This is a genomic window from Lysobacter sp. Soil_N_23, assembly GCF_057656135.1.
In genome coordinates this window covers 57,672-114,404 of sequence record NZ_JBDGKY010000012.1, presented here as the reverse complement: position 1 = coordinate 114,404, position 56,733 = coordinate 57,672, and the positions used below count along the sequence as shown (strand labels likewise).

Below are 56,733 nucleotides of genomic sequence, written 5' to 3'. Positions count from 1 at the left end.
GCAGCAGGCCCAGCAGCAGCGCGACGCCGATCAGGATGAAGGCGACGATCGCCACGACCTTGAGGATCGCGAACCAGAACTCGAACTCGCCGAAATTCTTCACGCCCATCAGGTTGATGGCGGTGAAGAACAGCATGAAGGTCAGCGACGCCAGCGGCACCGACAACGAAGGCCACACCGTCGCCAGCAATCCGGCGGCGCCGACCGATTCGGCGGCGATCACGATCACCAGCTGCGCCCACCACAACCAGCCCACCGTCGCGCCGGCGGTCGCGCCCATCGCATCGGCGGCATACACCGAAAACGCGCCGCTGGCCGGTTTGGCCGCAGCCATCTCGCCGAGGGCGTTCATCACGATGATCACCAGCGCGCCGGCGACCAGGTACGAAATCAGCACCGCCGGTCCGGCCGCCTGCACGCCTACGCCGGAACCGAGGAACAGGCCGGCGCCGATCGCGCTGCCCAGTCCCATCATGATCAGCTGCCGGGGTTTGAGCGCGTGGCTGAGCTGAGTCGTTGCGATGGCTGGAGTGGCGGGAGCGGGCATCAACGATTCCGGGCAGCGGTCGGGCGGACACAATAGCGTGTCCGGCGCCTGCCGCATTGACCGACCGCACTGCCATCGGTTGCGTAGGAGCGAGCTTGCTCGCGAACAGGCACATCCGCACGCCATTCGCGAGCAAGCTCGCTCCTACGCATGGCACAGGCTATCTGGGCTTGGCCAGCGGGACGGTCGATCCTGCCGGGCGATCCAGGCGCGGTCGTCCCTCATCCGTCCAGTACACGCGCTGGATCCGCGGCGAGCGCTTGGCGGTGCACTTCATGTCCGGGCCGGGATTGGCGTGATAGACGATCCAGGTCTCGTCGCCCCTGGCCGACTGGAAGAAGCCGTTGTGCCCCGGCGCGTAGACGCCGCGCTGCGGATCCTTGGCCAGGATCGGCGCCGTCGCCTTTGTCCAGGCCGACGCATCGAGTGGATCGCTGCCGGGCGCGGCGCGCAGCAGGCCGATCGCATAGTCGTCGGACCAGCAGGCACTGCCCGAGTACGACAGGAACAGGTCGCCCTTCGGACCGGCCAGGAACTCCGGGCCTTCGAGGATCTGCCGACCGCCCTGGCGTTCCCAGGCCTGGTCGGGGCGGGCGATGATGGTTTCCGCGCCGGTCAGCGTCCACGGATCGGACATCCGCACGATCGCCAGCACGCTGTCGGGCCCGACATACGGCGAGTAGATGAAGTAGCGCTTGCCGCCGTGGGCGAACGTGGTGCCGTCGATGCCCGTGTGCGCCGTCTTGAGGCGGCCGCGGTCGATCCACTTGCCCCGGGTCGGATCATCGCCTGGGTTCTCGAGCACGAAGATGCCGCGATGGGCATCTTCGTCGTGACCGCTCGCTGCGGCCGTGTAGTAGATGTACCAGCGCCTGCCGATGCGGTGGAGTTCGGGCGCCCATATCGATATCGCGTTCGGCCCGGTGGCCGGCGGCCGCCACACCGTGACCTCCGGCGCATCGGCCAGGCGAGTGAGGTCGGTGGTCTTGCGGATCGCCAGTCGGTCGCCGAGCGTGTTCATGTAGAAGTAGGCGTCGCCGTCGCGGACGATCCACGGGTCCGGTCCGGATGGCAGCAACGGATTGACGAAGGTATCGACATCGGCCGCCTGCGCGGCCGCGGCGCAGAGCACCAGCAGGCCTGCCGCCAGCCGCGTCATGCAGTGGGACATCGGCGCATCTCCTTTGTTGTGGCATGTCGGCGCCCGTCGGCCAGCGCAGGCTCGCCGGGGTTGCTTGCGAGCAGCAGACCTAATCATATAATCCGACAAATTCAAAGTTGCGCCGCAACAGGCGGCGGACTGCGACGTCGCGAGTCTTCAGCGCCTGCCAACCACACGAGTCCAAGCATGAGCGAGACGCACGCCGACGCCATCGTCGGCATCAACTGGGGCAGTTCCAACTTCCGCGCCTATCTCATCGCGCCTGGTGGCCAGGTGCGCGACTCGCTGGAGGCGGCCGCCGGAGTTGCGACCCTCACGCGCGACGGCATGGCCGGGATGGCAGCGCAGGTCCGCGCGCGATGGCCGCAGGTCGCGCGCGTGTACGCGGCGGGCATGATCGGCTCCAACATCGGCTGGGCCGACGCAGGCTACGTCGATTGCCCGGCCGGCCTGCAGCAGCTCCGAGGCGGCTTGCTGCCGGTCAGCATCGGCGGTCTGGAGGCCGCGATCGTGCCCGGCCTCGCCTGCGTGCGCAGTGGCGACGGCGCACCGGACATCATGCGCGGCGAAGAAACCGAACTGTTCGGGCTGCTCGCCGCCGGCCAGCTTGGCGACGCGCCGGTCGTGGCGCTTCCGGGCACGCACACCAAATGGGTGCGCATGCACGAAGGCCGGGTGAGTGAGTTCATGACGGCGATGTCGGGCGAGATCTTCGACCGCTTGACCGCAACTGGACTGCTCTCCTCCATCGTCGAGGAGGGCGCCGCCGCCGATGGGCCGGCATTCCGCGACGGCGTGCGCAATGCGGTCGATCGCAAGCTGGGGCTGGGCGCGCTGCTGTTCGGCGCGCGCGCGCGCGTGATCCGCGGCGCACTCGCGCGCAAGGACGCCGGCGCATACCTGCGCGGCGTACTCATCGGATCGGAAATCGCCGATGCCCTGGCGCTGTATCCGCAAATGCGCACCGCGACGCTGCCGCTGGTGGGCTCGGCGGCGGTCAGTGCGCTGTACCAGGCAGCGTTGGCGGAGCTGGGCATCGCCTCACGCCCGGTGGCCTCGGCCGATGCGGTCGTACGCGGATTCCTCGAGATCGACGCGCTCTGCCGGTCATCGCGCCCGGCCTGATCGCGTTGCGGGTTGCCCGGAAACCTCGTCGGGCCGGACCCTTGTTGCAGCGCAACGTGCGTATTGTCTGATTATATGTTTTTGTAACGTCCACGCCGATTGGGAGGTCGACAGTGACGGGGCAAGGCACGGTATGGGCGATGTGGTGTGCGGGCGCGTTGGCGCTTGCGGCCACTGCAACGACGAGCGCCCAGGAGCGCGCGGTGGCGGGCACGCTGCCGGACGGCAGCAAGGTCGAAACGATCACGCTGCGCGACGGCAGCGGCATGCAGGCTCGCGTGCTGACCCTCGGCGCGGCATTGCATTCCCTGGAGGTTCCCGACCGCGACGGCCGCTACGCCGATGTCGTGCTCGGCGATTCCACGCTCGCCGCGACCCTGGCCACGCCACAGTACTTCGGCACCACCGTTGGCCGCTTTGCCAATCGCCTGGCCAAGGGCAAGTTCATCCTCGACGGCCGCGAGTACTCGGTTCCGGTCAACAATGGCGTCAACAGCCTGCACGGTGGGACGCGCGGCTTCGACAAGGTGGTCTGGGAAGTGATCGAGGCCAGGTCCGATCGCACGACCTTGCGCTACGTCAGCCCCGACGGCGACCAGGGCTATCCCGGCAAGCTGACCGTCACCGCCACCTACGCGCTGGAAGGCAACGGCCAGCTGGCGATCGAATACCGTGCGAGCACCGACAAGCCGACCATCGTCAACCTCAGCAATCACGCTTACTGGAACCTGTCGGGCGAAGGCTCGGGCACGGCGATGGAGCAGGAGCTGGTGATCGCCGCCGATGCCTATACGCCGGTCGATGCGACCCTGATTCCGACCGGCGAGTTCACGCCGGTGGCCGGCACCGTCTTCGACTTCCGCACGCCCAAGCCGATCGGCCGCGACCTGCGCACCGGTTCGGAAACGCAACTTCTGTACGGCCGCGGCTACGACCACAACTGGGCCGTCAGTCGCGCGCCGGTCAAGCAGCTGCGCGAAGTCGCGCGCGTGCGCGATCCGCGCTCAGGCCGGGTGATGTCGCTGTCGTCGGCGCAGCCGGGCCTGCAGTTCTATTCGGGCAACTTCCTCGATGGCACCACGGTCGGCAAGAGCGGCCACGTGTACCGCCAGGGCGATGCCTTCGTGCTCGAACCCCAGTTGTTCCCCGACACGCCGAACCAGGGCAGTTTCGGTTCGGCGCGTCTTGCGCCCGGTCAGAAGTACGTGAACCGCATGGTTTACCGCTTCTCTGTCGAACAGGACGCAAGCAAGACCCGCTGAACGCCAACGGTTGAGCGGCGGCCTGCACGGCGCCGATGCCGCCGCAGCACGATGGTCGCCCATCGTGGACGCCGGAGGCATGCCTGACACCAACCCGGTCCGAATCTGGAAAGGAGAAGCATCCGATGCAAAAGTGGCTGACGCACCTGCTGGCAGGCATGCTGATCGCGGCGGTGCCCATCGCACTGCCCGTGCAAGCCGCCGAAGGCGCACGCTGGTCGCAGGCCCAGGCCAACGAGTGGTACGAACGCCAGCCGTGGCTGGTCGGCAGCAACTACATACCGGCCAACGCGATCAACCAGCTGGAGATGTGGCAGGCCGAGACTTTCGACCCCAAGCGTATCGACCTGGAACTGGGCTGGGCCGCGGACATGGGCATGAACACGATGCGCGTGTTCCTGCACGACCTGGCCTGGCAGAAGGATCCGGCGGGCTTCAAGCGCCGCCTCGATACCTTCCTGCAGATCTCGGCCAGGCACGGCATCCGGCCGATGCTGGTGTTGTTCGATTCGTGCTGGGATCCTGATCCGAAACTTGGCCCGCAGCGCCCGCCGATCCCCGGCGTGCACAACTCCGGATGGGTGCAGGGCCCGGGTACTGCCGCACTCGACGACCCCAGGCAGCACCCGCGCCTGGAGCGCTACGTCAAGGACATCGTCGGCAGCTTCGGCAAGGACGATCGCGTGCTCGCCTGGGACGTGTGGAACGAGCCCGACAACGAAGGCGGCGGCAGCGGCTACTACACGCCGCGCGAATCGAAGCACAAGTTCGATCGCGTCGCCGAACTGCTGCCGCAGGTGTTCGCCTGGGCCCGCTCGCAAAGCCCGACCCAGCCGCTGACCAGTGGCGTGTGGCACAACCCGGACTGGAACCGGCTCGACAAGCTCAATCGTGTCGAGAAGGTGCAGATCGAGCAGTCGGACGTGATCTCGTTCCACACCTACTCGTGGCCGGAAGACTTCGAGCAGCGCGTGCGCGAGCTTGAGGTGTACGGACGTCCGCTGCTGTGCACCGAGTACCTGGCACGCGGCGCCGGTTCCACCATCGACGGCGTGCTGCCGGTGGCCAAGCGCCATAACGTGGCGATGTACAACTGGGGCTTCGTCGATGGCAAGACCCAGACACGCTTCCCTTGGGATTCGTGGGAGCGACCGTATACCCAGAAGCCGCCGACGCTCTGGTTCCATGACCTGCTGCACGGCGACGGAAAGCCATACCGGGCACGCGAGATCGAAATCATCCGCGCCCTCACCAAGACCCCAAAGAAAGAAGTTCCTGCCCTCTGACTCGAGTGTCCACCGGTCGCGACTGACGACCGGTGCGGAACGCTCACGCCTTCGTCCGGAGACGATGCCATGAACCGACGTTACTCCCGCTCGCTGTTGTCGCTGTCGATCCTGTCCGCGCTGGTGCTGCCGGTGCTGGCGCAAGCCCAGGACGTCGCGGCCGGCGCCACCGCGCAACAGTCCCAGTCCGTCGCCCCGACCCCGTCGCAGGCCGCGCCCGAATCGCAGGAAGCCAAGGACCTCGATACCGTCGTCGTCACGGCCCTGCGCCAGAGCCTGGAAACCGCGCAGTCGATCAAGCAGGACTCGGACATGATCGTCGACTCGATCGTGGCCGAGGATATCGGCAAGCTGCCCGACAACAGCGTCGCCGACGCGCTGCAGCGAGTGACCGGCGTGCAGATCGCGCAGGGCGGGCAGGGCGAGGCGACCTCGGTGGTGATCCGCGGCCTGCCCAATGTCATCAGCACCCTCAACGGCCGCGAGATCTTCAGCAGCTCCGGTCGTGGCTTCGCCTTCCAGAACCTGCCGGCGACCGCGGTCAGGGAGCTCAATGTCTACAAGACCAGCGACGCCACTCTCCCTCTCGGTGGCATCGCCGGCCTGGTCAACATCCAGCTCCGCCGTCCGTTCGATTTCGATGGCCGCGAAATCGCCGGCACCTATACCGCCACCCACAGCAAGTACGGTGGCAAGATCGATCCCAATGCCAGCCTGCTCTTCAGCGACCGCTGGGACACCGACGCCGGCGAGTTCGGCGCGCTGGTGAACTTCGGCTACCAGGCCAAGGAGTATGCGTACGACGCGGTCTGGGGCGACTTCCCGAAAGTGGTCACCGACGGCAGCGGCGCGCCGATCCGCAGCGACGACGGCAACCTGATCGCCGCGCCCAACGGCTGGGGCACCGCCTACAACGACGGCTACCGCGAGCGCGGCGCGTTCAACTACGCGCTGCAGTGGAAGCCGCGCGACGACACCGAGGTCTACCTCGAAGGCATGTACGACTGGGTCCGCGACAGCTTCTCGCAGGCCTTCTACTTCACCTTCCCCGTCGGGGTGGTCTCGCCGTCACAGCTCGGCGTGGGTGGCCACTGCTATCCCAACCAGCTCGACGGCGCGCTGGCAGGGCAGACCATCTGCGACGCGACCAGTGGCTCCTGGACCGGCGACACGTACTCGGCCACCAGCACCCAGGCGCACAAGCAGCGCGGCCAGGACATCCAGAACGCGCTGGGCGTGAAGTGGGACGGCGACCGGTTGCATCTCTCCACCGAGATCTCGCGCACCTCCGGCTACTACCGCGACGAAAACTTCATCATCGACACCTTCCTCAGCGGACCGATCACCACGGTTTGGGAAGGCACCGCCGGCTCCCACCAGAACTGGTACCTGGCCGGCGACCCGGCCCTGGATCCGTCGCGCTTCTACCTCAACGGCCTGTTCCAGACCTGGGGCTATTCGTACGGCGAAGAGAACGACTGGCGCGGTGATGGCCACTTCGACTTCGTCGACGGCCCGATCGCCTCGCTGCAGTTCGGCCTGCGCTATGCCGATCGCACTTCCACCGCCAAGGGCAGCGTCGAGATCTCGACCCCGCCGCCGGGCGGTGCCGGCACCGGCAACATCGTCGAGACGCCCAATCCCGACAACCAGGTGGTCTCGCGTTTCCCCGGCGCCAACTTCTTTTGCAGCAAGCGTGGCAACGAAGCGCTGCACCAGAAGTTCCTGGTGCCGTGCTACGACTACCTGATCGACAGCGCCGACTACCTGCGCACCCTGTACGGACTGCCGACCGGCCTGGCACCGGAAAACCCGGGTCGCTTCTTCGACATCGGCGAGGAGAAGCTGGCCGGTTACCTGCAGGCCAAGTACGACACGGAGCTGTTCGGCGTGCGCGTCGACGGCCTGGTCGGTGCGCGCATCGAGCGCGTCGAGCGTGACCTCAACGCCTTCTCGTTCGACGCCAGCACCGGCGTGTACTCGCCGCTCAGCCGCAGCACCAAGGACACCAACACGCTGCCCAACGCCAGCGCCAACATCCACTTCAACGACGAGTGGCAGCTGCGCCTGGTCGCGGCAAAAACCCTGAGCTATCCGGACTTCGGCGCGCTCAATCCGTCGATCTCGCTCAACCCGGGCACCATCAACCGCGCCGGCATCGCCGCCAGCGGCAACCCGGACCTGACCCCGATCGAGTCGAAGAACTACGACGCCTCGATCGAGTGGTACTTCTCGCCGGTCGGCTATGCCAGCGCAGGCCTGTTCTACCGCGACATCGACGGCTACATCCAGAACTACGTCACCAACGTCACCATCGGCGGCGAACCGTTCGAGCTGTCCTCGCCGCAGAGCGCCGGCAGCGGTCATCTGCAGGGTGTGGAACTGGCCTGGCAGCAGACCTTCGACTTCCTGCCCGGTGCCTGGAACGGCCTGGGTGCGCAGTTGAACTACACCTACATCGACGGCACCACCCGCTCGCCGGAGTTCATCGGCGGCCCGGAGGTCGAGCAGCCGCTGCAGAACGTCTCCAAGAACAACTACAACGCGGTGCTGTTCTACGAGAACTTCGGCGTGTCGGCGCGACTGGCCTACGGCTACCGCAGCCGGTACATCGACTTCTTCACCCAGCCGACCGTGGCTGGCAACGAAGACCAGGTCGAGCCGGCCAGTTCGCTCGACTTCTCGATCAGCTACGACGTGACCGAACAGGCGACCGTGGTGCTGTCGGCCACCAACCTGCTGGGCAACAACCTGCACCAGTTCTGGGGTGACGGCGATACGCGTCCGCGCGATATCCGTTTCCAGGACCAGACCATCGGCCTGGGCTTCCGGTTCAAGCTGTGACGGTGCGCGTCGCCGCCGCCGCATGGTTGATCGCGCCGATGCTGCTATGCACCGGCGCGGTTACGGCCGCGCCGGACACAATCGGCGCTGTCGGCAAGCGCCTGGCCGTCGGCGTCGGCTACGTCTCGGCGGTGCGCCTGGCACACCAGCCGGGCGCGCAGGACAACGGTCGCATGCTGCTGGTGTTCGAGCCGTCGGCGACCGGCGGCATCCCGCTGTATGAAAGTCGCGACGACGGCGATCGCTGGCGCCAGGTCGGCGAAGTCGACGACCAGTCGCACGGCGACCGCAAGCATTGGCAACTGCGCTGGCAACCGCACCTGAGCGAACTGGCCCGCAGCAGCAGCGACCTCGCGGCCGGCACCCTGCTGCTGGCCGCCAATGCCATCCACCGCAACGACCAGGGCCAGCTGATCCAGCAGGACCTGCAGCTCTACGCCAGCAGCGACGGCGGAGAACGCTGGTCTTACCTCAGCACGATTGTCGAAGGTCGCGGCCAGCCCAGCGACCGCCTCAACCAGGGCGTGTGGGAGCCGTACATCGTCGTGCTCGACGACGGTCGCATGGTGGCCTTCTACTCCAGCGAGCAGCACAAGCAGCGCGGTTTCAACCAGCTGCTCGCGCACAAGGTGTCGCGCGACGGCGGCCGCAGTTGGGGCGAGGAGCAAGTCGACGTTGCCCTGCCCGGCGGTGTCGAGCGCCCGGGCATGGCGATCGTCACGCGCACCGGCACCGGCTACGCGATGGTCTACGAGAACATCGACGGCGAACGCAACGGCCAGGTGCACCTCAAGACCAGCCGCGACGGCCTCGACTGGGGTGATCCCGGCGACCGCGGCGTGGCGATCCAGACCGCATCCGGCGCCTGGCCTTCAGCGTGCCCGATCGTGCGCTGGTTCCCGGGCGAGACCGCCGACGGCGTGCTGCTGGTCGCCGCTCAGCGCGCCGGCGGTGGAGGCGATGCCGGCGGCCGCACGCTGTACTGGAACGACAAGGGCGGGCGCGGGCCGTGGTGGGAAACGCCGGCACCGGTGCAGAAGGTCACCGGCAACATCCACGCCGGATGGACCCAGGCGATGGTGATGCGCGGCGACGGCGAGCTGCTGCACGTGACCTCCTCGTCGACCGCGGTCGGGCCGGCGAAGGAAGAAGCCAACGAGATCCTGTACGCGTCGGCGCCCTTGGCCTTCAACCGTTACGAGGCCGAAGACAGCGTGCGTCGACGCGGCGCGCAGATCGACGACGCCAGCGCGTCGTCTGGTCGCAAGGTCCGCCTCGCCAGCGGCCCCGGCGCAGATCTTTCCTTCGACGTCCAGGCCGGTACCGCCGGCGTGCGCCGACTGCAGGTGCGTTACGCCGATATCGGCTTCGCCGCCGCGCCGCAGGTGCAGCTCAACGGCCACAAGCTCGTCGGGCATGCCGCCGACGTCAGCGCCGCGGGTTGGCGCATGGCCGAATTCGATGCGCCGCTGCAGGCCGGCAGCAACCGGATTGTCGTCGCCAACGCGCAGCGTCCGCTGGACTATGACTACCTCGCAATAACGCAGGTCGCGCCATGACTCACGACCCCATCCACGGTGCGACCGCAGTCGTGCTATACCCCTATTGTCGGATAATACGAGTGGCTGCCACGCGCCCGGCGCCGTGCCAAAGGGGATCCAGTGAGACAGATCGCGGTACGCAACCTGCACGACCAGGTGATACAGGAAATCGGCCGGCTGATCGTCAGTGGCAAGCTCAAGCCGGGCGAGCTGCTGCCGCGCGAGGAGACGCTCGCCCAGCGCATGGCGGTCAGCCGCACGGCGCTGCGCGAAGCGCTGAAGGTGCTCAGTTCCAAGGGCCTGATCGAGACGCGGCAGAAGACCGGGTCGCGCGTGCGCGACACCCGGCACTGGAACCAGCTCGACGCCGACATCCTGGCCTGGCGCTGCGCCTCCATGCCGACCGAGGACTTCGTCGAGAAGCTGGTGGAGATGCGCGAGATCATCGAGCCTGCGGCGGCGGCGGCGGCGGCACGCCGGCGCACGCCGGAGCAACTGGCGAAGATCAAGTCGGCCTACGAGGCGATGGCGGCCGCGGCCGACCTGGACGCCTGGGCCAAGGCCGATCTGGACTTCCACGAGCGGGTGCTGGATGCGGCCAACAACGAGCTGATGGGTTCGCTGTTCTCGGTCATCGACACCGCGCTGGGGGCGTACTTCCTGCTGTCGGCCAAGACTGCGGTCGACTTCAAGTATTCGTTGCCACGGCACTTCGCGGTCTACGACGCGATCAGGCTGAAGCGGCCGGAGCAGGCACGCGAATCCATGCACGGCATGATCGTCGACTCGCGCGCGAACATACGCGGACGCGGCAAGGCCCGCAAACCCGCGCGCTGAAGGTGTCGGCATGAGCGCCGGGTGGCTGCAACCGCTTCCGCTGGTTGCGATCCTGCGCGGGCTCACGCCGGAGCAAGCGCCGGCCATTGGCGCGGCGCTGTTCGAAGCAGGCTTCCGCATCCTCGAGGTGCCGCTGAACTCACCGCGGCCGCTCGACAGCATCGCGCGCCTGGCCAGCGACCTCGGCGACCACTGCCTGGTAGGCGCCGGCACGGTGCTCACGCCTGCGCAGGTCGACGAAGTTGCCCGCGCCGGCGGCCGCCTGATCGTGATGCCGCATGCCGATACAGCGGTGATATCCGCCGCGCGTGACGCGGGCCTGCGCTGCACGCCCGGCGTTGCCACGCCGACCGAAGCCTTTGCCGCGCTGCATGCCGGCGCCGATGCGCTGAAACTCTTCCCGGCAGAGCAGCTTCCGCCGCCGGTACTGAAGGCATGGCTGAGCGTGCTGCCGCGCGGAACCGCGCTGTTGCCGGTCGGCGGCATCACCCCCGAACGCATGACCGACTATCGCCTGGCCGGTGCTGCCGGTTTCGGTATCGGATCGGCGCTCTATGCGCCCGGAATGGATTCCGTCGAAGTGGGACGCCGCGCGCGCGCCTACGTCGACGCCTGGAACAAGACGAACACGATCGCCAGAAGCACGGACCCCCATCCATGAAGATCACCGCCATCACCACCTTCCTCGTTCCGCCGCGCTGGCTGTTCGTCCGCATCGACACCGATGCCGGCATCAGCGGCTGGGGCGAACCGGTCGTGGAAGGCCGCGCACACACCGTCGCCGCCGCCGTCGACGAGCTGTCGGACTATCTGATCGGCAAGGACCCACGCCGGATCGAGGACCACTGGAACGTGCTCTACCGCGGCGGCTTCTACCGCGGTGGCCCGGTGCTGATGAGCGCGCTGGCGGGCCTCGACCAGGCGCTGTGGGATATCCACGGCAAGGCCCTGGGCGTGCCGGTGCACGAACTGCTCGGAGGCCGCGTGCGCGACCGCATCCGCGTCTACTCGTGGATCGGCGGTGACCGCCCGGCCGATACCGCGCGCGCGGCGATGGAAGCGGTCTCGCGCGGCTTCACCGCCGTCAAGATGAACGCCACCGAGGAAGTGCAGATCGTCGATTCGCACGAAAAGGTCACCCATGTGCTGGAGAACGTACAGGCTGTCCGCGACGCAGTCGGACCGGAGATCGGGCTGGCGGTGGACTTCCACGGCCGCGTGCACAAGCCGATGGCACGCGTGCTGATGCGCGAGCTGTCGCCGTTCGGCCTGATGTTCATCGAGGAACCGGTGCTGTCCGAACACCTCGAGGCGATCCCGGAACTGGCCGCGCTGTCGCCGGCGCCGATCGCGCTGGGCGAGCGCCTTTACTCACGCTTCGACTTCAAGCGCGTGCTGCAGACCGGTGGCGTCGACATCATCCAGCCCGATCCGTCGCATGCCGGCGGCATCACCGAGACGCGCAAGATCGCCGCCATGGCCGAGGCCTACGACGTCGCCGTCGCGCTGCACTGCCCGCTGGGGCCGATCGCGCTGGCGGCGAACCTGCAGCTCGATGCGGTCTGCTACAACGCCTTCATCCAGGAACAAAGCCTGGGCATCCACTACAACGCCGGCAACGACCTGCTCGACTACCTCGCCGACCGCTCGCCGTTCGCTTACAAGGACGGCTACGTGGCGATGCCGACCGGACCGGGCCTGGGCATCGAGATCAACCAGGACTACGTTGACGAACGCGCCGTCGAAGGCCATCGCTGGCGCAATCCGGTCTGGCGCCATGCCGACGGCAGCGTGGCCGAATGGTGAGCCGACGATGACCGACAACATGCAACCAGGCGATCAATCAGGCGATCCGCGGCAGATGGCCCGCTACCCCAGCCTGTCCGGCCGGACGGTACTGATCAGCGGTGGCGCCACCGGCATTGGCGCCAGCTTTGTTGCCCACTTCGCCGCGCAGGGCGCACGCGTGGCGCTGCTCGACATCGACGACGCCGGCGCGCAGGCCCTGCTCGACAGCCTTGGCGACGTGCCGCATGCGCCGGTCTACCTGCACTGCGACGTCACCGATCTCGATGCGCTGCACGCGGCGATCGCACAGGCGCGGGCGCGGATCGGCCCGATCGCGGTCCTCATCAACAACGCCGCCAATGACGTGCGACACGCTTTCGGCGCGACCACGGCCGCCGACTTCGAACGCAACGTCGCCGTCAACCTGCGCCATCAGTACTTCGCCACGCAGGCCGTCGCCGACGACATGCGTGCACTCGGCGGCGGGTCGGTGATCTGCCTGGGCTCCACCGGCTGGATGATCAAGAACGCCGGCTACCCGATGTATGCGATGAACAAGTCGGCGGTGCACGGCCTGGTCAACGGCCTGGCGCGCGAGCTTGGCAAGGACCGCATCCGCATCAACGCGCTGGTGCCGGGGTGGGTGATTACCCGGAAGCAGCGGCGACTGTGGCTGGACGAGGAGGGCGAGGCGCAGATCCGCCGCGCCCAGTGCCTGCCAGGCCATCTGCAGCCGGAGGACCTGGCACGGATGGCGCTGTTCCTGGCCGCCGATGACAGCCGCATGTGCACCGGCCAGAGCTTCATCGTCGACGGCGGCTGGGTCTGACCATGCACGACCTGCGCGTCGCGGTGCCGGCCGGCAACCGGCTGGGCGAGGGCGTGTTGTGGTGCCCACGCGCGCAGGCGCTGTACTGGACCGACATCCAGGCGGCGATGCTGTGGCGCTACGTGCCGGCCGACGGCGCAGTGCGCTCCTGGCCGATGCCCGAGCGCCTGGCGTCGTTCGCGCTGTGCGAAGCCGACGGCTGGCTGCTGCTGGCGCTGGCATCGCGGCTGGCGTTCTTCCATCTGCAAACCGGCGAGCTGCGCGAACTGCTTCGCCTTGAGCTGCCGCCTGCGACCCGCGCCAACGATGGCGCCTGCGATCGCCAGGGTCGCTTCGTGTTCGGAACGATGCACGAGCCGGCCGTTGGTCCCAAGCAGGCATTGGGCCAGTTCTTCCGGCTCGAGGCCGACCTGCGGCTGCAATCGCTGCCGCTGCCGCGCGTGGCGATCGCCAACAGTGTCGCCTTCAGTCCGGACGGCACCACGCTGTACTTCTGCGACTCGCTGCAAAAGCGCATCGAACGCTGCCGATACGCAGATCGGCTGGGCCCGGTCTCGACGTTCGTCGATCTGTCCACGCTCGCTGGCGAGCCCGATGGCTCGACCGTCGACGCCGAAGGCGGTCTGTGGAACGCGCAGTGGGGCGCCTCGCGCGTGGTGCGCTACCTGCCCGATGGTCGGGAAGACCGGATCATCAGGCTGCCCACGTCGCAGCCTACGCGTGCGGCCTTCGGCGGTCCCGGCCTGGACACGCTCTACCTCACCAGCGCTTACGACGGGATGGATGCCGCGACGCGCGCCACCGACCGCCACGCCGGCGACCTGTTCGCCCTGGAACCGGGCGTAGCCGGACTCGCCGAATCCCGATTCGCCGGCGATCCGCACGCCGCGACCAGACTCCACCTTGCCTAGAGATACGCAATGAGCCTTTCCACCCTCGACGTCGGTATCGTGCTGGCCTATCTGGCGGGCATCTTCATCCTGGCCCAGCTGGTCTCGCGTGAGAAAGGCGGGCACCAGAAATCGGCGCAGGACTACTTTCTCGCCAGCCGCGCGCTGCCGTGGTGGGCGATCGGCGCGTCGCTGATCGCGGCGAACATCTCGGCCGAGCAGATCATCGGCATGTCCGGTTCGGGCTACGCCATCGGACTGGCCATCGCCTCCTATGAGTGGATGGGCGCAGCCACGCTGCTGATCGTCGGCAAGTGGTTCTTGCCGGTGTTCCTGCGCAACGACATCAACACCATGCCGCAGTTCCTCGAGGAGCGGTATGGCAATCGCATCCGCACGCTGATGGCGGTGTTCTGGCTGGGCCTGTACGTGTTCGTCAATCTCACCTCGATCCTGTGGCTGGGTTCGATCGCGGTGTCGCAGGTCGCCGGCATCAACCAGACGCTGGCGCTGGTGCTGCTGGGCGCGTTCGCGCTGGTCTACCAGCTGTACGGCGGGCTGAAGGCGGTGGCGCTGACCGACATCGTGCAGGTCACGCTGCTGGTGCTGGGTGGTTTGCTGGTTACCGGCATCACCCTGGGCCAGATCGGCCACGGCAGCGTCGTCGATGGCTTCATGACACTGTGGGCGCAGCATCCGGCCAAGTTCGAGATGATCCTCGACCGCGACAATCCCTTCTACAAGGACCTGCCGGGCATCTCGGTGCTGATTGGCGGCATGTGGGTTGCCAATCTCAGCTACTGGGGCTTCAACCAGTACATCATCCAGCGAGCGCTGGCCGCCAAGGACATCCGCGAAGCGCAGAAGGGCATCGTCTTCGCCGCTTTCCTGAAGCTGCTGATGCCGTTGATCGTGGTGGTGCCAGGCATCGCCGCGGTGATGCTGGCGCCGAACCTGGACCGTCCCGACGCCGCGTATCCAACGATGATGCGGCTGCTGCCCAGCGGCGTGCTCGGCCTGGTGTTCGCCGCGCTGGTGGCGGCGATCGTGGCCTCGCTCGCCTCCAAGATCAATTCGGTGGCGACCATCTTCACCCTCGACTTCTACGCCAAGCGCGCCGCCCAGGCGCCGCAGGCCAAGCTGGTGCGAGTGGGCCGCATCGCCGCGGCCACCGCGATCGTGATCGCGGTGTTGACCGCGCGTCCGCTGCTCGGCAACTTCGACCAGGGCTTCCAGTACATCCAGGAGTTCACCGGCTTCTTCACTCCGGGCATCGTGGTGATCTTCCTGCAGGGCCTGTTCTGGAAGCGCGCCAACGAAGCCGGTGCGCTCGCAGCGGCCAGCGGCTCGTTCGTACTGTCGCTGGTGCTGAAACTGGCCTGGCCGTCGTTGCCGTTCATGGACCGCATCGGCGTGGTGTTCCTGCTGTCGTTCGCGCTGGCCACCGTGGTGGCGCTGATGACGACGGCCAGCGGCCATCGCGATCGCATCCGTACCGGCGATGTCAGCTATGCAACCGCACCGTCGTTCAACATCGCCGCCTTCGCCGTCGTGGTCATCCTGGTTGCGCTGTATGCGACGTTCTGGTGATGCGATGAGTGTTCGCGTCGTCATGCGCCCAATGGCCAGTCGCATCATCGGCATCGCCCTGATGGCGGGCACGCTGATCGCCGCCACGCCGGCCGCGGCAACCAGGGTGGAGTGGGGCGGCACCGCGACCATCGCCGAGCGCGATGCCGGCTGGGGTCGGATGGCGCGGCTGCCCGATGGCCGCTGGCTGGCCGTCACCAGCCGCTTCCACGAGGATGCGCCGTCGACGCTGGCACTCTCGCTCAGCGCCGACAACGCGCGCACATGGGCGCTTCGTTCGACGCTGGCCGAAACTGGTCGCAAGCTCGACAACGGCGAGTTGCTGGTGCTGCCCGGCGGCCGTGTATTGCTGGCGATGCGCTCGCTGGTGGATGGCAAGTCGTACCGTCTGAACCTGTACGCAAGCGACGACCAGGGCCGCAGCTGGCAGCTGCTGAGCACCATCGACCGCAACGAGGCGCCTGCCGGGCACCAGGACCGCGGGCTGTGGGAGCCGATGCTGTCCGTGCTCGCAGAGGGTGCGCTGTCGGTGCTCTATGCCGACGAGACGCTCGCCGACGCCACGCCCACCTACAACCAGGTCGTCTCGCAGCGGATCTCCCGTGACGGCGGCAAGACCTGGGGACCGAAGGCATCCATCGTTGCCGAGCCCGGCGGCGGCAAACTGCGTCCCGGCATGCCGGTGATGGCACGCCTGCACGATGGCCGCTACCTGCTCGTGTTTGAGATCTGTGGCGACGACAAGCATTGCCCGGTGTCGATCAAGTACTCCGAAGACGGCATGCATTGGCCGCAGGGCCTGGGGTCGTCGTTGCCCGGTCAACGCTGCGGCCCGCACGTGATGGTCACCGATGCCGGCACGGCGTTCGTCAGCTCCTGCCAGAACGAGGTGAGCTGGAGCGACGACAACGGCGCGCACTGGCAGCTCGTGGCGCAGCCGGCCTGGCCGTTCGGCTTCCGCCACACCTGGCCGGCGCTCTACCAGCTTGGCGCCAACGAGATCGGCGTGATCAACAATGCCGGGCAGGGCGCGGTGAAGATCCGCTTCGGTCGCGTCTACGAGGCGGCCGGGCGCTGACGCAGCAAGTCGTCGCCGGGGGCGGCGGCTATCACGGCGCATTCACTCCGACGCCCGGAAGGTTCGGCTTTCAGCCGACAAGCGAGGACAAACATGAGCACTTCCAGCGCCCTGCGCCTCGCCCTGTGCAGCTCCCTAGCCGTGCTTGCCGGTTGTGCCAGCCAGGCGCAGAAGGCGCCGCCCGCCATCGCCGCCGAACCGGCGGTCACTGCCCCGGCCGCCGTGCCGGAGATCCGCCCCGGTGTCCCCGCCGGCTACCTGCAGCAATCGCAATATCTCGACAGCCTCGCCCTGCTGCCCAAGCCGCCGGCGACCGGATCGGCCGCGTTCGCCCACGACCAGGCCGTGCGCGAGGAAGCGATCACCTTGCGCGGCACCCCACGCTGGCGGCAGGCGATCAGCGATGCCGACCTGAATTTCCCACATGTTGCGGGCACATTCGAGTGCGCGCTCGGCATCCCGGTGTCGAAGCAGGCTACGCCGCGCCTGTACATGCTGCTCCAGCGCAGCATGATCGACGCCGGCATGTCGACCTACGGGGCCAAGAACCAGTACAACCGCACGCGTCCATTCGTGCTCGCCAAGGAGGCCAGCTGCACGCCCGACGAAGAGGCCGCGCTGCGCAAGGACGGTTCCTATCCCTCCGGCCACACCACCATCGGCTGGGCCTGGGCCTTGATGCTTACCGAGCTCGCACCCGACCGTGCCGACGCGATACTCGCGCGCGGCCGCACGTTCGGCGAAAGCCGCCTGGTCTGCAACGTGCACTGGCAGAGCGACATCCTCGAAGGCCGCTTCATGGGCGCCAGCACCGTCGCCCGCCTGCACGCCGATCCCACCTTCGAGGCCGACATGGCCGCAGCGAAGGCGGAGATCGCCGGCGCGCGCAGCCAGGGCCTCGCACCGGACCGTGATTGCGCCGCCGAGGCGACCGCGCTCCAGCGCAAGCTCGAGCGGGTGCTTTAGGACGCCGTCACACGTCGAGGGGCTGCGACTTGTCGAAGCCCCTCGACCGATTACCTGTTGAGGAACGACACCAGCGCGGGAATCGTCTGTTCCGGCGCTTCGTCGACCAGCCAATGCCCTGAGCCGGTGATGACCACGCCCTCGACATGGGTGGCAACGAGCCTGCCCTGGTCGATCAGGAACTGGCCGGAGGCCTTCTCGCCGGTCAACACGAGCATTGGCATCGGCAACCGGGTCCGTGAAAGCTCGGCGAAGTCCTGTGCATCCTGCTCCAGGTTCCTGAAGTACTCGAAGCCGGCACGCATGCCGTCCGGCCTGGCGTACTCGGCGGCGTAGAACTGGCGGTCCGATTCAGACACCGAGTGGGTGCGGTCGGCGGCGAAGTCGTTCCAGAAGTGCTCGAAGTAGATGCGCTCGCGGCCGTCGACCAGCTTCAGCGGCACTTCGCCGTAGAAATGGAAATGCCACAGGTCGCGCAACAGCCAGACCTTGGTCCAGTCGCCAACACCGGGCAGGAACGCATCCATCAGCACGATGCTCTCGACATCGTCCGGATACTGCGCCGCGTAGGCGTAGGCCACCATCAGGCCGATGTCGTGACCGACGATCTTCACCCTGGGATACCCCTGGGCCTTCACCAGTGCATGGATGTCCTGCGCCAGGGTCTTCTTGTCGTAACCGCCGACAGGCTTGGACGATGTACCGGCGCCTCGCAGGTCCGGTGCGATCACGACGTGGCGATCGGCCAGCTGACGCATCAACGGGCGCCACATGTGGCTGGTTTGCGCATAGCCGTGCAGCAGAACGACCGGTGTTTCAGTGCCTTTCCCGGCTTGCAGGTAGTGAAGCGTGACGCCATTGACGTTGGCGGAATGACTCTGGATCGAATCGTTGCTGGCGGCCAGTGCGGTACCCGCCTGCATGGCAAGCAGCACCAGCAGGGCAGTGGCGGCGCGTCGGAAAGGACGCAACAAGGTGTTCATGACGTTCTCCTGGGGCGGGCGATCGAGGGGGTGGACGATGGGTTTGACGCCTAGAGCTGGCTCATGCCGCCATCGGCGATGATCTCGGTGCCGACGATGTAGGCCGATTCGGGCGACGACAGATGCAGCACCGTCGCAGCGATCTCTTCCGGCGTGCCGAAGCGGCCCAGCGGAATCTGGTTCTGGATCTGCGCGGCCGTGGCTTCGAGCGCATCGGCATCCAGGCCGAGCTTGCCGTAGATCGGCGTGGAGACCGGTCCCGGGCTGAGCACGTTGACGCGCACGCCGCGCGGCAGCAGCTCGGCCGACAGCGTCTTCGCCAACGAGATCACGGCAGCCTTGCTGGCCGCATACACGGAGGTGTTGGGCATGCCGATGCGTGCATTGATCGAACCGTTGATGACGATCGATGCGCCCGGGTTGAGCAGCGGCAACAGCGCCTGGACCTGGAAGTACGGGCCCTTGATGTTTGTGTTGAAGATCTGGTCCCACAGCGCCTCGTCCACGTCCGGGAAGGCGGCGAACTTCGCGGCTCCGGCGTTGACGAACACGGCGTCCAGGCGCAGGTCGCTGGCCGCCAGCGTCGTCGCCAGCGATTTGGCATCGGCTGTGTTGCCGGCATCGTTGACCAGTGCGACTGCGTGGGGGCCCAGGGCGGCCTTGGCCTGTTCGAGCGCCGCGGCGTCGCGACCGGTAATGACCACGCGTGCTCCCTCTGCGGCGAACGCCTTGGCGGCGGCCAGGCCGATGCCACTGCTGCCGCCGGTGACGAGAACGGTCTTGTTGTTGAAGCGGTTCATGGTGATGTCCTTCGATGCCAGCGCATTGCTGTAACGCCATACTGGCGCGGTGCCTCCGGCTTTCCGTGCCACAATCGCGACGAACTCGTTCGAAGGTATCGAACATGTTGTCAGCCGACGAACTGGCCCTGCTGGAAGCCATCCGCGAGAGCGGCAGCCTGTCGCGGGCCGCCGCCAGGTTGGGCAAGGCACCTTCCACGGTGTCGCATGCGGCGCGGCAGCTCGAGGCGCGTTTCGACGCCCTGCTGTTCGATCGTCGTCGTTACCGCCTGCAGCTGACACCGGCCGGCCACCTGCTGGCGCAGGAAGCCGCCCGCCTGATGCTGGACGTGTCGCGATTGACGCAACGGGTCAAACAGGTGGCCGGAGGCTGGGAAGATCGCCTGTGGATCGTCACCGACGAAATCCTCGAGTTCGAAACCCTGGTGCCGGTGATTCGCGCATTCGACGCGCTGAAGTCCGGCGTGACGCTGCGCATCACCCATGAAGTACTGACCGGCACCTGGGACGCATTGCGCGATGGCCGTGCCGACCTGGTGGTGGGCGCGACCAATGAACCACCGGTCATTCCCGGACTGCGCTGGTTCGAACTGGGTGTGATGGATTGGGTGTTCGCGGTATCGCCGCGTCATCCGCTGGCCAGGGCCAAGGAACCGGTGGAAGCCACCGCGGTGCTCCAGCACCGTGCCGTAGTGGTGGCCGACACATCGAGGCGGGTGGACGTGCGCGGCTACGGCGTCCTTGGCGGGCAGCCATCGCTGGCGGTGCCGAGCATGTCCGCCAAGATCCAGGCGCAACGCGAAGCGCTGGGCGTGGGCTGGTTGCCGCGCGATCGGGTGGCCGGTCTGCTCAAGCGCGGCGACCTGGTGGAGAAGAAGATGGCGGACCCGCGCGAACCCAATCTGCTCTATGTCGCCTGGCGTGGCGATCACCAGGGCCGGGCATTGGACTGGTGGCTGGTGCAGTTGCAGAACAAGCGGCTGGCGTCGCGCCTGGTCAAGGGCATCGACGTCATCGCCGCGGCGTGATCCTGGCGGGCGTCAGCATCGCCAGCTAGTGGGAGGATACGTACATGGCGTCTGGCGGCCGCTTCGGCAGCGTGAAGCTTTCGCGCATGCGCTGCACTTCCCTGGCGGGTGTAAGACCGAAGAGCCGCTTGAATTCGCGGCTGAACTGCGAAGTACTTTCGAATCCCACGGCATGGCAGGCGGCAGCTGCGGTCATCCCTTCCTGCACCATGAGCAGCCGCGCCTGATGCAGTCGCGTCGACTTGAGGTATTGCATGGGCGAGGTGCAGGTCACCGCCTTGAAGTGGCTATGAAACGAAGGCGGACTCATGCCGGCTTCTTCAGCCAGGCGTGCCACGTTCAGGGCCTGGTCGTATGAGGCGTGGATGCGCCGCAGTGCCTTGCCGATCTTTCCGAACCGGCCTTGCATCGTCAGTGCGGCGCGCATGGCGGAGCCCTGCGGACCGGTCAGGATGCGGTAGTACAGCTCACGCAGGAGTTGAGGGCCCAGAACTGCGGCCTCCATCGGATCCGCCAGGCCTTGCAGCAGGCGCTGCACGGACAGATGCATGGCGTCGTCCAACGGACTGGACATCATGCTTTGCGGCTCGACGTTGTTGGCAGTGCTTCCGTGGCGATCGATCTCCAGCGTGAGCTCCGCCGCCAGCGGTAATTCCAGGTGCAGATACAGCGCCAGCAGCGGCTCTGCCGCCGAGGCATCCGTTTCCATGGTGAAGGGCACAGGCACCGAAACCGCCAGGTACTGGTGCGCGTCGTAAACGAAGGTGCGCTGGCCGAAATAGCCTCGCTTGCGCCCCTGGCAGACGATCACGATGCCGGGATCGTAGAGGACAGGGGTACGGGACAACGGGCGGTTCGACCTAAGTACCCGGACGCTGGAGAGCGGGGTCAGGTTGTAGCCCTCATGTGGCGCCAGTGCCAGGACAAGGGGCGCCAGCGGTGCCAGACCGCGGGGCTTGCCGTGTGCGATGGCGATCCGGCGCTTCATAGGAATAGGCAATTTTGCGAGGCTTCCACGCCTTACCGGCATGCAATGGCCTTCGTATTGTGCACTCCAATCGATCCCCCGGAGCGCGCAATGGACCATTCGAAACTTTTCCTCATCACCGGCGTCAGCAGCGGCTTCGGCCGGGCACTGGCGCTGGCCGCGCTGGCCGCAGGTCACCGCGTCGTCGGCACGGTGCGCAACGAGGACGCCGCGAACGCGTTCCAGGGGCTGGCGCCCGGGCGTGCACATGCGCGCCTGCTTGATGTCACCGACTTCGAGTCGATCGACTCGGTGGTGGGCGAGATCGTGGCCACGCTCGGGCAGATTGACGTGCTGGTGAACAACGCCGGCTATGGCCATGAGGGCGTCATGGAGGAGTCGCCACTGACGCAGATGCAGCGGCAGTTCGATGTCAATGTATTCGGCGCAGTGGCGATGATGAAGGCGGTGCTTCCTGGCATGCGAGCCCGCCGCTCCGGGAGGATCCTCAACATCACCTCGATGGGAGGCTTCATCACGATGCCGGGCATCGCCTACTACTGCGGCAGCAAGTTCGCGCTCGAGGGCATCAGCGAAGCAGCGGGCAAGGAAGTGCGCGACCTGGGTATTCACGTGACGGCGGTGGCGCCGGGGTCTTTCCGTACCGACTGGGCAGGCCGCTCCATGGTGCGCACGCCACGCTCCATTGGCGATTACGACAGGCTGTTCGATCCCATCCGCCAACGCCGGCAGGAGGTCAGCGGCAATCAGCTGGGCGATCCGGACAAGGCGGCGCAAGCCATCCTGCAGATCATCGAAAGCGACGCCCCGCCCGCCCATCTGTTGTTGGGAAGCGATGCACTGAACCTGGTCCGTGCGAAGGTCGCCAGCCTTCAGGAAGAACTTGCGCGCTGGGAGCACATCACGTGCTCAACCGATGGTTGAGGACTGCGCAGAGGACGTCGACGCCTGCAACAGCGGAGCGTGCTGGCCAGGTTGACAGTCTACCTACCGATAGGTAGTCTCAATTCTCCCCCCCCTGAAGGAATGACCCATGGGCATCTCTCCTATCGGCTGGCTCCATACGCTTGGAAGCCTCCCTGCCATACCTCTCGCCGCCTACATGCTCGCCAGGCATGGACGGATTGCTCCCGAGACCGGAGCAGGGCGTGCCTACTTCTGGTTCATGCTGTTGGGTGTGCTCACGGTCTATCCGATCGCGCATCAGCCCGTCAGCTCGATCGTTGCGACCGTCACGCTGGTAGTGCTCTTGCTGGGTTACGGCCTCTCCAGATGGTCCGGGGCCGGGCCAATCGGGAAGTACGTGGAGACGGTCTCGCTCAGCATCAGCGTATTCCTGCTGATGGTGCCCACCGTAAGTGAAAGCCTGCGCAGGCTGCCCGTCGGCAATCCGCTGGTAACCGACATGAAGGATCCGTTGCTGCTGGGCGCGCAGGGCGTACTGTTCCTCGCGCTGGTAGTCGGCGTCCCCGTGCAGATGCGTGCGCTGTACAAGCGGGGAACCGCCCGGAGAGAGGTGGGCAGGTGATGTCCTCATCCAGACCAGATTCGTCGTTGCAGTACTCGCCGAAAGCGCAGGAGATCATTGCCCGGACGAATGAACTGCTCGCATCGGGCGGATACAACGGCTTCAGCTATGCAGACATCGCCGAGCTGGTGGATGTCAGAAAGGCCAGCATTCATCATCACTTCCCCACCAAGGCAGACCTGGTGAAGGCAACGGTCGTCCTCCATCGCGACGCAACGCGGCGTGGCCTGCAGGCGCTTGATCAAACCAGCCACGATCCGCTGGAACGGCTTGTTGCCTATGGGCGTTTCTGGGCGGAATGCATCCAGGCGTCGAATCCCCCCATCTGCATCTGCGCGCTGCTTGCTGCGGAACTGCCTGCCGTACCCGCCGAAGTCGCCGATGAGGTCAAAGGGCATTTCAAGGACCTCCACGCCTGGGTCGCGTTGACCATGGAGGAAGGGGCGTCCAGGGGCAGCCTGCAGTTGACCGACACGCCGTCGGCCGAGGCCTCTGCGTTCACCGCGTCGATACATGGCGCAATGCTTGCTGCCCGGGCGGCTGGGGATGCGTCGCTCTTCCGGGAGATCGCGAAGCTGTCCACTGATCGATTGAGAGTGGCCTAGCCGCGAAACGAACCGCAGCTGTCCGCCAACCGGCACTTCAAAGAGAGGGAGTTCACGATGAGCATCTGGAAGATCATGTTGGCTGCGTTGCTCCTGGTTGTTGCGTCGCTCCATGCGCACGCACAGGAGGTCACCAGTTCGCGATCCACAACCACGACCGCCACGTACAAGGCGGGCTCCGTCGAAGCACATCAGATTCAGCAATGGCTCGCTGAGCATGCCCCCCATCGACCGGGAGATCTCGTCGGTGACCCGATGCTGCTGAAAGGGGATATCAAGGTCCGCACCACCACGACTCAAACCGCCTTCCGTCCGCAGGCACCGGGTGACGGCCCATCGGTTCCGCTGCCGCCGAGTGGTAACCCCGGCGACACGATCTCGATCACGCACAACAGCGGCGGCTGGACGCAAACGTGGGAATACCAGTGGGCTGGCGGCGTGTGGGTGCTCGTGCGATATAGCTATTTCCGCGCTCGGCCGGCCTGAGCCACTTCTTGAATCCCTGCCGGGTTGGTTCCGAGCCCGGCAGGACATGGCCCATCGGACCCGGTCGACCACCAATCGCTCCGATTGCGATCTGGCGATACGTCTGCCGCGCCTGCGAGCGTCTAGGCGGGCTCGTGGTTGGCGATGGCCGCAATCAACTTCGCCAGGTACTGCTCCGGAATGACCTCGGTGAGGCGCTCGGCCACGCGCTGGCCGTAGCTGGGGCTGGTTACGTCGCGCAGGTGCGCGAGCGCCGCCAACACATTGCCGATCAGTTCGCCCGGATTGTTGCACAGCTGCACGGCATGCTTGAGAGCCGCCGCCTCCGGGGACCGCTGCAACTGCAGCATGTCGATCATGTACATCCGGGTCGCGGCCATCGAGCGTCGTGGGGCGGGCGCTTTGCCTGTGGGCGCCGGTTGCGCGATCGCAGTGTTGGGCGCATCAACGGGCGATGCCTCCGCCGCGGATGCCGCGCGCGATGGTTGCGCCGCCGCCGTGGCGGCAGCCACGGCGCGGATCAAGCCGGTTACGGTCGACGAGCGCCCACCGGCAGCAGGCCCCGGAGGTTCGTGGACCACGACCAGGTAGTCCTCCAGCAGCAGCTTGTCGACCAACGCCTGACTGGACTGGCCGAGCATGCCAACGATCTCTTCGCGCTCGCGCTTTCCATCGCTGAGGATCAGGATCCGGCGCTCGGACAGACTCAACTCCGCTGGGCGTTCAAGCAGGCAACTTCGAGCCTTGGCGGTTTTTCCGAGCAGCATGACGGCGGTTGTCTGGGGCTGTCGCATGCTAGGAGGCATACATGAAACCAGCGTGACAGCGGTCACGCAAAGCGCGACGCCGGCACGTTAGCTAGGCACGGCTCCGGTGGTCGCGTTGCGATTGCGCATGGAGGCGAGCCCTTCGGCGCGCGTGACGATTGACGCATAGCCCAGCTCGCGCCGCGCCTTGGTGATGTCGAGCGTGAAGTCCTGGCCGATCATGCGCAGCGTTTGTCTGGTCACCGGCGGCTTCGATTTGATCCCGAACATCCGCCATGCACCCTCCATTACCGCCGCCATCCGCCATGCAAGAGCGAAAGGCACGGCGCGTTTGACCGGCGCAATGCCTTGCGTGGCCAGCAGATCCGCCAGGATCTGCTCGAGTGTTGCGTTGTCGTCGTCGGCGACGAAGTAGGCGTCTCCGCCGTGTCCGCGCTCCGCCGCCAGGACGAGGCATTCGACCACATTGTCGACATGGCACGTCGACATAGTTTGGCGTCCGCCATCAGGCAGGGCGAACCGTCCGGAATTGACGGCGGCGGTGAGTTCTTCAAGCATCGGCATGCCCGTTCCCCAGATGAGGGGAGGGCGCACAACGACGGTCCTGAAGCCTTCCTGGTTCGCCTCGCGCACGATCCGTTCCGCTTCCGCCTTGGTTGCGATGTACGGTCCCCAGTTCGGGGACTGCAGCGGCAGGCTTTCGGAAATGCCGGTCATCGATTCCGGCTGGCCCATGACCACCGCAGACGCGCCCGCGACGATGAACGTTTCAACGCCGGCCTGCCGTGCCGCCTGAAGGACGTTGGACGTGCCGACCACGTTGGCGTCGTGGAAGGTCTGGAAAGAATCCCATTCGGTCAGGTGTCCGGCGACATGGAAGACCGTATCGCAACCCTGCATGCCCGCTGCCATCACAGCTATGTCGCCAAGGTCTGCCCGGCACGACGCCGCCCCCAGACCGGCTACCAGTCGCGCGGACGACTCGCTGCGGGCTAGCGCGGTAACCCCCATGCCTTGCGCAACGAGCCTTTGGATGAGCGACCGGCCGACGAAGCCGGAACCGCCGGTAACGAATGCTTGCTTCATGACCGCACTCCTGTAGCATCGCTATAGAGCCTGTACTATATCGCCGCTATACCGAAGGCGCAAGGTGCCGAATGTCCACCGAAGAAAGAATCCTGAACGCGGCCGCGGGCCTGCTGGAGCGGGGCGGTGCCGATGCGCTGACCACCCGGGCGGTCTGCGCCGCCACCGGCGTGACGGCGCCCACGCTCTACCACCACTTCGGGGACAAAGAGGGTCTGCTGCGCGCCGTGGTCGAGCGCGGCATCACGGAGTTCCTGGCACTGAAGCTTGCCAATCGGCAGACGCAGGATGCGCTCGCCGACCTTCGCCGCGGCTGGGATGTGTGGATTGCATTCGCCTTCGAGCGCAAAAACCTCTTCCGCCTGATGGTCGAGAACACGCGCACAGACCCATCCTCGATCCAGGAAGCGTTCGTGCTCCTGCGTGCCATCCTTGCCCGTCTGCATTCGGACGGACGGCTCAACACTGACGCGGAGACAGCCTTCCGCGCCATCTGGGCCGCATCCAACGGGGTCTTGTCGCTGTTCATGCAGGGCGAAAGCGAAAAAGACATCAGGACAACGAGCGATCTGCTGTTTGAAGCGTTGACTTCGAGGATCCTGAATCGCTGAATGCCTCGTCACCGAGGGAAATGGTCGATGAATCCACAGGATTTTCGTATTCGCGTACCTGACGAAAAGATTGAAGACCTGCAGCGACGATTGCGTGCGACGCGCCTTCCATCGTCAATCGAAGCGAGCGACTGGTCGGATGGCACAAGCCTCGCCTTCGTCAGGCGGCTGGTCGAGCAATGGAAGACGTTTGATTGGCGCATCCAGGAGGCGCGCCTGAATCGATTGCCTCAGTACCGCGCAACGGTGGAAGGGTTGGACGTGCACTTCGTCCATCAGCCGGGTAATGGTCCGGCGCCGATGCCATTGGTACTCACACACGGATGGCCCGGCTCCTTCGCGGAGATGGAGCGCATCATTCCCTTGTTGGCAGACCCGGGGGGGCATGGCGGCAATCCGGAAGATGCGTTCCATGTGGTGGTGCCGTCGATACCTGGCTTCGGCTTCTCGCAGGCACCTGCCGGACCGGGGGTCAGTGCTCACTACGTGGCAGGGATGTGGCGCACGCTGATGAGCGGACTTGGTTACGATCGATTCGCCGCCCAAGGCGGCGACATCGGCGCGGGAGTCTCGAGCTGGATGGCTCGCAGGTTCCCGGAGCAAGTGATCGGCGTCCACCTCAACTACATCCCGGGTAGTTACAAGCCACCGCTTGGATCGGGCCTGCCGCCTGTCAGCACCGACGAGCAGGCTTACCTGGACAACGTGGTGGCGTGGGCGGCGATGGAGGGTGCCTACGCAACCTTGCAGGGTACCAAGCCGCAGACACTCGCCTATGCGCTGACCGATTCACCGGCAGGGCTGGCTGCCTGGATCGTGGAGAAGTTCCGGACCTGGAGTGATTGCAGCGGCGATGTGGAGCAGGTCTTCACGATGGATGAGTTGCTGACCAATATTTCGCTCTATTGGTTCGGGCATTCGCTCGATGCGTCATTGCGCATCTACAAGGAAAATCGACTCAAGCCACTGGTATTCGCCGCATCCGAACGCGTCGTTCCACCACTGGGCGTTGCCGTGTTCCCGTACGAGCTACCGATGCCGCCGCGTACGTGGGTGGAACGCGTTTTCAATGTCCGGCGCTGGACGACCATGTCCAAGGGCGGCCATTTCGCCGCGCTGGAGCAACCACAGGCGCTGGCGGAAGACATTCGCGCGTTCTTTCGATCATTGCGGTGACTCCACGAACGCCTGGGTTCCTTCACGAGGTTTTGTCGAATGAAGGAGTTCACTCCTTCGGTCCACCGACCTGGCGGGCGCCGTAAAAGGAGCGTTGCCATGCATCACCGGACTCTTGGGTTTCTCCTCCTGGCATTTGTGTGTGCGGCCTGCGGACCACGAGACGCGTCGCAGACAACAGGCGATGCCGTCGCGCCGGACAAACCAGCCGCGCCGGCGGCGGCCGCAGTGGAGCCCCCGCCGCCGGCCAGGCCCGGCGCGATTCCCGTCACCGCCGACAACTTCGTCCGTGCGGAATCCGACACCTACATGGCCGGCCTGGCGAAGGAATCAGGCGGGGTGGGGAAACTCCATCATCGACGCGAACCGGCGTCGATCGAGGACCAGACGGTCATACGGCTCAACCGGGACACGCTTTACAGCTCCGCTGTCTTCGACCTGGACGCCGGGCCGGTCACCGTGACGCTGCCCAATGCCGGCAGCCGCTTCCAGTCGCTGATGCTCGTCAACCAGGACCATTACACCTGGACCGAATACGGCGCCGGTCCGCACGCCGTCACGCGCGACAAGGCCGGCACCCGCTACCTCCTGGTCGGCATCCGTACGCTGGTCGATCCGAACGACCCGAAGGATGTCGAGGAGGTCCACCGCCTGCAGGATGCGATTACCGTCGCCCAAAGCGGCGGACCGGGCAGTTTTGATATTCCCGACTGGGATCCGGCGAGCCAGAAGAAGGTCCGCGACGCGCTCAATGTGCTGGGCTCGACGATCCCGGACTTCGCCCATGCATTCGGCTCAAAGGATCAGGTGGACCCCGTGCGGCACCTGATCGCGACGGCTGCCGCATGGGGCGGCAATCCCGACAAGGATGCGACCTACCTCAACATCACCCCGCCGCAGAACGATGGCAACAAGGTCTACCGGCTGCGTGTGAAGGATGTGCCTGTCGATGCCTTCTGGTCCGTCAGCGTCTACAACGCGGACGGCTACTACGAGAAGAACCCGTACAACGCGTACTCCTTGAACAGCCTGACCGCGCAGAAGGAAGCCGATGGAACGGTGCAGATCCAGTTCGGCGGATGCGATGGAAAGATCCTGAACTGCATTCCCACCGTGCCCGGATGGAACTACACGGTGCGCCTGTATCGCCCCAAAAACGCAATCCTGGACGGCACCTGGAAGTTTCCGGAACCGCAGCCAATCTGATTTCCTTCGCCTCCGAGCTTGACGTACTGAGGGTCTGAAATGAAACCCATCGTTCACATCGTCATGGGGCTGAGCGTCGCCGCCTTGACTCTCGCGGGATGCCAAAAGCCTGCTGAGCCGTCCGCGAACGCGCCTGCCACTCCGGCTGCGGCCGCGACTGCCGTCTCCGACCAGGACATCACCGATGCCTACCTCTACCTGCTCGGGCGCCTGCTGGTGCTGCGCCAGGAGCAGCTGGACTTCAGCAAGGAAGGCTTCAAGTGGAACGAAATCATCCATCGCAAGGTAGGCGGCGTGGCCTGGGCCAACCCGAACCTGGACGTGGCCTATAGCGAAGCCTGGGTCGCAGTGGACGAGAACAGTTGCACGATCTTCAGCGTGCCGAAGATCGAAGGCCGCTACTACACCGTGCAGTTCCTCAACGGCTGGGGCGAGACCATCGCCAACATCAACGAGCGCACCTATCCCGACCACCCGGCGGGCGACTTCTGGGTGTGCCTGAAGGGAGCCACGGTGCAGGTTCCGGCCGACGCCCGGCGCATCGACTTGCCCGGCAAGACTGCGCGTGTACTGGCTCGCGTCGAGTTGGGTGCCAACCCGAAGCAGGCCACGGCGCTGCAGGAGCAGATAAAGGTTCGCACCAGTGGCACCCCGACTATCGCCGATGTACCGAAGACCCCCGATTTTGCCAACGACAAGCTTCCCGGCGCGGAAGCCTTCGATGCGTCCACGGTGGCGGCAGCCCTGACCGAGCCGGACATCAATCCGGGCATGGAAGCGCTGCAGGCCAAGGTGCGCGCCGTTGCCAAGGTGATCGATGATCCTGCCCAGCGCGAGCGCGTGGACAAGGTCATCCGCGAGCAGTCGCAGCCGGCGATGCAGAAGGCCTTCGCTGGCATCGGCACATTGCGCGACGGCTGGGCGCGCCCGGATGTGGCGGGCAACTACCGCGACGATTACCTGGCGCGGACCGTCGTCGACTACGGTGGCATCTGGGCCAACAACCGCGAGGAAGTGGTGTACTTCAAGACCAACACCGACGGCACCGGCACGCCGCTGGACGGCGGCAACACCTACACGCTGCATTTCGCCAAGGGCGCTCTGCCTGCGGACCATGTCAGGTACTTCTGGTCGGTGATCGCCGTGGACGGCGAGAAGTTCCAGGTCATTCCCAATGCGAAGGACCGTTTCCTGCTCAACAAGCAGTCCAAACTGAGCTACGGGAAGGACGGCTCGCTCACGCTGTACCTTGCGCCCGACAAGCCCAAGGATGCACCGGACGGCAACTGGCTGCCGACGCCCAAAGGGCAGAACTACCACCTCACTTTCCGCATGTACGGGCCGGATGAAGCGGTGCTGTCGGGCAAGTGGTTCCCTGCGCCGATTACCAGACAACAGCCTGGTTCCTAGCGGCGCAGCCTCGAGGGTCGTGCTTCCGTTGCTGTGTCAAAAGTCACGCGCGTCGCGCGCGCTGCATTGGGAGAATGCGCTCGCGCCGCGGCAGTGCCAGCTCTTGCGGCCCATGGGGCAGGAGGCCTCCTTGGCCTGCTGTCCCTGATACAGCTCAACCTCTCCTCCGTGGATATCAATGACAGCAGATCGGACATTCCTCGTTCCCAGCTCGCTCATTCTTGGCGCAATAGGCGTTGCGGTGACCGCGACGGCTGGACTCATTGCCTTTCCCGGCAATCCGCTCGTTTGGCAAATAGGGTCCTGGACTCTCTCAGGAGCGCTTCTGGCGCTATTGGGCCTTGTTCTGGTCTGCGGCTATTCGCTTGCCACCAGTCGCATTGCGAGGACCTGGCAACGGATGACCTCTTTCGCGGCGGGCCTCGTCATCCTGGCAGTCGTCGTCATCGGATGGTTCTAGCTGGCCTCAGCTTCACTTTCACCACTGAAAAGGCACCGGATGGACCGGTTGGACGGCCTGTTATCGCCGGTACGGACGTTTGAAGGCGGTACTGCCAGACAGCTTGGGGAAAGAACGATGTGCAACTCCGCCCATTTCGCGCTGACCATTGCCGTGATCGCAGCGCTTTCGGCAATGCATCCCACCGACGCCGCCGAACCGGCCGCCGGCAACGCGCCGATGGCCGTCTCGCCCGCGCAGTCGCCCAGGCAGGCGTACGACGCCGGCACCTTGCGTGTCCTCGTGCCGTCCACGATGACCGACGGCGATTACTCGGTCCTGGAACTGACGGAGTCGGCCGAGTACCGGACACCACCGCACCTGCATCCCAACATGGATGAGAGCTTCTACGTGCTGGAGGGGACCTTGAAGCTGGAAATGGCAGGCGTCACCCACCAGTTGCCGGCAGGTTCGTTCGTCCACATTCCGCGCGGCACCGCTCATTCGCAAGGCAGCGCAGACGACAAGCCGGTGAGTTTGCTGGCAACGTTCTCACCGGGCGGATTCGACCAGTTCTTCCTCGACCGCGTCGAGCTCGGTCGCAAGGTCAGCCGTGGCGACCCGGACTTCCAGCCGCGCATGCTGGAAATCGTCGGAAAGTACTCGTACTGGCTGCAGCCGGCCGGAAAGTAAGCGGAGCTGGACCAGTGTTGACGCCGATTGGCCGTTCGCCGACAGCGGCCATTCAACCCGTTGCTGCTAGCTTGAACGTCCGCAGCGCGCGGTTCACACCCCCAGGCTCGCCATGAAACCGGTCACGACACGCAGTCTCCTGCTCATGTGCGGCCTGCTGGCCTGCACTCCGGTCGTCGCCGAGGACAGCGCGGACGCCGCCCGCACGCTGGACCTGAGCGTCCCCGCTACGCCCATCGCCTTCGTCAACGCCGCCGACTATCAAAAACCGCCGCCCGGCGGCTGGCATGGTCACCTGCCTGCCCCGGGCCAGGACGGCGATGGCGCCTGGCAGGTGCACGGCAGCATGGAGGTGGGCGTGGGCTGGTCCGAGCACGGCGGCAACAGCAATTACCAGGCCGCCGACATCAACATGGCCCGGACCTACACCACCGACGACGGCGACACCGGCCATGTCGGCCTCAACATCAGCATCGGCCAGTTTGATGGGCCGGCATTTGGGCCGGCCTACGGCCCGGGGTACTACTACGGGCCGGGTCCGGGCCCGGGTCCCATGTCACGGCCGATGCAGGGACCCATGCCGGGGTCGATGCCCGGCCCGTTCGGCCCGGGGCCACTGCGCCACTGACGCGGACAAGAGGCCGTGGAGCGGGTCCTCCTGCACTAACATGGTGCAATGTCCGCGCCCGCACCGACAGACTTCGACCGGCCCGACCTCGACGGCCTGACCACGCCGCTGGCGTGGAGCGACGAGGAAGGCGCGATTGTCGGCTGCAATGCCGCCTTCTCGCGCTGGCTTGGGGTCAGTGCCCGCCGGCTGGTGGCCTGGCCGCTGGCCGGACTCGACGGTGGTGACGGCCACCTCGCCCATGCGATGCGCCGCCTCGATGCGGCCGCCGACGCGCCCCTGCGTCTGCGCCGCAGCCGCCTGCGATTCGCCGATGGCGACGAGTGCTTCGCCGACGTCTGGCTGAGCCGGCGCGAGGACGGCGGCTGGTTGCTCGAGGCGCACCCGGTCGATGAGTTTCCCGGCGACGACCCGGCCCTGCTGCTGCCATCGGCCCTGTCCGCCTCGCTCAAGGGCCTGGCGCACGAGCTGCGCAATCCGTTGGCCGGGCTCAAGGGCGCGGCGCAGCTGCTGGCGCGGCGCATCGATGCGGACACTGGCAACAGCAATGGCGACGCCGGTGAGCTGGTGGCGCTGGTCGGCAGCGAAGTCGAGCGCCTGACCGCGCTGGTGGACCAGTTGCTGACGCCGGCGCCACCGCGCCCGCACGCGCCGCTCAACATCCACGCCGTGCTCGAGCGCGTGCTGCGCCTGGCCGAGAGCGACGCCGGCTGGGCCGTGCGCCTGGTACGCGACTACGACCCCAGCCTGCCGGAGTTCGCTGGCGACGCCGACCGCCTCGTGCAGGCGGTATGGAACCTGGTGCGAAACGCGATCGAAGCCGGCGCGGCCAACATCACCCTGCGCACGCGTGCCGAGCACGCGGTGCGGATCGGTGATGCCGTGCATTCGATCGCGATGCGACTGGAGATCGTCGACGACGGCCGCGGCGTTCCCGAGGAGCTGGCCGAACAGTTGTTCCTGCCGTTGGTATCCGGTCGCGCCGAGGGCAGCGGGTTGGGCCTGGCGCTGGCGCAGCAGGTCGCGCGCGAACACCGCGGCTCGCTGGCCTACCGCTCGCGTCCGGGGCACACCGTTTTCACCCTGTTGCTGCCGCTGCAGATCGAGGAAGAGGAAGGCACGTGAAAAGGATCTGGGTGGTCGACGACGATCGCGGCGTGCGCTTCGTGCTCGCCACCGCACTGCGCGAAGCCGGCTACACGGTGGACGGATTCGAGAACACCGCCGATGCCCTGGCTGCGCTGGCCGAACGTGGCGCCCCGGACCTGCTGTTTACCGACGTACGCATGCCCGGCGACGATGGGCTGGTGCTGCTTGAACGCCTCAAGGCGCAAGTGCCGCAGCTGCCGGTGATCGTGATGAGCGCCTACACCGACGTCACCAGCACCGCGGGCGCCTTCCGCGGCGGCGCGCACGAATTCCTGTCCAAGCCCTTCGATCTCGATGAAGCCGTGGCGCTTGCTGCGCGCACGCTCGCTGCGGTGGGCGAGAGCGCAGCGCCATCGCCGACCGAGCTGCCCAAGGACGACGCGCTGATCGGCGATACGCCGGCCATGCGTACGCTGTTCCGTGCCATCGGCCGCCTCGCGCAGGCGCCGCTGTCGGTGCTGATCACCGGCGAGACCGGCACCGGCAAGGAACTGGTGGCGCGCGCGCTGCACCGCGAATCGCCGCGCACCGAGCATCCCTTCGTCGCCCTCAATACCGCCGCGATTCCGTCGGAGCTGCTGGAAAGCGAACTGTTCGGCCACGAAGCCGGCGCCTTCACCGGTGCCCAGCGTCGCCACACCGGCCGTTTCGAGCAGGCCCATCGCGGCACCTTGTTCCTCGACGAAATCGGCGACATGCCGCTGCCGCTGCAGACCCGGCTGTTGCGCGTGCTGGCCGAGGGCGAGTTCTTCCGCGTCGGCGGCCGCGAACTCATCCGCGTCGACGTGCGGGTGATCGCCGCCACCCACCAGGACCTGGAGGCGCTGGTGGCCGACGGTCGCTTCCGCGCCGACCTGCTGCATCGCCTGGACGTGGTGCGTCTGCACCTGCCGCCGCTGCGCGAGCGACGCGACGACATCCCGCGCCTGGCAGAACGCTTCCTCGCTTCGGCCGCGGCGCGATTCGAAGCACCGGCCAAACGACTGGCCAAGCCGGCGCTCGAACGCCTGCTCGGCTACGACTGGCCCGGCAACGTGCGTCAGCTGGAAAACCTGTGCTGGCGCCTGGCCGCACTCGCGCCGGCCGAAACCATCGCCCGCGCCGATGTCGACGAAGCGCTTGCCGCCACGCCGGGCAAGGACAGCGCTGGCAGCGACGACAATGATTGGGATACGCGGCTTGCCGCCTGGGCGCGTGCACAGCTCGCGCTGGGCAGCGACGACATCCATGCGCAGGCGCGTGAGCGCTTCGAGCGTGTCCTGTTCGAGGCCGCGCTGGAGCACACGGGAGGTCGCCGCACCGAGGCGGCGGCGCGCCTGGGCCTGGGTCGCAACACGCTCACGCGCAAGCTTGGGCCGGGGCGGCGCCGAACCTGAGCAGATGCGGCAACGAACCAGTCGACCGTCGTTGCCGCTGATGCGGGAAGCTTCACTGACGCGGGCCGCTACCGTTTGCAAGTGTCGCGTGAACAACGGCCCGCGCGTCATTTCACCGCTGGATGACCGGCACGCGGCTAGGCTGCGTGGCGATCCGGCTTTGCATAGGGGCCTGCTGCCGGGCCGTCCAAACATGGAGAAGTCGATGAACACCACGTTGAACACCCTGCTCGCCGCCACCGTGGTGGTGGCCGTGACCGCCTGCAGTTCCGCGCCGAAGACCAAGGCGCCCGCCACGCCCACCGCGGTGTCGACGGCGAAGGCGGCGACGGTCAACCTCGCCTCGGCCTCGGCCAGCCTGGTCAGCGGCAAGCTCAGCGTGGTGCCGATGGGCGATGGCGTGCACCTTACCGGCGAGATCGGCGGGTTCGCGCCCAACAGCACGCACGCCATCCACATCCACGAGAAGGGCGACTGCAGTGCCGCCGATGCCAGCAGCGCCGGGGGGCATTTCAATCCGTCCGGTTCGCCGCACGGCAAGGTCGACAGCGGCGCGCACCACGGTGGCGACATGAACAACATCGTCGCCGACCGTGAAGGAGTGGCCAAGGTCGACGTGCACGCCAGTGGCGTCACCCTGGGCGGTGGCGCCGCCAACGACGTCGCCGGCAAGGCGGTGATCGTCCACGCCAGTGCCGACGACTACAAGACCCAGCCCACCGGCAACGCCGGCGGCCGCATGGCCTGCGGCGTCATCACCGTCACCCAGTAACGCCACCGTGTCCGACCATCCCGTGCAGGCACCGCTGCGGATCAGGGCGGCCAGTGGCCACGACCGCGACCTGCTCGCGCAGTGGGCGCTGGCGATGGCGCTGGAAACCGAGCACAAGCAACTCGATCCGGCCACGGTGACGGCCGGCGTCGAGGCGGCCATCGCCGATCCGGCCAAGGCGCGTTACTTCGTGGCGGTACGCGAAGCCACCGTGGCCGGTCGCGAGACCATCGCCAGCGCAGCCGGCACGCTGATGCTCACCCGCGAGTGGAGCGACTGGCGCAACGGCGACTGGTGGTGGATACAGAGCGTGTACGTCGCTCCGTCGCATCGCCGCCAGGGTGTGTTCGCCGCGCTATACCGACATGTCGAGACGCTGGCGCGCGCGACTCCCGGAGTGGTCGGTCTGCGCCTGTATGTAGAACGCGACAATGCGCTGGCCCATCGCACCTATCGGGCACTGGGTATGGTCGACGCGGGCTACGCGATCTACGAAACGGAGTTCTGAGCTTTCTCCTTCCTTGCTACGCAGGGGATGGCTTGGAAAGGAGCAAGCGGCAATCGTCCGGGCGTCAGTCCTGTCGTAGGCCGATAGCGCCCCCAAGCTTCTGGAATGGGTGTTGCGGCCCGCCTCCGCGAGGCGTAGAAGATAGACAGCGGGCAATAGAGATTGCCTCGCGGCCGGCCCGGCCGGAATCAGCACAAGGCAATAGCCCGGGAGCATGCGGTGCCCTCCCGGTCTATCCACGCCGTGGCGCTTACGGAGTAGGCGCACTTCGACGAACCCCACCTATTGCTGCAGGCGTTCAGCCTCCCAGCTATTCGACGTTCGTGCGTCCCCGCACCACTCTGTGACCCATTCGCACGGTTGACCACGTGGACATCGCCGCGTGGCTGCGGATCTCTGCGCGCCGATTCTGCCGGCGCGGCCTCGAACGCATTCTCGCCAGAACGTTCCTCAAGGATACGAAGATGGACAAGCTGCTCAGAGCAGTTCTCGATGCTCACGGCGACCTGGAAAAGTGGGCCGCGCTCAAACAGATCACGGCTGAAATATCCCTGGGAGGCCCCTTCTGGGCCGCAAGGGGATGGCCCGATGTCTACAAGGACCAGACTGTCACCCTCGACCCGCACAATCAGCACATCCGCTTCTCTCCATTCACGTGCGCTGACCGGACGTCAGTTCTGGATGTAGACCCCGAGCGCGTGGCCCTGACCTTGAACGATGGCGGAGTCGTTGAAGAGCGCCTGGATCCGCGTGGCACTTTCCCGCTGCCGTTCGATCCCATGACTACTCCGTGGGACGCAATCCAGGTGGCTTACTTCACCAGCGCGGCAGTTTGGAACTATCTGACGGCGCCCTTCGTCTTCGCGCGGCCCGGCGTTGAAGCCACGGAGATCGAGCCGTGGATCGAGGGCGACGAAACCTGGCGGCGGCTGGCCGTTGCATTTCCCGAATCGAATGCCAATCACAATGCCGCGCAGGTCTTCTACTTCGACGATGCGCTCATGCAAAGGCGCATGGATTACTCACCCGACGTCACCGGAAGCCCCCCGATAGCGCACTACAGCGACGATCACAGGACCTTCGACGGCTTCGTCTTTCCCACTCGTCGACGTGTCTACCTGCACGACGCCAATGGTGTTGCGGACCAGAGTTTCGCGCCCATCACGATGGACGTGAAGTCCGTCGTTCTCGAACGCGACTAGAACGACGGAGAAAGCCATGAACGTTTTCACCAAGGCCCTCGCGGGAACCGCGGCCGGGATCCTGCTCGCGGCGAATGCCTTCGCACAGAACCCAACGTCACTTGTGGTGCCGATCGAGAATGAGCCGGCCGCCAGGTTGATCGTGGGGCCTCCGCTCCCCGGGCCACTCGCTACCGGCGTCGCCTACATCCCGTACCGGGTAGAGAACTTGCGCATCCTGCCAATCGGCGGGCCTCATTCAAAGAACGTGTCACCTCGTGTAGGTCACCTGCACATCACCGTGGACGACCTGCCTTGGGCGTGGGCGGACTACGGCCGGAGCGACACGATCATTCTGGTCAACCTGCCTCGTGGGGAGCACAAAGTTCTCATCGAGGCGGTCGATCCGGAAGGTGGCCTCCTGACCTCGCAGACCGTGAAGTTCGTTTCGCCGGGGAAGCCGGCCGGAAGCTGACCATCAAGGATCAACCATGAATCGCAAGACCAAACTCTGGATTGCCACGGCTGCGGCTGCTCTTGTTGCCATAGCCGGTGCTGCTGTCGGCGCGCAGGACAAGTACGCTCTCGTATCGCCTGGCGGAGTCGCGTTCGCCGACTTCAAGGGTTACGAAGACTGGGCGGTAGTCTCTTCTGCCAAGACCGATGTGCTGAAAGTGATCGTTGCAAACCCGATCATGATCAAGGCGTACAAGTCCGGCATTCCGGGGAACGGTCAGCCCTTCCCCGACGGCGCCAAGATCGCGAAACTTCAGTGGAAGCCGAAGAAGAGCACGGATGCCCCGTTCGATGTCGACGTACCAGACGTCTTCACACAGGCGTTTCTCATGGAGAAGGACAGCAAGCGGTTTCCGAAGAGCGGAGGGTGGGGATATGCGCTTTTCAACTACTCCGCCGCTTCCGACTCAATGACGGTCGACCCCACTGGCGTCTCGGATTGTGGGCATGCCTGCCACGTAAAGGTAGCGGACATGAATTACATTTTTCATCCCTACCAGAAGCGTTGACCCGAACCCGGGGAGGATCCTGTAGGTTCGCGCATTCGCAGACTGAGTTGAGTCTCGGCGCGGATTGCTGCGCGGATACGCTCAATCCAGCGCTTCGCGCGCCTGTTCGCCCGCGCAGTGGACGAAGTTCACCGGCACGCCATGCGCGCCCAGCACCGCGGCGATCTGGCGCTGGCGCGACTGGAAATGCTGGTGCAGGCGTTCCAGCTTGTCGCGGCACTCGGGCGTCTCGCAGGGCGCCTCGGTGGCATAGCGTGCTTTCCAGGCGCGCGGTTCGAACAGCGCGATGCGTGCCTCGCCGTTGGCGTAGTGCACCAGCGGTTCCGGTGGCGCATCCAGCCAGTGCTCGCCTTCGGGCTGCAGCAGCGCGGTTTCCAGCAGCGGCCACAACGGGCCCAGGCCGGCGTGGTCGTACTGCATCGCCATCATCGCGGCGAGATCGTGGACGGTGAGGTAGCGCGCGTGTTCGACCTGCAGGCCGAACGCTTCCTGTGCCGCCAGCGCGGTCGCCGCGCCGGCCATGCCGCGCTCGAGCAGCTCGCGCTCGAATGCGTCGCCGACCCGGGTGGCGATATCGGCATCGCCGCCGAGCACGAACGGCACCAGCCGCAACGGGCCGCCGGCGAAGTCCGGCGACGGCGTCAGCGCGCCCGGCAACTGCGCATCGTGCGCGCCGAAGGCGATGATCCGGCCGCCGGGCTGTGCCGCCGAACGCGGTGCCCGCGCGGCCAGCTGGTCGAGTTCCTGGTGCAGCGGCCAGCCCGGCCGCAGCAACTCGACCGGGTCGTAATGGGCGCCGACGGTGACCAGCTCCAGCGCGGCCGCGTCGGGGGCGAAGCCCGCCAGATCGTGCGCAATCAGCTCGGCCAGCGCACCCACCTCGGCCTGCGCCAGGGCCTGGCGCGATACCGGGGCATCGCCGCGCAGCTCGAGCGCCAGCGCGCCGAGCACGTGCAGGGTGGTGGTGGGGGCAGCGGGGGCGGGGTCGGCAAGACTCATGGATACGGTGGCGTTTGGTCGCACGCGAAGGCGGCGCTACACTGCGGACATTATGCCCGTGGCGCCGTTAAGGCCCGGGTGTCCCCCTTCTGCGTGAGGTGTAACGATGCGTCCTGCCCGTCCCGTTGCCGTGCTCGGTGGCGTCCGTATCCCGTTCTGCCGCCAGAACACGGCCTATGCGGACGTTGGCAACCTGGGCATGTCGGTACGCACCCTGGGCGCCCTCGTCGAGAAGTACGGCCTGCATGGCCAGCAGCTGGGCGAAGTGGCGATGGGGGCGGTGATCAAGCACTCCAGCGACTGGAACCTCGGCCGCGAAGCGGCGCTGTCTTCGGGTCTGTCGCCGCTGACACCCGGCATCACCCTGCAGCGCGCCTGCGGCACTTCGCTCGACTCGATCGTGCACATCGGCAACAAGATCGCCGCCGGGCAGATCGAGGTCGGCATCGGCGGCGGCTCCGACACCACCTCCGACGTGCCGATCGTCTACGGCCAGAAGCTGCGCCGTCGCCTGCTCGAGGCTGCGCGCGCCAAGACGCCGCGCGACAAGCTGGCCGCGTTCAAGGGTTTCCATTTCCGCGAACTCAAGCCCGAGTTCCCGGGCGTGGCCGAGCCGCGCACCGGCAAGTCGATGGGCGACCACTGCGAGGACATGGCCAAGCAGTGGAACATCTCGCGCGATTCGCAGGACGAATGGGCGCTGTCGTCGCACCAGAAGCTCGCCGCCGCCTACGAGCGCGGTTTCTTCGACGACCTGGTGGTGAGTTTCCGCGGCGTCTCGCGCGACAACATCCTGCGTCCCGACAGCACCCTGGAAAAGCTGGCCTCGCTCAAGCCGGCCTTCGACAAGACCTCCGGCCGCGGCACGCTGACCGCCGCAAACTCCACGCCGCTGACCGATGGCGCCTCCGCGTGCCTGCTCGCCTCCGACGACTGGGCGCGCTCGCACGGCCACGAAGTGCTGTGCTACCTGCGCGATGCGCACGTGTCCGCGGTCGACTTCGTCCACGGCGAGGGCCTGCTGATGGCACCGACCGTGGCCGTGCCGGAGATGCTCAAGCGCAACGGCCTGACCCTGCAGGACTTCGATTTCTACGAGATCCACGAGGCCTTCGCCGCGCAGGTGCTGTGCACGCTGCGCGCGTGGGAGAGCGAGGAGTACTGCCGCAACCGCCTCGGCCTGGACGCGCCGATGGGTCGCATCGACGTGGCAAAGATCAACCCGAACGGTTCTTCGCTGGCGGCTGGCCATCCGTTTGCCGCGACTGGCGCGCGCATCGTCGCCACCGCCGCCAAGGAGCTCAAGCAGCGCGGCGGCGGCCGTTGCCTGGTGTCGATCTGCACCGCCGGCGGCATGGGCGTGGTTGCCATCCTGGAGCGCTGACGCGCCACCCCATCGTCATCCGAAGCCTGTCATCCGAAGCCTGTCATCCCGAGCGCAGCGAGGGATCTGTTTTTCGCGGCAGGACAGCAGGTCCATCGCTGCGCTCGGGACGACGGTCGACTCAGCCGCGCAGTCGCGGTACGCCGTGCTCGTTGCGTTCCTCGACCACGGCCTGGTCGAAGATCTTCTGGCGCATGTCGCGCCCAGGCAGCTCCTGCGTCGCCGCGCCACGCGCGGCATTGAGGGCATTGGCATAGCACAGGCGCGCGAGTTTCTCGTCGCCGGCCTGGCTGAAACCGTGCCCGAGTTCTTCCCAGGCTTCACTGTTGGCGCCCTGGGCCAGTGCGCGATGCAGGTACGTCTCCGCTTGCGGCCATTGGCCCTGGGCGCGTGCCAGGCGCGCCAGCGTCAACAGCAACGCGGGACTGGCCGGATGCGCCTGCAGCCAGCGCTCGGCGTTGCCGCGGCGCGCATCGAGGCGGCCGATCGCCAGTCGACCGTACAGCCCGGCGAGTGATTCGTCCCAGCGTGCGTCGAGCGCCTGCTCGATGCTTTTCGCCGCCGCCTCGTCCCAGCGCAACGCCGCGGCGCGCTCGGCATAGGCGGCGACCGCGGCAGGATCGCTGCGCAGCGGCTTGGGCAGTGCTTCCCAGCGATCGGCCAGGACATTGGCATCGCCGGCTTCGCGCAGCGAGGCCGCGCCCCATTGCGCCTCCGCAGCGGCCAGGCGATCGCCCGGCCAGGCCTGCTGCTGGCGCAGTGCGCCGAGCAGACCGTATGCCTCGCCACTGCGACCCAGCGCGACCAGCGCCTGTGCGCGCAATGCCAGGCCGCGCGGCGGCAACGGCGCGGCAGCGACACCGTCGAGCGCGGCCAGTGCCTCGGCGGGACGTCCACGCTCCAGCGACAGTTCGGCGCTCGCCAGTGCGCGCGCGGTGGCATGGCCGCCGTCCAGCGCCTCCAGATGGCGTTTCACCGCGGCGTCGTCACCACGGGCAGCAGCGGCCCGCGCCGCGCCGGCGTGCGCGAGCGCCCGCACCTGGTCCTGCGCGGCGGCCTGGTCGAGCAGCTTCTCGGCGCGGCTCCACTGGCCCTGGTCGAGCGCGGTCAGGCCATCGATCAGCTGCGCGCGCGCCTGGCGCTCGCGGTGCCGGCGCATCGCCACGAACGGCAGGTTGAGCAGTTTCCACAGCAGCCACAATCCGGCGGCCACCAGCAGCAGCGTCAACACGCCCTTGGGCACGTTGGTGGTGTAGTCGTTGCCGCCGTAGCGCACCAGCACGTAGCCCGGATCCTGCAACAGCACCTGGGCGACCAGCGCCCCGGCCAGCGCCAACACGATCCAGAACAGCAGGTTGCGGAAGATGTTCATGGGCGCGAACTCCTTTGCGTCCGTCAGTCTGCCGCGCGTAGCTGGCGCAGCTGCTGCAGTGTGCTGCCGAGGGTTGGAAGCGTCAGTGAAAGCGGTCGCTGCGCCAGCGCGCGCATCTGCGCGCGTTGTTGCTGCAACGACGGCGACTCCGGCCACAGCCTCGTCAGCCAGCCTTCGGCGCGCTGCAAGGCGGCGCGGAACCCGGCCTGGTCGCGGCGCTCGGCCGCGGCGCGCGCCAGCGAGATCTCAAGCTGCAGGCCCGCCATCGCCGCGACGCGATCGGAGGCCTGCACCGCGACGGTGCGATCGCTCGGTCGCACGTCGATCAGCGTGGCAAACGCGCGGCGCCACCAGGGCGACTCGGGTTCGGTCTGCGTGGTCGTGTCAGCCGGCGCCACCATGGCGGTCTGTGCCAGCGCATCGAGTTCGGCCATGGCCTGCACGCGCGGTTCGGCACCCATTGCCTCCAGTCCCGCGCTTTCCTGTTGCAGCGTCTGTCGCAGGCTGAGGTAGGCCGGGTCGTCGACGCCGTCGAGCACGTGCCCGGCCAGCGCGTATGCGCGGCGCGCACCATCGAGGTCGCCGGCAATCAGCAGGCGTTGCTGGCCGAGGCTGAGCAACAGTTCGGTTTCGTCCAGTCGCAGCGCCTGGGCGCCGTGACGATCGGGGTCGGCCAGTTTCGACACCGAATCTTCGAGCAGTGCCGCGCGCTGGCCGATGCCGAGCAGTTCGTCGCGCAGGACACGGTTGGTGGCGTCGGCCTGCTGCAGTCGTTGCACCTGCGCGCGCTGGTCGCGACGGATCGAATCGATGCGTCCATCCAGTGCGTCCAGACGCTGACCGGCATCGCTGGCCTGCGCGCGTTCGCGTTCGAGCCTGGCCTGCCACTGCATCCAGCCGTAGCCACCGGCGCCGGCAACCAATACCAGCACCACCAGCCAGAGCCAGCCGCGCGAGCGCCGCGGCGCGGTCGCGGCAGGGGCGGGTGCAGGGTTCGAATCGGGCGTGGTGGACACGGCAACGGTCAGGTCAGGTGGGGACGGGCGCCATGCTACCGGATGCGATGCGCGTCACGGAGAGACCGCGCCCGATCCGCCCTGTCGCCGGTAGTCGGGCGCTAAGGCCGAGCTGCGGCGAGCAGATCGCGTGGACGCGCGCTGCCGGCGACGGCCACCTCGCCGAATCCCAGGCGCCGTGCCAGCTCTGCGAGCCGTTCGCTGGCAGCCACCACGCGCGATTGCATCAGACGGCTTCGCGCCGGCGCCGGCAACGCAGTGAGAATCGTCTCAAGTGCGTCGCCGCTCGAAAGCGCGATCACGGTCGGTGCCGTCAGCGCGAGTAGTTGCTTGATCGAACGCGTTGACGGCGCGATCGCGACCCGTTCGTAGACGTCGACCCGCAACACCTGCGCCCCGCGCGCCTGCAACGCCGGCACCAGCACACCGCGACCGCCCGGCGCGCTGATGAAGCCCAGTTCGACGCCGGACAGATCCCGCAATCCAGCCAACGCCAGCAGGCCTTCGCTGTCCATCCGCGACGGTGCCTCCACCGCCGTCACGCCAGCGCGACGCAATGTCGCCGCGGTGCCGCTGCCCACGGCGAACCATCGCTGCCCTTGATGTGTCTGCAGCGGCTGCAACGATCGGGCGGCACGCACCGCCGTCGGACTGGTGACGACGACCCGCGGTGCCCGCAAGGCGAGGCGCAACGACTCGCGGGTGCGATCGTCGTCACGCAACTGCAGTTGCCATGGCGAAAGTGCGATGAACCCGGCACCCGCGCCAGTCGCGGCGCGGCGCAACGGCGCATGCTCGCCGCGCGGACGCAGCGAGATCACGTACCATCCGGGCGGCGCAGGGGCTGGCATGGCAACAGCATAGCCGCCCCGCCCGCATCCCCCATCGCTCGCACGCACGCCGGATGAACCACGACTCCCACGCTTCCCAATACCGCAGTCCCGAACAGGATTACGAGCACGCACCCGCCCTCGAACGGCTGCACCACCACTACCAGTCGATGCCGCCGGTTGCCGCGATGGACGTGCGTATTGCCGGCTACGACGGCCAGCGCCTTTGCCTGCATGCGCCGCTGTCGCGTCACGTCAACGACAAGGGCTGCGCCTTCGGTGGCAGCCTGGCGTCGATGATGACCCTGGCCTCCTGGGGCGTGGTGTCGCTGCACATCGAGGCCGCCGGACTCGAGGCCGAGGTGTTCGTCGCCGACAGCCAGATCCGCTACCTGGCGCCGCTGTTCGCCGACCTGGACGTGCAGGCCGAACTGGCGCCGGACTCGAACTGGCCCGGCTTCATCGCCACCCTTCGCGAGCGCGGCCGCGCCCGCACCGGCCTGATTGCGCGGGCGATGCTGCCCGACGGCGGCGTCGCCACCGAGTTCACCGCCCGCTATGTCGCGATCCTGAAGCACCCCCCGCGGGCGTGAGCACGACCGCGGCCAAGCGCTGCGAGCCGTGGACGACGCTTTGCCCTAGGATGGCGGCGAACACCGGGGAACCCTTTCCATGCGCCGTCTGACCCAACTGATGAGTCTGGCCCTGCTGCTGGGCCTGCTGGCGGTCGCCGGCAGCGCCGCGGCCAGCCGCAAGACCGATACCCTCGACCGCAACCAGTACGCGTGGGCCGGTGCGATCCGCTGGGGCGATTTCGACGCCGCCCTGACCCTGGTCGACCCGGTGTTCCTCGCCGAGCACCCGGTCAGCGAGCTCGAACTGGCCCGCTACGAGCAGGTCCAGATCACCGCCTACCGCGACAAGGGCAGCAGCGTCGACTGGAAGGCCGGGGTGGCCATCCGCGAAATCGAGATCGGCGTGGTCAACCGCCACACCCAGGCCGAGCGCACCGTCCGCTTCCGCGAACAATGGCGCTGGGACGAAGAGGCCAAGACCTGGTGGACCACCGGCGGGCTGCCGGACCTCTGGGACGGCCAATAGGCGCTGTCGCACCTCCCTCCAGCCGCTAATTTTGCGCCGCCGCCGGCACTGGGAGACAATCCCGCCCCCGTTTCAGCTGCCGTGATGCCGTGACCTTCCAAGAACTGCTGGCCTTCGCCGAACGCCACACCTACCTGTCGCTGGCGCTGGTCGGCCTGACGATCGCGATCATCTACGTTGAGATCGCGCGCCTGTTCCGCGGCTACAAGGCCCTGCGCCCGGCCGAGCTGACCGGCCTGATCAACCGCGAGAACGCGCTGGTCATCGACCTGTCGGCGAGCAACGACTTCGAGAAGGGCCATATCGCCGGCAGCAAGTCGGTGCAGCCCAGCCAGTTCGATCCGGAAAACAAGCTGCTGGCCAACGCCAGGGAGCTTCCGGTCGTGGTGGTGTGCCGCACCGGCCAGGGCTCGGCCGACGCCGCCAAGCGCCTGAAGAAGGCCGGCTTCACCCAGGTTTTCTGGCTCGACGGTGGCATTGCCGCTTGGCAACAGGCCGACCTGCCGCTGGTGAAGGGCCGCGCCTGACGAGAGTTTGTCGCGGCGGGCTTGATAGCCGTCCACGCGCCCCAACAAAACCTTTGGGGATTGAATGGGGAAGGCGATGACGGCTTGCCGCAGACCGTTCACCTCGCGCAATCTGAACAGCCGGCCGCACCCGAGGTGCGTGCCATAATCGACCACTTTCCGCATTAATTGTCTGGAGTTACGAGATGTCCGAAGAAAACGTCAACGGCGGCGCAGCGACTGCCGAAGCCAGCGGCCCGGCATTCACCGTCGAGAAGATCTACGCCAAGGACGTCTCCTTCGAGGTCCCCGGTGCACCGGCCGTGTTCAACGAGCAGGCCCAGCCGCAGCTGCAGATGAACCTCAACCAGAGCGTGCAGCGCCTCAACGAGAACGCGTTTGAGGTCGTGCTCGGCATCACCCTGACCTGCAACGCCGGCGACAAGACCATGTACGTGGCCGAAGTGAAGCAGGCCGGCGTGTTCGGCCTGGCCGGTTTCGACGCCCAGACCCTCGACGGCATGCTCGGCACCCATTGCCCGAACGTGCTGTACCCGTACGCGCGCCAGCTGATCAGCGAGCTGATCCAGACCGGCGGTTTCCCGCCGTTCTACCTGCAGCCGATCAACTTCGAAGCGCTGTACGCCGAAGGCCTGCGCCAGCGTGCCGCCCAGCAGGGTGGTGACGCCGGCCTGGCCGACGCCGAGACCGCCGGCAACGCCTGATCGCGACCGCGGCATGGAGGCGAACGCACTGCCCACCGTCGCGGTTCTGGGAGCGGGCTCCTGGGGCACCGCCCTGGCGGCCCTGATCGCACGGCACGGTCATCCGACCGTGCTGTGGGGTCGTGACGCCGACGGCGTCGCGGCCATCGACGGCGCCCACGAGAACCCGCGCTACCTGCCGGGCGTCACTCTGCCCGAATCGCTGCGTGCGACCACCGACCTGGCCGCCTCGCTGCAGGGCGCCGACCTGGTTCTGGTGGTGGTGCCGTCGCACGCGTTCGCGCAAACGCTGCGCAAGCTCGCACCGCACCGTCCGGCACACGCCGGCGTGGCCTGGGCGACCAAGGGCTTCGAGCCCGGCAGCGGCCGTTTCCTGCACGAAGTCGCCGAGGAAGTACTCGGCGCCGACGTGCCGCTGGCGGTGGTGACCGGCCCGTCGTTCGCCAAGGAAGTCGCGCAGGGGTTGCCGACCGCACTTACCGTGCACGGTAGCCACGCCGACTTCTCCCAGCAGGTCGCCGATGCGCTGCACGGTCCGGCCTTCCGTGCCTACACCGGCAACGACATGCTCGGGGCCGAGCTCGGCGGCGCAATGAAGAACGTGCTGGCCGTGGCGACCGGTGTCGCCGACGGCATGCAGCTCGGCCTCAACGCGCGCGCCGGCCTGATCACGCGCGGCCTCAACGAGATGCTGCGCCTGAACCACGCCATCGGTGGCAAGGCCGAGACCCTGATGGGTCTGGCCGGCCTGGGCGACCTGGTGCTCACCTGCACCGGCGACCTGTCGCGCAACCGCCGCCTGGGCCTGGCCCTCGGTCGTGGCCAGTCGATCGCCGATGCGGTGCGCGAAATCGGCCAGGTGGTCGAGTCGGTGCAGACCGCCGACGAAGTCATGCGCCAGGCCGAGCGTCATGGCGTGGAACTGCCGATCTCCAGCGCCGTGCAGGCGGTGTTGCACGGCGAGATCACGCCGGCCGAAGGCCTGCGCCTGCTGCTCTCGCGCGAACAGAAGCCCGAGTACCCGCGCGACCTGTTCGGCTGATTCCGCTGCATTGCGAGAAACAAAAAACCCGGCTTGAGCCGGGTTTTTTTGTTCTTCTTCCCGCTGCGCGAACGTTCGCATTGCTTGTCGTCCCGAACGCAGTGAGGGACCTGCTGGTGTTGTTGCTGTTGCTGTCGGGTGTTGGGCTTGCATCTGCGGAATGGCGTCGTCCGCCGGGCCGGGGATTGCTCCGCCCCTTAGTCGGACATCCTGTCCGAAGGCGGGGCGTGGGCCATCCATGGCCCACTGCTGCGCAATCCCCGGCCCGGCGGACGACGCTTCGGCATTTCGTTGCATGGTCTTCGGCGGCCCTCACCCCAACCCCTCTCCCGCAAGCGGGAGAGGGGCTGAAGAAAACCGTCATCCCCGCGAAGGCGGGGACCCAGCGTCGTTGCTCGTCATTCCCGCGAAGGCGGGGACCCATGGACGTTGCTCCGACTGGCCACGCACGGAAGAAGGATCAAAAAAAACCCCGGCATTGCCGGGGTTTTTGTTCAACACATTGCAGGCCCGATCAGGCTGCGACAGTCTCGGCCACCTGGCGGTAGTCCTCGATCTGGTCGAAGTTCATGTAGCGATAGATCTCCGCTCCCTTGGCATTGATCACGCCGATGTCCGCCATGTACTCCTCGCGGGTCGGGATGCGGCCCAGGCGCGAGCAGATCGCCGCCAGTTCCGCCGAGCCCAGGTACACGTTGGTGTTGCGGCCCAGGCGGTTGGGGAAGTTGCGGGTGCTGGTGGAGAACACCGTCGCGCCCTCGCGCGCCTGCGCCTGGTTGCCCATGCACAGCGAGCAGCCCGGCATTTCCATGCGCGCGCCGGCGGTGCCGAAGGTGCCGTAGTGGCCTTCCTTCGTCAGTTCCGAAGCGTCCATCTTGGTCGGCGGCGCGACCCACAGGCGGGTCGGGATGTCGCGCTTGCCTTCCAGCAGCTTGGCGGCGGCACGGAAGTGGCCGATGTTGGTCATGCACGAACCGATGAAGACCTCGTCGATGACCGCACCGGCGACGTCGGACAGCGTCTTCACGTCGTCCGGATCGTTCGGGCACGCAACGATCGGCTCGACGATCTGGTCGAGGTCGATGTCGATCACGGTGGCGTACTCAGCGTCGGCATCGCCTTCCAGCAGCTGCGGGTTGGCCAGCCAGGCCTCCATGGCCTTGATGCGGCGCGCCAGCGAGCGCGGGTCGGCATAACCTTCGGCGATCATCCACTTCAGCAGCGTGATGTTGCTGGTGAGGTATTCGATGATCGGTTCCTTGTCGAGCTTGACCGTGCAGCCTGCGGCCGAACGCTCGGCCGACGCATCGGACAGCTCGAACGCCTGCTCGACCTTGAGCTGCGGCAGGCCTTCGATCTCGAGGATGCGGCCGGAGAAGATGTTCTTCTTGCCCTGCTTGGCGACCGTCAGCATGCCCTGCTTGATCGCGGCCAGCGGGATCGCGTTGACCAGGTCACGCAGGGTCACGCCCGGCTGCATGGTGCCCTTGAAGCGCACCAGCACCGACTCGGGCATGTCCAGCGGCATCACGCCGGTGGCCGCGGCGAAGGCGACCAGACCCGAGCCTGCCGGGAACGAGATGCCGACCGGGAAGCGGGTGTGGCTGTCGCCGCCGGTGCCGACGGTGTCGGGCAGCAGCATGCGGTTGAGCCAGGAGTGGATCACGCCGTCGCCCGGACGCAGGGCGATGCCGCCGCGGTTGCTGATGAAGGCCGGCAGCTCGTGGTGGGTCTTGACGTCGACCGGCTTGGGGTAAGCGGCGGTGTGGCAGAACGACTGCATCACCAGGTCGGCCGAGAAGCCCAGGCAGGCCAGGTCCTTGAGCTCGTCGCGGGTCATCGGGCCGGTGGTGTCCTGCGAACCCACCGAGGTCATCTTCGGCTCGCAGTAGGTGCCCGGGCGGATGCCGGTGCCGTCGGTCAGACCGCATGCACGGCCGACCATCTTCTGCGCCAGCGAGTAGCCCTTGCCGCTGTCGGCCGGGTTGGACGGCAGGCGGAACAGGGTCGACGGCGCCAGGCCGAGCGCTTCACGCGCCTTGGCGGTCAGGCCGCGGCCGACGATCAGCGGGATGCGGCCGCCGGCGCGGACTTCGTCGAACAGAACGTCGGACTTCACCGAGAACTCGGCGATGACCTGGCCGTCCTTGAGCGCCTTGCCCTCATACGGCCGCAGCTCGACCACGTCGCCCATGTTCATCTGCGACACGTCCAGTTCGATCGGCAGCGCGCCGGCGTCTTCCATCGTGTTGTAGAAGATCGGGGCGATCTTGCTACCGAGACATACGCCGCCAAAGCGCTTGTTCGGGATGAAGGGGATGTCCTCGCCGGTGAACCACAGCACCGAGTTGGTGGCCGACTTGCGCGAGGAGCCGGTGCCGACGACGTCGCCGACGTAGGCGACCAGGTGGCCCTTGTCCTTGAGCGACTCGATGAACTTGACCGGGCCGCGCTTGCCGTCTTCTTCCGGCTCGATGCCGTCGCGGCGGTTCTTCAGCATCGCCAGGGCGTGCAGCGGGATGTCCGGGCGCGTGGTCGCGTCCGGCGCCGGCGACAGATCGTCGGTGTTGGTCTCGCCGGTCACCTTGAAGGCGGTGATGGTCATGCTGGCCGGAACTTCCGGACGGCTGGTGAACCATTCCGCGTCGGCCCAGCTCTGCAGCACGGCCTTGGCGTTGGCGTTGCCGGCCTCGGCCTTTTCCTGCACGTCGTGGAAGGCGTCGAACATCAGCAACGTCTTCTTCAGCGCTTCGGCAGCGATGACGCCGACCCGGGCGTCGTCGAGCAGGTCGACCAGCGGGTGAATGTTGTAGCCGCCCAGCATGGTGCCGAGCAGTTCGGTCGCGCGCTCGCGACTGATCAGCGAGTTGACCTCGGTGCCGAAGGCCACCGCGGCCAGGTAGGACGCCTTGACCTTGGCCGCGTCGTCGACGCCGGCCGGCACGCGATTGGTAATCAGATCGATAAGGAACTCACCCTCGCCCGCCGGCGGGTTCTTCAACAGCTCGATGACATCAGCGGTCTGCTGTGCGGTCAGCGGCAGCGGCGGGATGCCCAGCGCGGCGCGCTCGGCAACGTGGTGGCGGTAGGCTTCCAACATGCTTCTCTCCAGGAAAAACTCAGGCGTTGTGACGTAATGCGGTCGGGCGAGCGTCGTGCTCTACAAAGTCGTGCTCTACAAAATCTTGGGCACGATGATCTTCAGACCCTTGAAGTAATCACGGAAAAACCCGGCGTCGCGCGTGATCAGACCGGCGCACTGCAGCAGTGCATGGGCGCCGACGATGAAGTCCGGTACGGTGCGCGGTGAAATCTGGCTACCCTCCCCCGCGACCCGTCGACGCTGGTTGAAGCGGCGCTGCATTTCGCCCGCCCGGATGGCCGAACGGCGCTCCACGGGGAGGTAGCGCATCCCCATTTCTTCGACCACATCCATGATGTCGGTGCCATGACCCAGCCCGGCGGTGATCTCGCTGACCACCACGTCACAGAGCACGACCGGACCTTGCGCCAATGCATCGCGAATGCACTGCTCGGCGGCGTCGGCCATGCCCGCGTCCTCGCCGAGCAGGTCGATCAGCACGGACGTGTCGATTGCGATGGTGTTCCCGGCAGGCATGGCGTCAGACGTCGACCGGATCGCCCGGTGCGCGCCCACGCAGCTCGCGCATGATGTCGTCGGTGGTCACGCCTTCGGGCAGCTTGAAGCGGCCGCGCGCGCGCGAAATGGCATCGTCCACGTTCTTGCGCAGGATGATGCGCCCGCCCTCCAGCTCCACTTTGAGGTGGGTGCCCTTGGTCAGGCCGAGCGCATCGCGCACGGCCTTGGGCAGGGTGATCTGGCCTCGTTCGGCAACGATGGCTTCCACGGCGGACCTCCTCGGAATGACGGATTTGGTATGTATGAATAATACATACCTTCCCACCCATACTCAATCGCACAGGACTCCGCAAGCGCACAATGGGCTCTGCGTATTCAGGATCCGGACCGTCGTCCGCTCGCCTTAACGCAAGCAGCGGATAATCGATCGGTCTCCCAGCCAGACCCTCCATTCAGCCACAGACCGCCAGGAGCTCCCCCATGTCCCAAGACTCCTTCTCCACCCGCCGCCAGCTCGTCGTCAACGGCCGCACCCTCACCTACAACAGCCTGCCGGCACTGGGTGAGCGGTTCGACATCCGCAGGCTGCCCTACTCGATGAAGATCCTGCTGGAGAACCTGTTGCGCCATGAAGACGGCGGCATCACGGTCGGCAAGGAGCACATCGAGGCGGTGGCGCGGTGGGATGCCAGCAAGGAACCCGACACCGAGATCGCCTTCATGCCCGCGCGCGTGGTGCTGCAGGACTTCACCGGCGTGCCGTGCGTGGTCGACCTGGCGGCGATGCGCGATGCGGTCAGCAAGCTCGGCGGCAATGCCGGCCAGATCAACCCGCTGATCCCCTCGGAACTGGTCATCGACCACTCGGTGCAGGTCGACGTGTTCGGTCGCGCCGATGCGCTGGACCTCAACGGCAAGATCGAGTTCGAGCGCAACATGGAGCGCTACAGCTTCCTGCGCTGGGGCCAGAAGGCCTTCCACAACTTCAAGGTCGTGCCGCCCAACACCGGCATCGTCCACCAGGTGAACCTGGAGAACCTGGCGCGCGTGGTCGTCGAACGCGAGGTCGACGGCGAGTTGCTCGCCTTCCCCGATACCGTCTTCGGCACCGACAGCCACACCACGATGATCAACGGCATCGGCGTGCTCGGCTGGGGCGTGGGCGGCATCGAGGCCGAGGCCGCGATGCTCGGCCAGCCGTCGTCGATGCTGATTCCGCAGGTGGTCGGCTTCAAGCTCACCGGCAAACTGCCCGAGGGCACCACCGCCACCGACCTGGTGCTCACCGTCACCCAGATGCTGCGCAAGCTCGGCGTGGTCGGCAAGTTCGTCGAGTTCTTCGGCGAAGGCCTGCCGCACCTGCCGCTGGCCGACCGCGCCACGATCGCCAACATGGCGCCGGAGTACGGCGCGACCTGCGGCATCTTCCCGATCGATGCCGAGTCGCTGACCTATCTGCGCCTGTCCGGCCGCAGCGACGAGCAGGTCGCCCTGGTCGAGGCCTACGCCAAGGCACAGGGCCTGTGGCACGAGCCGGGTCAGGCTGAGGCCAGCTACACGACCACGCTCGAACTCAATCTCGCCGACGTCAAACCGTCGCTGGCCGGCCCCAAGCGTCCGCAGGACCGGGTGCTGCTGAGCGAGGTCAAGGCCAACTTCACCGAGAACCTCGGCGACCTGACCGCCCATCGCGTCAACGGCAGCGTGCGACGCATGGATGCCGAGGGCGGGCACCAGCCGCAGGCCGGCCACCTGGCCGCGCGTCCGCGCTCGAAGATCCGCATCCAGGAACAAGATGCGGAATTGAGCGACGGCTCGGTGGTGATCGCCGCGATCACGTCCTGCACCAACACCTCCAACCCGGCGGTGATGCTCGGCGCGGGCCTGCTCGCCCGCAACGCGGCCAAGCTCGGCCTGAAAGCCAAGCCGTGGGTCAAGACCTCGCTCGGGCCGGGCTCGCTGGTGGTCACCGACTACCTGCGCAAGGCCGGCGTGCTCGACGACCTGGAGAAGCTCGGCTTCTTCGTCGTCGGTTACGGCTGCACCACCTGCATCGGCAACTCCGGCCCGCTGCCGGACGAAGTCTCGCGCGGCATCGCCGAGAACGACCTCGCCGTCGCCTCGGTGCTGTCGGGCAACCGCAATTTCGAAGGCCGCGTGCACCCGGAAGTGAAGATGAACTACCTGGCCTCGCCGCCGCTGGTGGTGGCCTACGCCATCGCCGGCACGGTCGACATCGACCTCACCCGCGAACCGGTCGGTCACACGCCCGACGGTCGAGCCGTGCACCTGCGCGAAATCTGGCCGAGCAACAAGGAAATCGGCGACGTCATCGCCGCGACGGTCGGCCCGGAACTGTTCGCGCAGAACTACGCCGACGTGTTCAAGGGCGACTCGCGCTGGAACCAGATCGCCTCGCCCGAAGGCGAGTCCTTCGCCTGGGACGCCACCTCGACCTACATCAAGAACCCACCCTACTTCGACGGCATGAGCATGGCCGTCGGCTCGATCAACGACGTCCACGGCGCCCGCATCATGGGCCTGTTCGGCGACTCGATCACCACCGACCACATCTCGCCGGCGGGCAACATCAAGAAGGATTCGCCGGCAGGCCGCTTCCTGGTCTCGCGCGGCGTGCAGCCGGCCGACTTCAACAGCTACGGCAGCCGCCGCGGCAACGACGACGTCATGGTCCGCGGCACCTTCGCCAACATCCGCATCAAGAACCTGATGTTCGGCGGCGAGGAAGGCGGCAACACGCTGTACTTCGCCAAGGGCGGCGCGGCGCCGGAGAAGATGTCGATCTTCGACGCGGCGATGAAGTACAAGGCCGAGGGTGTGCCGCTGGTGGTGATGGCGGGCAAGGAGTACGGCACCGGATCATCGCGCGACTGGGCGGCCAAGGGCACCAACCTGCTCGGGGTGAAGGCTGTGATCGCCGAGAGCTTCGAACGCATCCACCGCTCCAACCTGGTTGGCATGGGCGTGTTGCCGCTGCAGTTCAAGGATGGCGAGAACGCGCTCTCGCACGGCCTGGACGGCTCGGAGGAGATCAGCGTCACCGGCATCGACGACGGCCGCGCCCGGACGGCGACCGTGACCGCACGTCGATCTGACGGCAGCGAGAAGCGCTTCGAAGTCCGCGTGCTGCTGCTGACGCCGAAGGAAGTCGAGTACTTCCGCCACGGCGGCATCCTGCATTACGTGCTGCGGCAGTTGGCGGCGAAGAAGGCGGCGTAACGTTTCGAGGAACCATATAACCCGTCATTCCCGCGAAGGCGGGAACCCAGCGACTTCCGCTTCTCTTGGTCGCAAAAGCCAAGTCGCTGGGTCCCCGCCTTCGCGGGGATGACGGGTTCCCGTGACCAAAGTGCCGACAGGGTCAGAGCTTCGGCGCCCACGTCGCACTCGTCAGCCGCCACTCCCCACCTTCCTCGCGCCACCCGGTCTCGACCTCATAGAGTTGCGCGGCGTCGGGCAACAGTTCGCCCGAGCCACCGGTCAAGGCCGCAGTGAATCGCGCCGTTGCATGACCGGGTTGAAGCTGCACCGAAACCGGCCCCAGCTTCACGCCGATCTGGCGATGACGCAGGAACATCAGCCGCGCGATCCTGCCAGCACCTTCGCGATCGAGCGCATCGGGACCGATGAAATCCTCGGCAAGCACCGCGTCCAGCACCGAGGCATCGCGTTGCTCGATGCCCTGCTGCAACGACTCCACGGTCTGTCGAAGCCGTTGCTCCGGTGGCGTGCGGCTGCAGCCCGATGCCAATACGACCAGCAGCACCAGTGTCACGCTGCACCGCACAAACCAGTTTGCTGTCCGCATCCCCTGCCCCATGCCCATTGCCCATGCTGTCGTCGCGGCCATGCTGCCACGTCGATACGACCGCCGTCGCCGCACCAGTGCGCGCCTTGCCAGCCTTGGGGGCCTATGCTCCAATCGCTGGAAGCACCGTACGGCGGCGCATTCGCAACACGCATCGCCGAAGGCTATCAACTGCGATTTGGAGAGGGGAATCGCGATGAGTTCTGAACGTCCTTGGCTGGCACAGTATCCGCAGGGGGTTGCGGCCGAGATCGATGTGGATGAGTTCCCGTCCGTCGTCGCCGTGCTGGAAAACGCGATCGAGAAATATCGCGACCGGCCGGCCTTCGCCAACCTCGGCAAGACCCTCACCTATGCCGAAATCGACCAGCTCAGTGCGCAGTTTGCTGCGTACCTGCTGGGCGAGCTGAAGCTCAAGAAGGGCGATCGCGTCGCGATCATGATGCCCAACTGCCTGCAGTATCCGATCGCCACCTTCGGCGTACTGCGTGCCGGCCTGACGGTGGTCAACACCAACCCGATGTACACCGCGCGCGAGCTTCGGCACCAGCTGGTCGACTCCGGCGCCAACGTGATCCTGGTGCTCGACAACTTCGCCCACACCGTGCAGGAAGTGGTCGCCGACACGCAAATCAAGCAGGTCATCACCACCGGCCTGGGCGACATGCTCGGCCTCAAGGGTGCGGTGGTGAACTTCGCCCTGAAGTACGTCAAGAAGATGGTCCCGGACTACAACCTGCCCGGCGCGATCCGCTTCCGTGACGCACTGGCGCTGGGCCAGCGCCACAACTTGGCCGAAGTGGAAATTTCGCCGCAGGACATCGCCTTCCTGCAGTACACCGGCGGCACCACTGGCGTCGCCAAGGGCGCGATGCTGACCCACCGCAACCTGGTCGCCAACATGCAGCAGGCGGCGATGTGGGTGGGCACCGGCGTCAAGTACGGCGAGGAAGTGATCATCACCGCGCTGCCGCTGTACCACATCTTCGCATTGACCGCGAACGGCCTGGTCTTCATGAAGTTCGGCGGACTGAACTACATGATCACCAACCCGCGCGACATGAAGGGCTTCGTCAAGGAGCTCAAGAGCGTGCCGTTCACCGCCATCACCGGCGTCAACACGCTGTTCAACGGCCTGCTCAACACGCCGGGCTTCAACGAGATCGACTTCTCCAGGCTGCACCTGACCCTGGGCGGCGGCATGGCCGTGCAGCGCTCGGTCGCCGAGCGCTGGAAGCAGGTGACCGGCGTGACCCTGGTCGAGGCCTACGGCCTGACCGAGACTTCACCGGCGGCCTGCATCAACCCGATGGACCTGAAGGACTACAACGGCTCGATCGGCCTGCCGATCTCGTCGACCGACGCTTGCGTCAAGGACGAGAACGGCGTGACGCTGCCGATGGGCGACGTCGGCGAGCTGTGCATCAAGGGCCCGCAGGTCATGAAGGGCTACTGGCGTCGGCCGGAGGACACCGCCGCGGTGATCGACGCCGACGGCTGGCTGCACACCGGCGACATGGCGCGGATGGACGACCAGGGCTTCTTCTACATCGTCGACCGCAAGAAGGACATGATCCTGGTCTCGGGCTTCAACGTGTACCCCAACGAGGTCGAGGACGTGATCGCGATGATGCCGGGGGTGCTGGAAGTGGCCGCCGTCGGTGTCCCGGACGAAAAGTCCGGCGAGGCGGTCAAGGTCGTGATCGTCAAGAAGGACCCGAGCCTCACCGCCGAGCAGGTCAAAACCCACGCTCGAGAGCACCTGACCGGCTACAAGCACCCGCGTTACGTCGAGTTCCGGACCGAGCTGCCAAAGACCAACGTCGGCAAGATCCTGCGCCGCGAGCTCCGGGACGGCCCGGCCGCAAGCCCCGCCGCCCACTGATCCGGGCCGGGCTCCGGCCCGGCCCGCGCACGCTCCAAACGCCCGCAAGGTCCAACGACCTTGCGGGCGTTTGCTTTTGTAGGCATAGAATCGGGCGGTCGGACGCACCCCCTTGATCGCATTGCCGTCCCGAACAGCGCGACCGGCCGGACGGTTCAAATCCACGGAGGATTCGCAATGTCAGCTGTCTACCCGTTCCACCGCACTGCCACCGGCCGCAACCTGCGGGTCGTCGAAGAGACCGACCGCGGTG

Annotated in this window: 55 protein-coding genes (2 of these 55 running past the window's edge); 40 read left to right on the top strand and 15 right to left on the bottom strand. The window is 66.7% G+C overall.

Translation table 11 applies throughout. The annotated features are described in order from the left end of the window. Positions 1–547: the 5' end (the start) of an amino acid permease gene (locus AC3A3X_RS10970; protein ID WP_487583061.1), read on the bottom strand. It extends 818 nt beyond the left edge of the window; 547 of the gene's 1,365 nt are visible here — the first part of the coding sequence; its start codon is at positions 545–547; its stop codon lies off the left edge, out of view. Positions 548–707: 160 nt separating this feature from the next. Then, on the bottom strand, positions 708–1,718 hold the full coding sequence (locus tag AC3A3X_RS10965; protein ID WP_487583060.1) for a glycoside hydrolase family 43 protein: 1,011 nt from the start codon (positions 1,716–1,718) through the stop codon (positions 708–710). A gap of 177 nt (positions 1,719–1,895) precedes the next feature. Here AC3A3X_RS10965 and AC3A3X_RS10960 point away from each other — a divergent pair, with 177 nt between their 5' ends. From AC3A3X_RS10960 to AC3A3X_RS10900, 13 genes are all read left to right on the top strand, one after another. After that, positions 1,896–2,834, top strand: a complete 939-nt coding sequence (locus AC3A3X_RS10960; protein WP_487583059.1) for a 2-dehydro-3-deoxygalactonokinase — start codon at positions 1,896–1,898, stop codon at positions 2,832–2,834. Between the two features lie 113 nt (positions 2,835–2,947). After that, positions 2,948–4,096, top strand: a complete 1,149-nt coding sequence (locus AC3A3X_RS10955; protein WP_487583058.1) for an aldose epimerase family protein — start codon at positions 2,948–2,950, stop codon at positions 4,094–4,096. Between the two features lie 125 nt (positions 4,097–4,221). Continuing rightward, on the top strand, positions 4,222–5,382 hold the full coding sequence (locus AC3A3X_RS10950) for a glycoside hydrolase 5 family protein (RefSeq protein ID WP_487583057.1): 1,161 nt from the start codon (positions 4,222–4,224) through the stop codon (positions 5,380–5,382). A gap of 69 nt (positions 5,383–5,451) precedes the next feature. Continuing rightward, positions 5,452–8,226 carry a TonB-dependent receptor gene (locus AC3A3X_RS10945; protein WP_487583056.1) on the top strand — a complete coding sequence of 925 codons (2,775 nt, stop codon included), beginning with the start codon at positions 5,452–5,454 and terminating at the stop codon, positions 8,224–8,226. Between the two features lie 2 nt (positions 8,227–8,228). Next, the gene (locus AC3A3X_RS10940; protein ID WP_487583055.1) at positions 8,229–9,785 is read left to right on the top strand and encodes a sialidase family protein; all 1,557 of its coding nucleotides are present in this window, start codon (positions 8,229–8,231) and stop codon (positions 9,783–9,785) included. A 102-nt stretch (positions 9,786–9,887) separates the two neighbouring features. After that, a complete protein-coding gene (locus tag AC3A3X_RS10935; protein ID WP_487583054.1) occupies positions 9,888–10,604 on the top strand; it encodes a FadR/GntR family transcriptional regulator in 717 nt (238 codons plus the stop codon). A gap of 10 nt (positions 10,605–10,614) precedes the next feature. Further along, positions 10,615–11,265 carry a 2-dehydro-3-deoxy-6-phosphogalactonate aldolase gene (locus AC3A3X_RS10930; RefSeq protein ID WP_487583053.1) on the top strand — a complete coding sequence of 217 codons (651 nt, stop codon included), beginning with the start codon at positions 10,615–10,617 and terminating at the stop codon, positions 11,263–11,265. Beyond that, entirely contained in the window at positions 11,262–12,410 is a 1,149-nt protein-coding gene (gene dgoD, locus AC3A3X_RS10925) for a galactonate dehydratase (protein WP_487583052.1), read from the top strand. The genes AC3A3X_RS10930 and dgoD overlap by 4 nt, the downstream gene beginning before the upstream one ends. 7 nt (positions 12,411–12,417) lie before the next feature. Next, complete coding sequence (locus AC3A3X_RS10920; RefSeq protein ID WP_487583051.1) at positions 12,418–13,221, top strand: SDR family NAD(P)-dependent oxidoreductase; 804 nt, start codon at positions 12,418–12,420, stop codon at positions 13,219–13,221. A 2-nt stretch (positions 13,222–13,223) separates the two neighbouring features. Then, the gene (locus AC3A3X_RS10915) at positions 13,224–14,132 is read left to right on the top strand and encodes an SMP-30/gluconolactonase/LRE family protein (RefSeq protein ID WP_487583050.1); all 909 of its coding nucleotides are present in this window, start codon (positions 13,224–13,226) and stop codon (positions 14,130–14,132) included. A 9-nt stretch (positions 14,133–14,141) separates the two neighbouring features. Continuing rightward, the gene (locus AC3A3X_RS10910; protein ID WP_487583049.1) at positions 14,142–15,701 is read left to right on the top strand and encodes a sodium/sugar symporter; all 1,560 of its coding nucleotides are present in this window, start codon (positions 14,142–14,144) and stop codon (positions 15,699–15,701) included. A 31-nt stretch (positions 15,702–15,732) separates the two neighbouring features. Then, positions 15,733–16,779 carry a sialidase family protein gene (locus AC3A3X_RS10905; RefSeq protein WP_487583048.1) on the top strand — a complete coding sequence of 349 codons (1,047 nt, stop codon included), beginning with the start codon at positions 15,733–15,735 and terminating at the stop codon, positions 16,777–16,779. Positions 16,780–16,872: 93 nt separating this feature from the next. After that, positions 16,873–17,745, top strand: coding sequence for an acid phosphatase (locus AC3A3X_RS10900; protein ID WP_487583047.1), 873 nt, complete (start codon positions 16,873–16,875; stop codon positions 17,743–17,745). Between the two features lie 50 nt (positions 17,746–17,795). Here the strand turns inward: AC3A3X_RS10900 and AC3A3X_RS10895 are convergent, their stop codons facing one another. Beyond that, positions 17,796–18,728, bottom strand: a complete 933-nt coding sequence (locus tag AC3A3X_RS10895) for an alpha/beta fold hydrolase (protein ID WP_487583046.1) — start codon at positions 18,726–18,728, stop codon at positions 17,796–17,798. 50 nt (positions 18,729–18,778) lie between these two features. Further along, positions 18,779–19,528, bottom strand: coding sequence for an SDR family oxidoreductase (locus tag AC3A3X_RS10890; RefSeq protein ID WP_487583045.1), 750 nt, complete (start codon positions 19,526–19,528; stop codon positions 18,779–18,781). A 104-nt stretch (positions 19,529–19,632) separates the two neighbouring features. Here AC3A3X_RS10890 and AC3A3X_RS10885 point away from each other — a divergent pair, with 104 nt between their 5' ends. Further along, the gene (locus AC3A3X_RS10885) at positions 19,633–20,556 is read left to right on the top strand and encodes a LysR family transcriptional regulator (protein WP_487583044.1); all 924 of its coding nucleotides are present in this window, start codon (positions 19,633–19,635) and stop codon (positions 20,554–20,556) included. Between the two features lie 25 nt (positions 20,557–20,581). On the opposite strand, the gene AC3A3X_RS10880 is transcribed toward AC3A3X_RS10885, so the two are convergent. After that, positions 20,582–21,544, bottom strand: coding sequence for an AraC family transcriptional regulator (locus tag AC3A3X_RS10880; RefSeq protein ID WP_487583043.1), 963 nt, complete (start codon positions 21,542–21,544; stop codon positions 20,582–20,584). Here AC3A3X_RS10880 and AC3A3X_RS10875 point away from each other — a divergent pair. The 4 genes from AC3A3X_RS10875 (at position 21,518) to AC3A3X_RS10860 (ending at position 24,163) form a co-directional block, all read left to right on the top strand. Then, a complete protein-coding gene (locus AC3A3X_RS10875) occupies positions 21,518–22,468 on the top strand; it encodes an oxidoreductase (protein ID WP_487583042.1) in 951 nt (316 codons plus the stop codon). The genes AC3A3X_RS10880 and AC3A3X_RS10875 overlap by 27 nt on opposite strands. 109 nt (positions 22,469–22,577) lie before the next feature. After that, entirely contained in the window at positions 22,578–23,072 is a 495-nt protein-coding gene (locus AC3A3X_RS10870) for a hypothetical protein (RefSeq protein WP_487583041.1), read from the top strand. Then, positions 23,072–23,677: a TetR/AcrR family transcriptional regulator gene (locus tag AC3A3X_RS10865; protein ID WP_487583040.1), complete on the top strand. Its 606-nt coding sequence runs from the start codon at positions 23,072–23,074 to the stop codon at positions 23,675–23,677. The genes AC3A3X_RS10870 and AC3A3X_RS10865 overlap by 1 nt, the downstream gene beginning before the upstream one ends. A gap of 57 nt (positions 23,678–23,734) precedes the next feature. Continuing rightward, entirely contained in the window at positions 23,735–24,163 is a 429-nt protein-coding gene (locus AC3A3X_RS10860; RefSeq protein ID WP_487583039.1) for a hypothetical protein, read from the top strand. Between the two features lie 122 nt (positions 24,164–24,285). On the opposite strand, the gene AC3A3X_RS10855 is transcribed toward AC3A3X_RS10860, so the two are convergent. Beyond that, positions 24,286–24,930: a hypothetical protein gene (locus AC3A3X_RS10855; RefSeq protein ID WP_487583038.1), complete on the bottom strand. Its 645-nt coding sequence runs from the start codon at positions 24,928–24,930 to the stop codon at positions 24,286–24,288. Between the two features lie 87 nt (positions 24,931–25,017). Then, entirely contained in the window at positions 25,018–26,016 is a 999-nt protein-coding gene (locus AC3A3X_RS10850) for an NAD-dependent epimerase/dehydratase family protein (protein ID WP_487583037.1), read from the bottom strand. A 71-nt stretch (positions 26,017–26,087) separates the two neighbouring features. Here AC3A3X_RS10850 and AC3A3X_RS10845 point away from each other — a divergent pair, with 71 nt between their 5' ends. From AC3A3X_RS10845 to AC3A3X_RS10785, 13 genes are all read left to right on the top strand, one after another. Continuing rightward, a complete protein-coding gene (locus AC3A3X_RS10845; RefSeq protein WP_487583036.1) occupies positions 26,088–26,627 on the top strand; it encodes a TetR/AcrR family transcriptional regulator in 540 nt (179 codons plus the stop codon). Between the two features lie 27 nt (positions 26,628–26,654). Then, positions 26,655–27,803, top strand: a complete 1,149-nt coding sequence (locus AC3A3X_RS10840; protein ID WP_487583035.1) for an epoxide hydrolase family protein — start codon at positions 26,655–26,657, stop codon at positions 27,801–27,803. A gap of 99 nt (positions 27,804–27,902) precedes the next feature. Next, a complete protein-coding gene (locus tag AC3A3X_RS10835) occupies positions 27,903–29,009 on the top strand; it encodes a DUF1254 domain-containing protein (protein WP_487583034.1) in 1,107 nt (368 codons plus the stop codon). Between the two features lie 39 nt (positions 29,010–29,048). Beyond that, positions 29,049–30,419, top strand: a complete 1,371-nt coding sequence (locus AC3A3X_RS10830) for a DUF1214 domain-containing protein (protein ID WP_487583033.1) — start codon at positions 29,049–29,051, stop codon at positions 30,417–30,419. Positions 30,420–30,996: 577 nt separating this feature from the next. Beyond that, positions 30,997–31,551, top strand: coding sequence for a cupin domain-containing protein (locus AC3A3X_RS10825; protein WP_487583032.1), 555 nt, complete (start codon positions 30,997–30,999; stop codon positions 31,549–31,551). Between the two features lie 112 nt (positions 31,552–31,663). Beyond that, positions 31,664–32,179: a hypothetical protein gene (locus AC3A3X_RS10820; protein ID WP_487583031.1), complete on the top strand. Its 516-nt coding sequence runs from the start codon at positions 31,664–31,666 to the stop codon at positions 32,177–32,179. 48 nt (positions 32,180–32,227) lie between these two features. Then, positions 32,228–33,304: a two-component system sensor histidine kinase NtrB gene (locus tag AC3A3X_RS10815; protein ID WP_487583030.1), complete on the top strand. Its 1,077-nt coding sequence runs from the start codon at positions 32,228–32,230 to the stop codon at positions 33,302–33,304. Then, positions 33,301–34,704, top strand: coding sequence for a nitrogen regulation protein NR(I) (ntrC, locus tag AC3A3X_RS10810; RefSeq protein WP_487583029.1), 1,404 nt, complete (start codon positions 33,301–33,303; stop codon positions 34,702–34,704). The genes AC3A3X_RS10815 and ntrC overlap by 4 nt, the downstream gene beginning before the upstream one ends. A gap of 205 nt (positions 34,705–34,909) precedes the next feature. Continuing rightward, a complete protein-coding gene (locus tag AC3A3X_RS10805) occupies positions 34,910–35,476 on the top strand; it encodes a superoxide dismutase family protein (RefSeq protein WP_487583028.1) in 567 nt (188 codons plus the stop codon). 7 nt (positions 35,477–35,483) lie between these two features. After that, positions 35,484–35,984 (top strand): GNAT family N-acetyltransferase, encoded by a 501-nt coding sequence (locus AC3A3X_RS10800; RefSeq protein WP_487583027.1) that lies wholly within the window; start codon positions 35,484–35,486, stop codon positions 35,982–35,984. A gap of 368 nt (positions 35,985–36,352) precedes the next feature. After that, positions 36,353–37,186 carry a hypothetical protein gene (locus AC3A3X_RS10795; protein ID WP_487583026.1) on the top strand — a complete coding sequence of 278 codons (834 nt, stop codon included), beginning with the start codon at positions 36,353–36,355 and terminating at the stop codon, positions 37,184–37,186. A 16-nt stretch (positions 37,187–37,202) separates the two neighbouring features. Next, entirely contained in the window at positions 37,203–37,640 is a 438-nt protein-coding gene (locus AC3A3X_RS10790) for a DUF6130 family protein (RefSeq protein WP_487583025.1), read from the top strand. Positions 37,641–37,656: 16 nt separating this feature from the next. Beyond that, the gene (locus AC3A3X_RS10785) at positions 37,657–38,190 is read left to right on the top strand and encodes a cytochrome P460 family protein (protein ID WP_487583024.1); all 534 of its coding nucleotides are present in this window, start codon (positions 37,657–37,659) and stop codon (positions 38,188–38,190) included. Positions 38,191–38,271: 81 nt separating this feature from the next. Here the strand turns inward: AC3A3X_RS10785 and AC3A3X_RS10780 are convergent, their stop codons facing one another. Then, positions 38,272–39,189 carry a hypothetical protein gene (locus tag AC3A3X_RS10780; protein WP_487583023.1) on the bottom strand — a complete coding sequence of 306 codons (918 nt, stop codon included), beginning with the start codon at positions 39,187–39,189 and terminating at the stop codon, positions 38,272–38,274. A gap of 106 nt (positions 39,190–39,295) precedes the next feature. On the opposite strand from AC3A3X_RS10780, the gene AC3A3X_RS10775 reads away from it, so the two are divergent. Further along, a complete protein-coding gene (locus AC3A3X_RS10775; protein ID WP_487583022.1) occupies positions 39,296–40,573 on the top strand; it encodes an acetyl-CoA C-acetyltransferase in 1,278 nt (425 codons plus the stop codon). Between the two features lie 121 nt (positions 40,574–40,694). Here AC3A3X_RS10775 and AC3A3X_RS10770 read toward each other — a convergent pair whose 3' ends face one another. The 3 genes from AC3A3X_RS10770 to AC3A3X_RS10760 all read right to left on the bottom strand — a co-directional run bounded on the left by AC3A3X_RS10770 (position 40,695) and on the right by AC3A3X_RS10760 (position 43,812). Beyond that, positions 40,695–41,945, bottom strand: coding sequence for a heme biosynthesis HemY N-terminal domain-containing protein (locus tag AC3A3X_RS10770; protein WP_487583021.1), 1,251 nt, complete (start codon positions 41,943–41,945; stop codon positions 40,695–40,697). A 23-nt stretch (positions 41,946–41,968) separates the two neighbouring features. Continuing rightward, positions 41,969–42,961, bottom strand: a complete 993-nt coding sequence (locus AC3A3X_RS10765; RefSeq protein ID WP_487583020.1) for a uroporphyrinogen-III C-methyltransferase — start codon at positions 42,959–42,961, stop codon at positions 41,969–41,971. Positions 42,962–43,062: 101 nt separating this feature from the next. Then, positions 43,063–43,812: a uroporphyrinogen-III synthase gene (locus tag AC3A3X_RS10760; protein WP_487583019.1), complete on the bottom strand. Its 750-nt coding sequence runs from the start codon at positions 43,810–43,812 to the stop codon at positions 43,063–43,065. 53 nt (positions 43,813–43,865) lie between these two features. Here AC3A3X_RS10760 and AC3A3X_RS10755 point away from each other — a divergent pair, with 53 nt between their 5' ends. The 5 genes from AC3A3X_RS10755 (at position 43,866) to AC3A3X_RS10735 (ending at position 47,165) form a co-directional block, all read left to right on the top strand. Beyond that, positions 43,866–44,384 carry a YiiD C-terminal domain-containing protein gene (locus AC3A3X_RS10755; protein ID WP_487583018.1) on the top strand — a complete coding sequence of 173 codons (519 nt, stop codon included), beginning with the start codon at positions 43,866–43,868 and terminating at the stop codon, positions 44,382–44,384. Between the two features lie 79 nt (positions 44,385–44,463). Then, positions 44,464–44,892, top strand: a complete 429-nt coding sequence (locus AC3A3X_RS10750) for a hypothetical protein (RefSeq protein WP_487583017.1) — start codon at positions 44,464–44,466, stop codon at positions 44,890–44,892. Between the two features lie 89 nt (positions 44,893–44,981). After that, entirely contained in the window at positions 44,982–45,419 is a 438-nt protein-coding gene (locus AC3A3X_RS10745) for a rhodanese-like domain-containing protein (RefSeq protein ID WP_487583016.1), read from the top strand. Between the two features lie 185 nt (positions 45,420–45,604). Continuing rightward, a complete protein-coding gene (gene secB / locus AC3A3X_RS10740) occupies positions 45,605–46,123 on the top strand; it encodes a protein-export chaperone SecB (protein WP_487583015.1) in 519 nt (172 codons plus the stop codon). Positions 46,124–46,136: 13 nt separating this feature from the next. Next, positions 46,137–47,165 (top strand): NAD(P)H-dependent glycerol-3-phosphate dehydrogenase, encoded by a 1,029-nt coding sequence (locus AC3A3X_RS10735; protein ID WP_487583014.1) that lies wholly within the window; start codon positions 46,137–46,139, stop codon positions 47,163–47,165. Between the two features lie 514 nt (positions 47,166–47,679). Here the strand turns inward: AC3A3X_RS10735 and acnB are convergent. The 3 genes from acnB to AC3A3X_RS10720 all read right to left on the bottom strand — a co-directional run bounded on the left by acnB (position 47,680) and on the right by AC3A3X_RS10720 (position 51,034). Next, positions 47,680–50,265, bottom strand: a complete 2,586-nt coding sequence (acnB, locus tag AC3A3X_RS10730; RefSeq protein WP_487583013.1) for a bifunctional aconitate hydratase 2/2-methylisocitrate dehydratase — start codon at positions 50,263–50,265, stop codon at positions 47,680–47,682. 75 nt (positions 50,266–50,340) lie between these two features. Beyond that, positions 50,341–50,784: a type II toxin-antitoxin system VapC family toxin gene (locus tag AC3A3X_RS10725; RefSeq protein ID WP_487583012.1), complete on the bottom strand. Its 444-nt coding sequence runs from the start codon at positions 50,782–50,784 to the stop codon at positions 50,341–50,343. A 4-nt stretch (positions 50,785–50,788) separates the two neighbouring features. Continuing rightward, positions 50,789–51,034: an AbrB/MazE/SpoVT family DNA-binding domain-containing protein gene (locus tag AC3A3X_RS10720; RefSeq protein WP_158730873.1), complete on the bottom strand. Its 246-nt coding sequence runs from the start codon at positions 51,032–51,034 to the stop codon at positions 50,789–50,791. Positions 51,035–51,246: 212 nt separating this feature from the next. Here AC3A3X_RS10720 and acnA point away from each other — a divergent pair, with 212 nt between their 5' ends. Continuing rightward, complete coding sequence (gene acnA, locus AC3A3X_RS10715; protein ID WP_487583011.1) at positions 51,247–54,006, top strand: aconitate hydratase AcnA; 2,760 nt, start codon at positions 51,247–51,249, stop codon at positions 54,004–54,006. 142 nt (positions 54,007–54,148) lie between these two features. On the opposite strand, the gene AC3A3X_RS10710 is transcribed toward acnA, so the two are convergent. Further along, positions 54,149–54,637 (bottom strand): nuclear transport factor 2 family protein, encoded by a 489-nt coding sequence (locus AC3A3X_RS10710; RefSeq protein WP_487583010.1) that lies wholly within the window; start codon positions 54,635–54,637, stop codon positions 54,149–54,151. Positions 54,638–54,791: 154 nt separating this feature from the next. Here AC3A3X_RS10710 and AC3A3X_RS10705 point away from each other — a divergent pair, with 154 nt between their 5' ends. Further along, entirely contained in the window at positions 54,792–56,480 is a 1,689-nt protein-coding gene (locus AC3A3X_RS10705) for a long-chain fatty acid--CoA ligase (protein ID WP_487583009.1), read from the top strand. A gap of 177 nt (positions 56,481–56,657) precedes the next feature. Continuing rightward, positions 56,658–56,733 carry the start of a crotonase/enoyl-CoA hydratase family protein gene (locus AC3A3X_RS10700; RefSeq protein ID WP_487583008.1) on the top strand. 794 nt of this gene lie beyond the right edge of the window, so 76 of the gene's 870 nt are visible here — the first part of the coding sequence; the start codon lies at positions 56,658–56,660; the stop codon falls past the right edge of the window.

Coding starts and splice junctions, on each gene's coding strand:
- AC3A3X_RS10965 (WP_487583060.1), bottom strand. CDS start 1,718: ATGTCCCACTGCATGACGCGGCTGGCGGCAGGCCTGCTGGTGCTCTGC.
- AC3A3X_RS10960 (WP_487583059.1), top strand. CDS start 1,896: ATGAGCGAGACGCACGCCGACGCCATCGTCGGCATCAACTGGGGCAGT.
- AC3A3X_RS10950 (WP_487583057.1), top strand. CDS start 4,222: ATGCAAAAGTGGCTGACGCACCTGCTGGCAGGCATGCTGATCGCGGCG.
- AC3A3X_RS10945 (WP_487583056.1), top strand. CDS start 5,452: ATGAACCGACGTTACTCCCGCTCGCTGTTGTCGCTGTCGATCCTGTCC.
- AC3A3X_RS10930 (WP_487583053.1), top strand. CDS start 10,615: ATGAGCGCCGGGTGGCTGCAACCGCTTCCGCTGGTTGCGATCCTGCGC.
- dgoD (WP_487583052.1), top strand. CDS start 11,262: ATGAAGATCACCGCCATCACCACCTTCCTCGTTCCGCCGCGCTGGCTG.
- AC3A3X_RS10920 (WP_487583051.1), top strand. CDS start 12,418: ATGACCGACAACATGCAACCAGGCGATCAATCAGGCGATCCGCGGCAG.
- AC3A3X_RS10915 (WP_487583050.1), top strand. CDS start 13,224: ATGCACGACCTGCGCGTCGCGGTGCCGGCCGGCAACCGGCTGGGCGAG.
- AC3A3X_RS10910 (WP_487583049.1), top strand. CDS start 14,142: ATGAGCCTTTCCACCCTCGACGTCGGTATCGTGCTGGCCTATCTGGCG.
- AC3A3X_RS10905 (WP_487583048.1), top strand. CDS start 15,733: ATGGCCAGTCGCATCATCGGCATCGCCCTGATGGCGGGCACGCTGATC.
- AC3A3X_RS10900 (WP_487583047.1), top strand. CDS start 16,873: ATGAGCACTTCCAGCGCCCTGCGCCTCGCCCTGTGCAGCTCCCTAGCC.
- AC3A3X_RS10895 (WP_487583046.1), bottom strand. CDS start 18,728: ATGAACACCTTGTTGCGTCCTTTCCGACGCGCCGCCACTGCCCTGCTG.
- AC3A3X_RS10890 (WP_487583045.1), bottom strand. CDS start 19,528: ATGAACCGCTTCAACAACAAGACCGTTCTCGTCACCGGCGGCAGCAGT.
- AC3A3X_RS10885 (WP_487583044.1), top strand. CDS start 19,633: ATGTTGTCAGCCGACGAACTGGCCCTGCTGGAAGCCATCCGCGAGAGC.
- AC3A3X_RS10880 (WP_487583043.1), bottom strand. CDS start 21,544: ATGAAGCGCCGGATCGCCATCGCACACGGCAAGCCCCGCGGTCTGGCA.
- AC3A3X_RS10870 (WP_487583041.1), top strand. CDS start 22,578: ATGGGCATCTCTCCTATCGGCTGGCTCCATACGCTTGGAAGCCTCCCT.
- AC3A3X_RS10865 (WP_487583040.1), top strand. CDS start 23,072: ATGTCCTCATCCAGACCAGATTCGTCGTTGCAGTACTCGCCGAAAGCG.
- AC3A3X_RS10860 (WP_487583039.1), top strand. CDS start 23,735: ATGAGCATCTGGAAGATCATGTTGGCTGCGTTGCTCCTGGTTGTTGCG.
- AC3A3X_RS10855 (WP_487583038.1), bottom strand. CDS start 24,930: ATGCTGCTCGGAAAAACCGCCAAGGCTCGAAGTTGCCTGCTTGAACGC.
- AC3A3X_RS10850 (WP_487583037.1), bottom strand. CDS start 26,016: ATGAAGCAAGCATTCGTTACCGGCGGTTCCGGCTTCGTCGGCCGGTCG.
- AC3A3X_RS10845 (WP_487583036.1), top strand. CDS start 26,088: ATGTCCACCGAAGAAAGAATCCTGAACGCGGCCGCGGGCCTGCTGGAG.
- AC3A3X_RS10840 (WP_487583035.1), top strand. CDS start 26,655: ATGAATCCACAGGATTTTCGTATTCGCGTACCTGACGAAAAGATTGAA.
- AC3A3X_RS10835 (WP_487583034.1), top strand. CDS start 27,903: ATGCATCACCGGACTCTTGGGTTTCTCCTCCTGGCATTTGTGTGTGCG.
- AC3A3X_RS10830 (WP_487583033.1), top strand. CDS start 29,049: ATGAAACCCATCGTTCACATCGTCATGGGGCTGAGCGTCGCCGCCTTG.
- AC3A3X_RS10825 (WP_487583032.1), top strand. CDS start 30,997: ATGTGCAACTCCGCCCATTTCGCGCTGACCATTGCCGTGATCGCAGCG.
- AC3A3X_RS10820 (WP_487583031.1), top strand. CDS start 31,664: ATGAAACCGGTCACGACACGCAGTCTCCTGCTCATGTGCGGCCTGCTG.
- AC3A3X_RS10815 (WP_487583030.1), top strand. CDS start 32,228: ATGTCCGCGCCCGCACCGACAGACTTCGACCGGCCCGACCTCGACGGC.
- AC3A3X_RS10805 (WP_487583028.1), top strand. CDS start 34,910: ATGAACACCACGTTGAACACCCTGCTCGCCGCCACCGTGGTGGTGGCC.
- AC3A3X_RS10790 (WP_487583025.1), top strand. CDS start 37,203: ATGAACGTTTTCACCAAGGCCCTCGCGGGAACCGCGGCCGGGATCCTG.
- AC3A3X_RS10785 (WP_487583024.1), top strand. CDS start 37,657: ATGAATCGCAAGACCAAACTCTGGATTGCCACGGCTGCGGCTGCTCTT.
- AC3A3X_RS10780 (WP_487583023.1), bottom strand. CDS start 39,189: ATGAGTCTTGCCGACCCCGCCCCCGCTGCCCCCACCACCACCCTGCAC.
- AC3A3X_RS10775 (WP_487583022.1), top strand. CDS start 39,296: ATGCGTCCTGCCCGTCCCGTTGCCGTGCTCGGTGGCGTCCGTATCCCG.
- AC3A3X_RS10770 (WP_487583021.1), bottom strand. CDS start 41,945: ATGAACATCTTCCGCAACCTGCTGTTCTGGATCGTGTTGGCGCTGGCC.
- AC3A3X_RS10760 (WP_487583019.1), bottom strand. CDS start 43,812: ATGCCAGCCCCTGCGCCGCCCGGATGGTACGTGATCTCGCTGCGTCCG.
- AC3A3X_RS10755 (WP_487583018.1), top strand. CDS start 43,866: ATGAACCACGACTCCCACGCTTCCCAATACCGCAGTCCCGAACAGGAT.
- AC3A3X_RS10750 (WP_487583017.1), top strand. CDS start 44,464: ATGCGCCGTCTGACCCAACTGATGAGTCTGGCCCTGCTGCTGGGCCTG.
- secB (WP_487583015.1), top strand. CDS start 45,605: ATGTCCGAAGAAAACGTCAACGGCGGCGCAGCGACTGCCGAAGCCAGC.
- AC3A3X_RS10735 (WP_487583014.1), top strand. CDS start 46,137: ATGGAGGCGAACGCACTGCCCACCGTCGCGGTTCTGGGAGCGGGCTCC.
- acnB (WP_487583013.1), bottom strand. CDS start 50,265: ATGTTGGAAGCCTACCGCCACCACGTTGCCGAGCGCGCCGCGCTGGGC.
- AC3A3X_RS10725 (WP_487583012.1), bottom strand. CDS start 50,784: ATGCCTGCCGGGAACACCATCGCAATCGACACGTCCGTGCTGATCGAC.
- acnA (WP_487583011.1), top strand. CDS start 51,247: ATGTCCCAAGACTCCTTCTCCACCCGCCGCCAGCTCGTCGTCAACGGC.
- AC3A3X_RS10710 (WP_487583010.1), bottom strand. CDS start 54,637: ATGGCCGCGACGACAGCATGGGCAATGGGCATGGGGCAGGGGATGCGG.
- AC3A3X_RS10705 (WP_487583009.1), top strand. CDS start 54,792: ATGAGTTCTGAACGTCCTTGGCTGGCACAGTATCCGCAGGGGGTTGCG.